Origin of the sequence: Brevundimonas sp. (genome assembly GCF_050729455.1) — a bacterium.
In the GTDB taxonomy this organism is placed as follows: domain Bacteria; phylum Pseudomonadota; class Alphaproteobacteria; order Caulobacterales; family Caulobacteraceae; genus Brevundimonas.
Genome location: NZ_JBOHLI010000024.1, coordinates 1 through 42,337 on the forward strand (window position 1 = coordinate 1; position 42,337 = coordinate 42,337).

At 68.7% G+C, this 42,337-nt stretch carries 43 protein-coding genes, 1 tRNA gene and 1 pseudogene; 29 read left to right on the plus strand and 16 right to left on the minus strand.

Going from position 1 to position 42,337, the window contains the following annotated elements; all coding sequences use genetic code 11:
- The 11 genes from ACREEF_RS07870 to ssb form a co-directional block, all read left to right on the plus strand.
- Positions 1 to 230: hypothetical protein (locus ACREEF_RS07870; protein ID WP_431565043.1), on the plus strand; the 230-nt coding region annotated here is incomplete at its 5' end.
- Complete coding sequence (locus tag ACREEF_RS07875; protein WP_431565044.1) at positions 227 to 499, plus strand: hypothetical protein; 273 nt, start codon at positions 227 to 229, stop codon at positions 497 to 499. The genes ACREEF_RS07870 and ACREEF_RS07875, both read left to right, overlap by 4 nt.
- Positions 496 to 879 carry a M15 family metallopeptidase gene (locus ACREEF_RS07880; protein WP_431565045.1) on the plus strand — a complete coding sequence of 128 codons (384 nt, stop codon included), beginning with the start codon at positions 496 to 498 and terminating at the stop codon, positions 877 to 879. Before ACREEF_RS07875 ends, ACREEF_RS07880 begins: the two co-directional genes overlap by 4 nt.
- Complete coding sequence (locus ACREEF_RS07885; protein ID WP_431565046.1) at positions 876 to 1,301, plus strand: hypothetical protein; 426 nt, start codon at positions 876 to 878, stop codon at positions 1,299 to 1,301. The genes ACREEF_RS07880 and ACREEF_RS07885 overlap by 4 nt, the downstream gene beginning before the upstream one ends.
- Positions 1,302 to 1,713: 412 nt before the next feature.
- A complete protein-coding gene (locus ACREEF_RS07890; RefSeq protein WP_431565047.1) occupies positions 1,714 to 2,529 on the plus strand; it encodes a flagellin in 816 nt (271 codons plus the stop codon).
- An 88-nt stretch (positions 2,530 to 2,617) separates the two neighbouring features.
- Positions 2,618 to 2,890 (plus strand): flagellar protein FlaG, encoded by a 273-nt coding sequence (locus ACREEF_RS07895; RefSeq protein WP_431565048.1) that lies wholly within the window; start codon positions 2,618 to 2,620, stop codon positions 2,888 to 2,890.
- A gap of 130 nt (positions 2,891 to 3,020) precedes the next feature.
- Positions 3,021 to 3,848, plus strand: a complete 828-nt coding sequence (locus ACREEF_RS07900) for a flagellin (RefSeq protein ID WP_431565049.1) — start codon at positions 3,021 to 3,023, stop codon at positions 3,846 to 3,848.
- A 255-nt stretch (positions 3,849 to 4,103) separates the two neighbouring features.
- Entirely contained in the window at positions 4,104 to 6,797 is a 2,694-nt protein-coding gene (locus ACREEF_RS07905) for a transcriptional regulator (RefSeq protein WP_431565050.1), read from the plus strand.
- 78 nt (positions 6,798 to 6,875) lie between these two features.
- Complete coding sequence (locus ACREEF_RS07910; RefSeq protein ID WP_431565051.1) at positions 6,876 to 7,556, plus strand: hypothetical protein; 681 nt, start codon at positions 6,876 to 6,878, stop codon at positions 7,554 to 7,556.
- Positions 7,553 to 7,984 carry a hypothetical protein gene (locus tag ACREEF_RS07915; RefSeq protein ID WP_431565052.1) on the plus strand — a complete coding sequence of 144 codons (432 nt, stop codon included), beginning with the start codon at positions 7,553 to 7,555 and terminating at the stop codon, positions 7,982 to 7,984. Before ACREEF_RS07910 ends, ACREEF_RS07915 begins: the two co-directional genes overlap by 4 nt.
- A 90-nt stretch (positions 7,985 to 8,074) precedes the next feature.
- A complete protein-coding gene (gene ssb, locus ACREEF_RS07920; protein ID WP_431565053.1) occupies positions 8,075 to 8,578 on the plus strand; it encodes a single-stranded DNA-binding protein in 504 nt (167 codons plus the stop codon).
- 61 nt (positions 8,579 to 8,639) lie between these two features.
- On the opposite strand, the gene ACREEF_RS07925 is transcribed toward ssb, so the two are convergent.
- Complete coding sequence (locus tag ACREEF_RS07925; protein ID WP_431565054.1) at positions 8,640 to 9,212, minus strand: nucleoside 2-deoxyribosyltransferase domain-containing protein; 573 nt, start codon at positions 9,210 to 9,212, stop codon at positions 8,640 to 8,642.
- Positions 9,213 to 9,344: 132 nt separating this feature from the next.
- Here ACREEF_RS07925 and ACREEF_RS07930 point away from each other — a divergent pair, with 132 nt between their 5' ends.
- A complete protein-coding gene (locus tag ACREEF_RS07930) occupies positions 9,345 to 10,247 on the plus strand; it encodes a DMT family transporter (RefSeq protein WP_431565055.1) in 903 nt (300 codons plus the stop codon).
- A gap of 9 nt (positions 10,248 to 10,256) precedes the next feature.
- Here ACREEF_RS07930 and ACREEF_RS07935 read toward each other — a convergent pair whose 3' ends face one another.
- Positions 10,257 to 10,799, minus strand: a complete 543-nt coding sequence (locus ACREEF_RS07935; protein ID WP_431565084.1) for a superoxide dismutase family protein — start codon at positions 10,797 to 10,799, stop codon at positions 10,257 to 10,259.
- Positions 10,800 to 11,024: 225 nt separating this feature from the next.
- On the opposite strand from ACREEF_RS07935, the gene gyrA reads away from it, so the two are divergent.
- From gyrA to ACREEF_RS07960, 5 genes are read left to right on the plus strand one after another with little or no spacing between them, the layout of a single operon-like run.
- Positions 11,025 to 13,793 carry a DNA gyrase subunit A gene (gyrA, locus tag ACREEF_RS07940; RefSeq protein WP_431565056.1) on the plus strand — a complete coding sequence of 923 codons (2,769 nt, stop codon included), beginning with the start codon at positions 11,025 to 11,027 and terminating at the stop codon, positions 13,791 to 13,793.
- Positions 13,794 to 13,822: 29 nt separating this feature from the next.
- Positions 13,823 to 14,626 (plus strand): aminotransferase class IV family protein, encoded by an 804-nt coding sequence (locus tag ACREEF_RS07945; protein ID WP_431565057.1) that lies wholly within the window; start codon positions 13,823 to 13,825, stop codon positions 14,624 to 14,626.
- A gap of 52 nt (positions 14,627 to 14,678) precedes the next feature.
- Positions 14,679 to 15,161, plus strand: coding sequence for a pantetheine-phosphate adenylyltransferase (gene coaD / locus ACREEF_RS07950; RefSeq protein ID WP_431565058.1), 483 nt, complete (start codon positions 14,679 to 14,681; stop codon positions 15,159 to 15,161).
- A gap of 14 nt (positions 15,162 to 15,175) precedes the next feature.
- Positions 15,176 to 16,018 carry a peptidylprolyl isomerase gene (locus ACREEF_RS07955; RefSeq protein WP_431565059.1) on the plus strand — a complete coding sequence of 281 codons (843 nt, stop codon included), beginning with the start codon at positions 15,176 to 15,178 and terminating at the stop codon, positions 16,016 to 16,018.
- A gap of 26 nt (positions 16,019 to 16,044) precedes the next feature.
- Positions 16,045 to 16,926 (plus strand): peptidylprolyl isomerase, encoded by an 882-nt coding sequence (locus ACREEF_RS07960; RefSeq protein WP_431565060.1) that lies wholly within the window; start codon positions 16,045 to 16,047, stop codon positions 16,924 to 16,926.
- Here the strand turns inward: ACREEF_RS07960 and ACREEF_RS07965 are convergent.
- A complete protein-coding gene (locus tag ACREEF_RS07965; RefSeq protein WP_431565061.1) occupies positions 16,899 to 18,020 on the minus strand; it encodes a Ppx/GppA phosphatase family protein in 1,122 nt (373 codons plus the stop codon). The genes ACREEF_RS07960 and ACREEF_RS07965 overlap by 28 nt on opposite strands.
- A 146-nt stretch (positions 18,021 to 18,166) precedes the next feature.
- Between ACREEF_RS07965 and hspQ the strand changes: the two genes are divergently transcribed.
- Together hspQ and phhA are read left to right on the plus strand one after the other, a co-directional pair.
- Complete coding sequence (gene hspQ / locus ACREEF_RS07970) at positions 18,167 to 18,481, plus strand: heat shock protein HspQ (RefSeq protein ID WP_431565062.1); 315 nt, start codon at positions 18,167 to 18,169, stop codon at positions 18,479 to 18,481.
- A gap of 72 nt (positions 18,482 to 18,553) precedes the next feature.
- Positions 18,554 to 19,429, plus strand: coding sequence for a phenylalanine 4-monooxygenase (gene phhA, locus ACREEF_RS07975; protein WP_431565063.1), 876 nt, complete (start codon positions 18,554 to 18,556; stop codon positions 19,427 to 19,429).
- A gap of 170 nt (positions 19,430 to 19,599) precedes the next feature.
- On the opposite strand, the gene ACREEF_RS07980 is transcribed toward phhA, so the two are convergent.
- The 6 genes from ACREEF_RS07980 to ACREEF_RS08005 all read right to left on the minus strand — a co-directional run bounded on the left by ACREEF_RS07980 (position 19,600) and on the right by ACREEF_RS08005 (position 25,781).
- Positions 19,600 to 20,070, minus strand: a complete 471-nt coding sequence (locus ACREEF_RS07980) for a hypothetical protein (RefSeq protein WP_431565064.1) — start codon at positions 20,068 to 20,070, stop codon at positions 19,600 to 19,602.
- Positions 20,070 to 21,404 carry an N-succinylarginine dihydrolase gene (astB, locus tag ACREEF_RS07985; RefSeq protein ID WP_431565085.1) on the minus strand — a complete coding sequence of 445 codons (1,335 nt, stop codon included), beginning with the start codon at positions 21,402 to 21,404 and terminating at the stop codon, positions 20,070 to 20,072. The genes ACREEF_RS07980 and astB overlap by 1 nt, the downstream gene beginning before the upstream one ends.
- Before the next feature lie 8 nt (positions 21,405 to 21,412).
- A complete protein-coding gene (locus ACREEF_RS07990) occupies positions 21,413 to 21,952 on the minus strand; it encodes an endonuclease domain-containing protein (protein ID WP_431565065.1) in 540 nt (179 codons plus the stop codon).
- A gap of 136 nt (positions 21,953 to 22,088) precedes the next feature.
- Positions 22,089 to 23,504, minus strand: a complete 1,416-nt coding sequence (gene astD, locus ACREEF_RS07995) for a succinylglutamate-semialdehyde dehydrogenase (protein WP_431565066.1) — start codon at positions 23,502 to 23,504, stop codon at positions 22,089 to 22,091.
- A gap of 14 nt (positions 23,505 to 23,518) precedes the next feature.
- Positions 23,519 to 24,526, minus strand: coding sequence for an arginine N-succinyltransferase (locus ACREEF_RS08000; RefSeq protein WP_431565067.1), 1,008 nt, complete (start codon positions 24,524 to 24,526; stop codon positions 23,519 to 23,521).
- Positions 24,527 to 24,530: 4 nt separating this feature from the next.
- Positions 24,531 to 25,781 carry a hydrolase gene (locus tag ACREEF_RS08005; protein ID WP_431565068.1) on the minus strand — a complete coding sequence of 417 codons (1,251 nt, stop codon included), beginning with the start codon at positions 25,779 to 25,781 and terminating at the stop codon, positions 24,531 to 24,533.
- Between the two features lie 117 nt (positions 25,782 to 25,898).
- Between ACREEF_RS08005 and ACREEF_RS08010 the strand changes: the two genes are divergently transcribed.
- From ACREEF_RS08010 to arsC, 3 genes are read left to right on the plus strand one after another with little or no spacing between them, the layout of a single operon-like run.
- Positions 25,899 to 26,372: a hypothetical protein gene (locus ACREEF_RS08010; protein ID WP_431565069.1), complete on the plus strand. Its 474-nt coding sequence runs from the start codon at positions 25,899 to 25,901 to the stop codon at positions 26,370 to 26,372.
- Positions 26,373 to 26,407: 35 nt separating this feature from the next.
- Positions 26,408 to 26,932, plus strand: coding sequence for a hypothetical protein (locus ACREEF_RS08015; protein WP_431565070.1), 525 nt, complete (start codon positions 26,408 to 26,410; stop codon positions 26,930 to 26,932).
- Positions 26,933 to 27,274: an arsenate reductase (glutaredoxin) gene (arsC, locus tag ACREEF_RS08020; RefSeq protein ID WP_431565071.1), complete on the plus strand. Its 342-nt coding sequence runs from the start codon at positions 26,933 to 26,935 to the stop codon at positions 27,272 to 27,274.
- A 36-nt stretch (positions 27,275 to 27,310) separates the two neighbouring features.
- Here the strand turns inward: arsC and ACREEF_RS08025 are convergent, their stop codons facing one another.
- The 4 genes from ACREEF_RS08025 to ACREEF_RS08040 all read right to left on the minus strand — a co-directional run bounded on the left by ACREEF_RS08025 (position 27,311) and on the right by ACREEF_RS08040 (position 34,898).
- Positions 27,311 to 31,555: a translocation/assembly module TamB domain-containing protein gene (locus ACREEF_RS08025; protein WP_431565072.1), complete on the minus strand. Its 4,245-nt coding sequence runs from the start codon at positions 31,553 to 31,555 to the stop codon at positions 27,311 to 27,313.
- Positions 31,552 to 33,312, minus strand: a complete 1,761-nt coding sequence (locus tag ACREEF_RS08030) for an autotransporter assembly complex protein TamA (RefSeq protein ID WP_431565073.1) — start codon at positions 33,310 to 33,312, stop codon at positions 31,552 to 31,554. The genes ACREEF_RS08025 and ACREEF_RS08030 overlap by 4 nt, the downstream gene beginning before the upstream one ends.
- A gap of 104 nt (positions 33,313 to 33,416) precedes the next feature.
- Positions 33,417 to 33,695 carry a hypothetical protein gene (locus tag ACREEF_RS08035; RefSeq protein WP_431565074.1) on the minus strand — a complete coding sequence of 93 codons (279 nt, stop codon included), beginning with the start codon at positions 33,693 to 33,695 and terminating at the stop codon, positions 33,417 to 33,419.
- Between the two features lie 96 nt (positions 33,696 to 33,791).
- On the minus strand, positions 33,792 to 34,898 hold the full coding sequence (locus tag ACREEF_RS08040) for a CaiB/BaiF CoA transferase family protein (protein ID WP_431565075.1): 1,107 nt from the start codon (positions 34,896 to 34,898) through the stop codon (positions 33,792 to 33,794).
- A 238-nt stretch (positions 34,899 to 35,136) separates the two neighbouring features.
- Here ACREEF_RS08040 and ACREEF_RS08045 point away from each other — a divergent pair.
- From ACREEF_RS08045 to ACREEF_RS08055, 3 genes are all read left to right on the plus strand, one after another.
- A tRNA-Lys gene (locus tag ACREEF_RS08045) sits at positions 35,137 to 35,213 on the plus strand.
- Between the two features lie 88 nt (positions 35,214 to 35,301).
- Entirely contained in the window at positions 35,302 to 35,637 is a 336-nt protein-coding gene (locus ACREEF_RS08050; protein WP_431565076.1) for a hypothetical protein, read from the plus strand.
- Between the two features lie 48 nt (positions 35,638 to 35,685).
- The gene (locus tag ACREEF_RS08055; RefSeq protein ID WP_431565077.1) at positions 35,686 to 36,246 is read left to right on the plus strand and encodes a hypothetical protein; all 561 of its coding nucleotides are present in this window, start codon (positions 35,686 to 35,688) and stop codon (positions 36,244 to 36,246) included.
- Here ACREEF_RS08055 and tgt read toward each other — a convergent pair.
- From tgt to queA, 3 genes are read right to left on the minus strand one after another with little or no spacing between them, the layout of a single operon-like run.
- The gene (gene tgt / locus ACREEF_RS08060; RefSeq protein WP_431565078.1) at positions 36,243 to 37,355 is read right to left on the minus strand and encodes a tRNA guanosine(34) transglycosylase Tgt; all 1,113 of its coding nucleotides are present in this window, start codon (positions 37,353 to 37,355) and stop codon (positions 36,243 to 36,245) included. The genes ACREEF_RS08055 and tgt overlap by 4 nt on opposite strands.
- A 23-nt stretch (positions 37,356 to 37,378) precedes the next feature.
- Positions 37,379 to 37,846 (minus strand): hypothetical protein, encoded by a 468-nt coding sequence (locus ACREEF_RS08065; RefSeq protein WP_431565079.1) that lies wholly within the window; start codon positions 37,844 to 37,846, stop codon positions 37,379 to 37,381.
- The gene (queA, locus tag ACREEF_RS08070) at positions 37,843 to 38,949 is read right to left on the minus strand and encodes a tRNA preQ1(34) S-adenosylmethionine ribosyltransferase-isomerase QueA (RefSeq protein WP_431565080.1); all 1,107 of its coding nucleotides are present in this window, start codon (positions 38,947 to 38,949) and stop codon (positions 37,843 to 37,845) included. Before queA ends, ACREEF_RS08065 begins: the two co-directional genes overlap by 4 nt.
- 100 nt (positions 38,950 to 39,049) lie before the next feature.
- Between queA and ACREEF_RS08075 the strand changes: the two genes are divergently transcribed.
- From ACREEF_RS08075 to ACREEF_RS08090, 4 genes and pseudogenes are all read left to right on the plus strand, one after another.
- Positions 39,050 to 39,805, plus strand: coding sequence for a hypothetical protein (locus ACREEF_RS08075; protein ID WP_431565081.1), 756 nt, complete (start codon positions 39,050 to 39,052; stop codon positions 39,803 to 39,805).
- A gap of 27 nt (positions 39,806 to 39,832) precedes the next feature.
- Complete coding sequence (locus tag ACREEF_RS08080; RefSeq protein ID WP_431565082.1) at positions 39,833 to 40,291, plus strand: MaoC family dehydratase; 459 nt, start codon at positions 39,833 to 39,835, stop codon at positions 40,289 to 40,291.
- 49 nt (positions 40,292 to 40,340) lie between these two features.
- Positions 40,341 to 42,014 (plus strand): lysine--tRNA ligase, encoded by a 1,674-nt coding sequence (locus tag ACREEF_RS08085; protein ID WP_431565083.1) that lies wholly within the window; start codon positions 40,341 to 40,343, stop codon positions 42,012 to 42,014.
- A 106-nt stretch (positions 42,015 to 42,120) separates the two neighbouring features.
- Positions 42,121 to 42,337, plus strand: a pseudogene (locus ACREEF_RS08090) (SH3 domain-containing protein); the annotation flags it as partial.

The window sequence follows — 42,337 nt, forward strand, 5'->3', positions numbered from 1 at the left end:
GCCGTGACGACGCCAGGCCCGGGCGGCGCAGGCGCGGCGGGCGTCGTCTGGCTGACGGCGATCGGGTGAACGCCATGACCCGATATTTCGACCGCATCCTCGAGCCCGAACTGCTGGACGAGGAAGCCTGGGCCGCGCCCGAGCGGCTGACGCCCGACGACTGTTTCGACCAGCTGGGGAGCGATTGGCGCAGGCCCGCCGCCCCTGGGGATCAGGAGGATGAAGGATGACCGAGATAGAGAGGAGCGAGATTGGGCTGGCCGAGGGGCGCTGGCTGTGGCGACGGCTCTATGTCTTCGCCGCCAGTCTTGGGTTGTGGTGGCTGCTGGCGCGGGCGGTGGGGCGGACGGCGCCCGCCGACCTGCCGCGCGTGGCCGAGGGGTTGATGGGCCTTTTGGCCCTGATGCTGGTCCTCTATCTGGTGGCGCCGAGCGCCCAGCAGATGATCGCCATGCTGGCCAATCTGCGCCTGCGCCTGGCGGCGGGAGGGCGGAAATGAGCTTTCGTCTTTCGCAACGCTCTCGCGCCCGGTTGCAGGGTGTCCACCCCGACCTGATCGCCGTGGTCGAGGCGGCGATCGGCCGAACCGAGGTGGATTTCATGGTGACGGAGGGGCTGCGCGACCCCGCCCGCCAGGCGGCCTTGGTCAAGGCGGGAGCCAGCCGGACGCTCAACTCGCGCCACCTGACCGGCCATGCGGTCGACGTGGCGGCCTTGATCGACGGCCGCGTCCGCTGGGACTGGCCGCTGTACGGGCGCATCGCCGAGGCCTTCAAGGCGGCGGCGCGCGACCTGCGAACGCCGCTGACCTGGGGCGGGGACTGGACCCGTCTGAGGGACGGTCCGCATTTCGAGCTGGACCGGAGGGCCTATCCATGAGGCGCCGAGACCTGGTCCGGACGCTGACGCCGCTGGGGTGGCTGGCCCTGGTCGGGGCGGCGGTCCTGCTTCTGGCGGTCGCCGGACGCGGGCTGGGGCTGAGGTGGGACCCGTTCGACCTTCAGCAGAGACGGCTGGAGACGGCCCAGGCGCGCGCGACCTTGGCTGAGAGTGACGCAGAAGCTCGCCGCGTCGAGGCGGCGGGTCAGGCCCAGCAGGCCGCGCGTTTAGAAATCCATCACCGACAGACCCTGGCCGTGCAGCGGGCGACCGTCGCGGCCGTCACCCAGGCGAGGAGCGCCGACGATGCGAACGACCCGTTGGACCCTGTGCGGGCTGGGCGCCTGCGCGCTCATGACCGCGAACTGTGCCGGCTCGCCTCCGATCTCGACGGTTGCGCCGCCACGGCTGGTCCTGGCTGAAGCGGCGACGCGTCCCTGTGCGCTCGCGACACTGCCTGAAGCGCCTGGCCTGGCGGACTTGGAGGCCGCCTATCTGTTGCGCGGCGCCCAGATCGTCGCCTGCGACGCCGCGCGGCGGCTGGCGGTCGAAACCCTGACCGCCGAGCGGGCGATGCAGGATCGCCGGCAGGAGCCTTGAGGTGGAATATCTTGCCGAGTCAGGCGGCAGATTCTGCCGGGCAGAGGCGTTAACCGGCAAAATCTGCCGGGTTATGAACGTGGTTTATCAAATCTAACGTAGCAAATTCAGCGTCTTGATGAAGCGTGCCCGGCGCCTGTTCGTGGCCTTGTCCTTGCTGCTTGCCGTCCCGAGCAGAAAGCTCCCGGCAGCCAAAATGGCGTCGGACATCGTCGAAGACAAAGGACAGCCAAAATGGCTAACAGCATCAACACGAACTACGGCGCCATGGTTGCGCTGCAGAGCCTCAACGCGACCAACAAGGCGCTGGAAACCACCCAGAACCGCGTCAACACTGGTCAGAAGGTCTCCTCGGCCAAGGACAACGGCGCGATCTTCGCGATCGCCACCGGTCAGCGCGCTGAAATGGGCGCCCTGGACGCCGTCAAGAACTCCATCCAACGCGGCCAGTCGGTCATCGACGTGGCGCTGGCGGCGGGTGAAGTGATCTCCAAGGCTCTCGAGGAACAGAAGTCCCTCGCGGTCGCGATTCAGTCTTCGGTCGCCGGTTCGGCTGCCGAGACGGCGTACCTGGCTGACTTCAACGCCCTGGGCAATGAAATCACCAAGGCGCTGGGCGGCGCCAACTTCGACGGCGTCAACCTGTTCTCGGCCGGTTCGGCGACCAACAACCTGGTCGTGCAGACGGGCACGGCGGCCGGCGACACCTTCTCGGTGCACGCTGTTGCTGGAGCGGCCACGACCGTCGCCACGGCGACGGGTTCGATCGCTCGCGCCGGCGCGACCGCCGCTGCGGTGGAGACGGCCATCACGGCTTTCTCGGCCAAGCTGGGCTCGCTGGGCAGCAACTCCAAGTCGCTGGAGCGTCAACTGACCTTCACCTCCAAGGTGCAGGACTCGGTTGAAGCCGGTATCGGCAACCTGGTGGACGCCGACCTGGCCAAGGAAAGCGCCAAGCTGACGGCTCTGCAAACCAAGCAGCAGCTGGGTGTGCAGGCGTTGGGCATCGCGAACCAGTCGAGCTCGATCCTGCTCGGCCTGTTCCGCTAATAAAGACGTGGCCGGGGGCGGACCTTGCGGTTCGCCCCCGTTCGCACGTCCGGAGACGGGAGGCGCGGCGTGACCGCGCGAGAGGGAAATGGCAGACAATGTCGCAAGAGTACCCGGCGTAGCCTTCATCAATCCCGAAGCCTTGGGGCAGGGTGTCGAAGCGCCTCAGCGGCCGGTCCAGCAAGATAACGACGCCGGCCGCTATCGCCTGACGATCGAGGAAGGTCCGAACGGCTTCGTTTACAAGACGGTTGACCGTGTCACGGGCGAGGTCATTCGCCAGCTGCCGCGCGAAGACGTCGTCAAAATGCGCCACAGCCCGGCCTATGGGGCGGGCGAGTTGATCAAGACAAAGGTCTGATCATCCGTTAGTTTCGATCGCAGCGCCGCCGGCTCGCCGGGCGGCGTCGCGTTCGTTTCCGCGTCGTTAACCATACGCTCAGGAATCAGCGACATTCTGGCCCCCAGAATTAGGACTGGGGCTAGAAGCCATGACCAACAGCGTTCTCACGAATTCCTCGGCGCTCATTGCGCTTCAGAACCTCAATTCCACGAATCAGAAACTGGCGGCGACCCAGAACCGGGTGAACACCGGCCTGAAGGTCCAGGGCGCCAAGGACAATGCCGCCACCTGGGCCATCGCCCAGAATCAACGGGCCGACACGGGCGCGCTGGAAGCGGTGAAAACCAGCATGAACCGGGCGACCTCTCTGGCGGACGTGTCGCTGGCGGCGGGTGAGCAGATCTCGGACCTGCTGATCGAAATGCGTCAGAAGGCGACCTCGGCCGCCGATCCGTCCGCCTCGGCCGCGTCGCGCAAGGCCTATGACGACGAGTTCCAGTCGCTGCTGAAGTCGCTCACGTCGTTCGCCATGAACGCCACGTTCGACGGCGAGAATATTCTGAACGGAACCAGCACGACGACGCTGGACTTCCTCGCCAACGTCGGCGCGACCGAAATCATCAGCATGGACCGCCAGGACATGACCCTGACGGGGCTGGGGCTGGGAGGCGCGATCGACCTGACCAATGCGGCCAACGCCAACGCGGCCCTGACCGCGGTCATCGCCGCGATCGACACGTCCAGCGCCAGCCTGGCCGAGCTGGGCGCCCAGGCCAAGCAGATCGAGAAGCACACCACCTTCGTCAGCAAGCTGATGGACTCGCTGGAGACCGGGATCGGCAATCTGGTGGACGCCGACATGGCCAAGGAAAGCGCCCGCCTGCAGGCGCTTCAGGTGCAGCAGCAGCTGGGCGCGCAGGCGTTGTCGATCGCCAACCAGGCGCCGCAGATCATCCTGTCGCTCTTCAAGGGCTGATCCTAGCTGAACGAGCGCGGCGCGCCGTGTCCGAGCGAGACCGGAGGCGGTTTGCGCCGGGACGGGCGCGGCGTCAGCCCATAGAGGCTGGCCAATTTCATGAGCAACCAACGCACGTAGGGCATAGGACGGATCCTTGGCCTGTGACGGGAGCTTGACCGTCCGGGAACGTGGATCAGCCGTTGCTGTTCCAGAGCGATCTTAAACAGTTCGTTACCGCGCGGGCGGCATGGTGGCTCGAAGGAGCGCAGGCCTGTGATCGACAACAGCTATCTTCTGGGAATGTACGGCCTGACGTCGACGAGCCCCGGCACGTCGAACGCGGCCGCGACCGCGAAGAAGAAGCAGCCGACCGCGCCCTGGAGCGTTTCGGTCAAGCCGCAGGCCCAGTCCGATCTGCTGCGCGCGGCGCTGAGCGGTCGTCGCTTCATCAACGAGGAAACGACCTCCCTGGACGTCAAGGGGACGTCGTCGGGCGACTATCGCAAGATCTTCGCCATGTATCAGGGCCTCTCCATGTTGGAGGCCATCACCGAGCGGGCGGGCCAAAAGGGGCTCACCGCACTCGAGAACGCCCAGCTCACGAAACGATTCGACACCGGGATGGCCGAGCTGGCCGCCTATCTGGGCGCGGGCGGGTTCGAGGGGCTGCGGATGGTCGAGGGCGTTTCGGCGACCAAGACGCAGACCGGCGCGGCCGTGGCGCGCGATTCGGCCAAATACGTCACGGGCCCGATCCACACCGGATCGTCGGCCGACGTCGTCGCCGCCTTCCAGGGCGATGTGAAGTTCAGCATCAGCGTCAAGTCGGTCGCGGGCGTCCAGACGGTCGGCATCGACCTGGCCGACATGGGCGCCCAGCTGCGCGCGCTTGAATCCGTGACGGCCCATATCAACGGCAAGCTGGAGGCGGCGGGCGTCCAGACCCGCATCACCAGTCAGCAGCTTCCCTCGGAACCGCGCGTCGTGAAGGCGGGGGACAAGACCATCACCCTGCCGGCGGGGTCGGACCAATGGGCGCTGAGCGTCCAGGGCGTGTCGTCCGAGACCGTCAGCTTCGCCCCCGTCGCATCTTCGGACGCGGTCTATGTGGTGCAAGGGGTCGGCAAGAGCGGCGACCACGAGGTGCTGAAATTCCAGGAAGGGGCGGCCAACACCTCCGGCGTCGCCTTCTGGGTGGACGGCCAGATCGGCAAGTCGGGCCTGCCGGACGGCGTCGAGGCCGTGCGCGCCAGCGCCGCGGGGCCGGACGGCTCGATGTGGATCGTCGCTGACGTCAGCGCCGGAACCTCGACCCAGCCGATCAAGGGCCAGGGCGACGTCGTGCTGATGAAGCTGGATTCCGCCGGCCAGGTGGTGGTCAGCCGGGCCCTGGGCGCCGCCTCGACCGCCAGCGGCTACGCCATTTCCGTCGATGCGAACGGCCGGGTGGCGGTGGCGGGCTCGGTCATCGGCGCGCTGGAGCCCGGCGCGTCGGGCGCTTCGGCCAATGTCGCGGACAGTTTCGTGACTGTCTTCGACGCCAAGGGCGTGGAGCAGTGGACCCAGCGCCGGGGCGCCAAGGCGGCGGACGAGGCGACCGCCGTGTCGTTCGGCGTCGACGGCCGCGTCTATGTCGCCGGGCGTTCGCAGTCGGCCATGTCGGGCGCGACCGCCAGCGGCGGCTGGGACGGCTATGTTCAGGCCTTCAGCGAGACCCAGATTCACAGCCTGGCGCCGATCACCGCGACCGCCTCGGGCGTCAACCAGTTCGGCACGGCGGGGGACGACAGCGTCCAGGCCATGACCGTGGACGGCGACAAGCTCTATACCGCCGGGATCGAGAACGGCCGCATGGTCGTGCGCCGCTTCCAGATCGACGCCACGGGCGCGCCGACGCTTTTGTCCACCCGCGACCTGGGCCAGTCGGGCAACGGCGAGATCGCCGGCCTTTCCGTCGTCAACGGCCAGGTGGTCGTCTCGGGCGCGACCCAGAACGGCGCGCTCGACATCGGCCAGGTCAATACAGCCCACGCGGGCGGGATGGACGCCTTCGTCGCCGTCCTGGCCGACGATCTCGGCGCCTCGGCCAACGACCGGCTGACCTACATCGGCGGAGCGGGCGACGATTCCGCCGCCGATGTAAAGGTCGCGGGCGGCAAGGTCTGGCTGACCGGGATTTCGGACCGCGCCATCGGCGCCAAGGCCACGGACCCGACCTCGGGCTATCTGGCCCGTCTCGACCCCCTGACCGGGGCGATGGAATGGAAGCAGACCTGGACCGGCGCGGACGCCCAGGCGGCGCCCATGACCATCGCCGTCGCCTCGGGCGGGGCCAGCGTGCTGGATCGGCTGGGCCTGCCCCAGGGCGAGATCCCCCAGTCCGATTCCAAGAGGTTGATCGACGTCACGGCTCTTCGGCCGGGCGACCGCTTCTATGTCGTCTCGGGCGACAGCGGCCGCTCAACGGCCGTGACCATCGACGCCAAGGAGACCTTGCAGAGCCTGGCGCGCAAGATCGAGACCGCGTCCGGCCGCAAGCTCAAGGTGACGATCAAGACCGACAAGGACCACGTCACCGGCATGGACGGCGACGCCAGGGTCACGGCCGGCGGCGTCCAGCGCCTGTCCATCGCCTTCACCGACGGGCGCCAGGGCGCGGTCTTGCGGGCGGGCGAGGCGGGGCGCGACGCTCTGGCGGGGCTGGGGCTGACGCCGGGCTTCATCGGACCGACGGACAGCGACCTGAAGACCTTCGGCCTCGATCTGCCCAAGGCGCTGAACCTGCGGGACGCCGAGGCGGCGAAACAGGCCCAGGCCAGTATCCAGTCCGCCATCAAGGTGCTGCGCGACGCCTACAAGGCCCTGGCGCCCGAAAGCACCAAGCCCAAGGTCACGGGGCAGGCCCCCGCCTATCTCAAGGCTCAACTGGCCAATTATCAGGCCGCGCTTGCACGACTCACAGCCTAGCGGCGGGGAACCCCGCTTTATGTTGACGCGTGCCGCGTCGCCGGGGTTATTGGGGCCATCATTGGCGTCGAGTCCCGCATGGCCCTTCCGAAAGACAATCGCACAGTCCTGATCGTCGGGGGCGGCCTGGCCGTCGTCGCGGCCGTGGCGGTGGCCCTGGTGTTCAGCGGAGGGCGCGACGAGCCGACCGAGGCGCCGCCCGCGTCCCAGGGCGGGCTGACCATCGATCTGGCCGAGGCGCCGACGCTGGAGCCCGCGCGCGAGCTGCGCTGCTTCGTCGACGGGCAGTTCGTCGGTCTGGCCACCCTAGCCGATTGCGCCCAGCGCAACGGCGTCGCCACCAGCGCCCTGGACGTCGGATTGGACGCCACCGGCGCCCTGGCCGCCGCCCCGACCGCCGCCTTCGCCCCGCCGCCCGAACTGCCCGCCGAGCCGGCGGTCGAGGTCGCCCCGGTCGATGAGGGCGCGTCGCCCGCCGAGCCTAGCCGTGCGGCGCCCGCTCAGGCTTCGGGCACGGCCTGCCTGCGCCACACGGGCTCGGAATGGCGTTCGATCGGCAACGGCATGAGCATCGGGGCCTGTGTTCAGGCGCTTTACGCAGGCACCTGCGTCCGCCCGGGCGAAGCTCAGTACGGCCGCTGGGGCGACACCACCCTACGTCTGGTGCCGCGTCGCGTCGAGCAGTCGAACGACAACAGCCGCTTCCGCACCCTGGCCCAGCAGGACCGCAACTGTCAGTTCCCGGAGCTGGGCCGATGAGCCGCAAGACCGCCGCTTCCGCCGTCGCCGTCGGCCTTTTGGGCCTGACGCTCGCCGCCTGCGCCCAGAAGGGCGTCGAGGCGCCGACCGAGACGGGCGTCTGCTATCACGTGGTCCTGGCCGAGGATGGCAAGTCCGCGCCCCAGATCAATGTGGTCGCCCGCGACCAGAAGCAGATCGAGTTCTGCGCCGCCCGGCTCGAGGAAATGCGCCTGCGCTTCCTGCGCCTGGGCGGCACCAACCGCGACATGATCGGCGCCTATCAGGGCCAGTTCATCTTCATCGACCGGGGCGGCGTGAAGTTCGGCAAGACGCTGACGGGGCAGCGCTTCTTCGCCCTGACGCGCACCGGCGACGGCCGTCTGGCCATTCCGGGCGCCATCCAGCGCGAGATCGACGGTCGCCCGATCGCCGTCGCCCCCAACTAGAATTCCCGCCCGCTCGGGTGTGAACAAAACTGGAACATTCCGTCGCAATCCGCTAGGGATCGACGGCAAGAACATAAAAGGACATCGGTCATGGCCGGCAGCGTCAACAAGGTCATCCTCATCGGCAACCTGGGCAAGGACCCGGAAATCCGCACGCTGAACAGCGGCGACCGCGTCGCCAACCTGCGCATCGCCACCTCGGAGCAATGGCGCGACAAGGCCACTGGCGAGCGCAAGGAAAAGACCGAGTGGCACGCGGTCGTCATCTTCAACGAGAACATCGTCAAGGTGGCCGAGAACTACCTGAAGAAGGGCTCGACCGTTTACATCGAGGGCTCGCTGCAGACCCGCAAATACACCGACGCCCAGGGCGTCGAGAAATACTCGACCGAGATCGTGCTGCAGCGCTTCAACGGCCAGCTGACCATGCTGGGCGGTCGTAACGACAGCCAGGGCGGCGGCATGGGCGATCGCGGCGGCTACGGCGGCGGCCGCAACGACGACGACTACTCCTCGGGCTTCTCCACCGGCGGCGCCAACAAGCCCTCGGGTCCCAAGGAAAGCTACGACCTGAACGACGACATCCCGTTCTAAGGTCGGCTCATCCGAACGATCGGGCCGCGTCTTCCGAGAGGAGGGCGCGGCCTTTTTCGTGTCAGCGGGCGAAGCGGCCCCTGGCGGCAGCGGTGCTCAGGGCCTCGCGGACGCCGGCGGTCAGTTCGGGCAGGGACTGGACCTGTTTGACGCCGTAGGCCTGTGCCGTGATGTCGACGTTGCCCTTCCTCCAGAAGCCCTCGGGGGCCAGGACGATCAGCTTTCCGCCGCGCGCGTGCAGGCCCATTTCCAGCAGGCTGATGGGGCTTTGCGTGCCGGGGGCGAAATACATGACGATGACGTCGGCGGATTCCAGCGCCGCCAGCTCCCACTCGACCTGACGACGGAACTCGGGCTCGTCGGCCTCGGGGCGCCACTCGGGGTTCCAGTCGGGGCGGCGGGGATTGAGGATCACCACGTCCATGTCGGCCAGGGCCGCTGTCATCGCCGCCTGCCAGTCGGGCGCGCCGCCCATGTCTATGCTGCCGCCCAGGAAGACGCGCGGGCGGCTGTCGTCGATGGGCAGGGGCTGAGGCGAGACCACGGCGGTCGGTCCCTTGGCGGTCTGCGCCAGCGCGGGCGCGGCGCCCAGGGTGGCGACGGTGATCATCAGGGCGGCCATCGTGCGGTTCATCGATCCTGCCTCGTTTCGCGGATGGGCGGCGGCATAGCATCCTGCCCGGCGAATAGTAGGGCAGGCGCGATGGAAAAGAGCGGTCATCGAACGTGACGGGCCTTTCACGCTCGCCTGTGGCATCAGGTCACGGTGTCCAGCCAACGCCATTCCCCGCTGAGTTTGCTCGAGATCGCCGCCATCATCGCCGTGATGCTGATCTGGGGCGTCAACAACGCCGCCGCCAAGGTCGCCACCGAGGTCATGCCGCCGCTGATGGTGGGGGCCTTGCGCTTCGCCATCGCCGCCGCCTGTCTGGTCTGGTTCGTGCGGCCGCCCTTCCCGAACTGGAAGAGCCTGCTGATCATCGCCGTGGTGGGCGGACCGATCCACTACGGCCTGATCTATCTCGCCTATTGGCTGGCCCATGACGTCAGCCCGGTGACCGTGGCGACCCAGCTGTGGATCCCGCTGACCTCGTTGTTCGCCTTCCTGCTGCTGGGCGAACGGATTTCGCGGATGGCGACGGTCGGGCTGGTCATCGCCTTCGCCGGGGTGGCCTGGATGACGCTGGACCCCCACGCCTTGCAGGACTGGAAGGCGATTGCGGTCGGGGCGGCCGGGGCCTCGGCCTGGGCGCTGACGACGGTGATCGCGCGGCGCACCACCTCCATTCCGCCGCTGAAGATGCAGGGGCTGCTGGCCCTGATGGCCTTCCCGGCGCTGACCGTCGGATCGCTGGTGTTCGAGACGGGGCAGTGGGAGGCGGCGCAGGTCGCCCCGCCCATCGTCTGGGGCACCCTGGTCTGGGCGGGTCTGATTTCGTCGGTGTTCGCGACCAGTCTGGTCTTCTGGCTGGTGCAACGGCGCGAGGCGGGGCGGGTGACGCCCTATCTGCTGGGCTCGCCGCTGGTCTCCATCCTGATCGGCTGGCTGTGGATGGGCGACGTGCTGACGCCGCAGATCGTGACCGGCGTGGCCATCGCCCTGATCGGCGTGATCACGGTCGCCCTGGGGGAGCGCGGCTTGCGCGCCGGCGCTCCCGCCAAGGTCTGATCGTCTCGCTTAGTTCGCGCCGAGGACGGCACAGGCCACGCGGTCGCCCGCGCCGCCGATGGGCTGGCTGTTGTGGTCGTCGGGGTTGGCGTGGATGACCAGGGCGGAGCCGTCGGCGTCCCACAGCCACTGGCCGGGGCCGTCCTGGCTGATGCGGGCCCTGGTGGTGAAGAACTCGGCCTTGGCCGAGCCGTCCGCGGCGGCGTAGAGGTTGGGCAGGTCGCCGTCGTCCGGACCCTGGGCGTTCAGCAGGCCGTGGGGCGTCTTGGGATCGGTGTGGTTGATGTGAGCGCCCGCCGAGGTGAAGGGGGCGGCGCACTGGCCCGTGGCGTGGATATGGATGCCGTGCCAACCGGGCGTCAGGCCCGTCGCCTCGACCTTGATCAGCAGGCCGGTCGGCCCTTGCGTCAGCGTCGCCTTGCCGATTTCCGCGCCCTGACCGTTGATGATCGACGCCTGTCCCGTCTGGCCCGGCGTGGCGCGCGGGATCATGGCGGAATGGTCGACGGCGGCCGCCTGAGTCGAGGCTTGGGCGTGCGCCCCGTGGCCCATGGCGGCGTGGTCATGAGACTGGCTTGGGCTCTGGGCCGAAGCCGCTCCGGCGATCAGCGAAGCCGCCGCGACGGCGGTGAGGGTGGCAGCAGTCAGACGCATGGTTTTCCTGTCCTTTTGGGCATGGGGATATCAGCGGCGTTTCTTTGCCACAACGCCCCCCGGATGCTAGAAACCGGAATAGCGGATCACGTTCCGATTCCGGCCATTTGAAGCCTGATTTCCTTGACCGACGACAGCTACGACAACGCCGCACCTTCGGCGCCCGGCGACATCTCCATCATCACGATCGAGGACGAGCTGAAACGCTCCTACCTCGACTACGCCATGAGCGTGATCGTCAGCCGCGCCTTGCCGGACGCGCGCGACGGTCTGAAGCCGGTTCACCGTCGCATCCTCTATTCGATGCACGACCTGAACATGACGCCCGAGCGGTCGTATTCGAAGTGCGCGCGTGTCGTCGGTGACGTGCTGGGTCGCTTCCACCCCCACGGCGACGCCTCGGTCTACATGGCCCTGGTGCGGATGGCGCAGCCCTTCTCGATGGGGCTGATGCTGGTCGACGGTCAGGGCAATTTCGGCTCGGTCGACGGCGATATGCCGGCCTCCATGCGTTACACCGAGGCCAAGATGGCCCCGGCGGCGGTGGCCCTGCTGACCGACATCGAAAAAGACACCGTCGATTTCCAACCGAACTACGACGAGAAGGAGCTGGAGCCCGTCGTCCTGCCGGCGCGGATTCCGAACCTGCTGGTCAACGGCGCGGGCGGCATCGCCGTCGGCATGGCGACCAACATCCCGCCGCACAACCTGGGCGAAGTCGTCGACGCGGCCGTGGCGCTGCTGGACAACCCCGACATGGGCGACGAGGCCCTGCTGGACATCGTGCCCGGCCCCGACTTCCCGACGGGCGGCGAGATCATGGGCCGCACCGCGCCGCGCAATGCGCTGCGCGACGGACGCGGCTCGGTCATTGTGCGCGGCAAGGCTTCGGTCGAGGAAATCCGCAAGGATCGCGACGCCATCGTCATCACCGAACTGCCGTTCCAGGTGAACAAGCAGACCCTGATCGAACGCATCGCCGAAATGGTGCGCGAGAAGCGTCTGGAAGGCATTTCCGACGTTCGCGACGAGTCCGACCGTCAGGGCATGCGCATCGTCATCGAGCTGAAGCGCGACGCTTCGGGCGACGTCATCCTGAACCAGCTGTTCCGCTATACGGCGCTGCAATCCTCGTTCGGCGTCAACATGCTGGCGCTGAACCACGGCCGTCCCGAACAGATGGGCCTTCGCAAGCTGCTGGAGCTCTTCCTCGAGTTCCGTGAGGAAGTGGTCGTCCGCCGCGTCAAGTTCGAGCTGGCCAAGGCCCGCGACCGCGGCCACGTCCTGGTCGGTCTGGCCGTCGCCGTCGCCAACATCGACGAAGTCATCCACATCATCCGCAGCTCGGCCGATCCGGCCGAGGCGCGCGAACGCCTCCAGGCCAAGGCCTGGCCGGTCGGGGACATGATGGCCCTGGTCGAGCTGATCGCCGACCCGCGCACGGTTCTGGTGGATGGCGACAAGATCCGCCTGACCGACGAACAGGCCCGCGCCATCCTGGCCCTGACCCTGTCGCGTCTGACCGGCCTGGGCCGCGACGACATCTTTGGCGAGGCGCGCGGCCTGGCTGACACCATCCAGGGCCACCTGACCATCCTGTCGGACCGCGCCAACGTCCTGGCCATCATCCGCGAAGATCTGCTGCTGGTGAAGGAGCAGTTCGCCGTGCCGCGCCGCACCCTGATCGGGGAAGGCGACGCCGAGATGGAAGACGAAGACCTGATCCCGCGTGAGGACATGGTCGTCACCGTCACCCTGGGCGGCTACGTCAAGCGCGTGGCGCTGAACGCTTATCGGACCCAGCATCGCGGCGGCAAGGGCAAGTCGGGCATGACCATGAAGGACGAGGACGCCATCACCGGCGTCTTCTCGGCCTCGACCCATACCCCGGTCCTGTTCTTCGCCACCAACGGCAAGGCCTACAAGCTGAAGACCTGGCGTCTGCCGCTGGGCAACCCGCAGTCGCGGGGCAAGGCCTTCGTCAACCTGCTGCCCATCGAGCCGGGCGACAGCATCATGAACGTGCTGCCGCTGCCGGAGAACGAGTCCGAGTGGGACAACTACGACATCATGTTCGCCACCAAGTCCGGCGACGTGCGGCGTAACAAGCTCAGCGATTTCGCCACGGTGAACCGCGCGGGCAAGATCGCGATGAAGCTGGAAGACGGCGACCACATGGTCGGCGTGGCCATCTGCAACGCTGACGACGACATCCTGCTGACGACCAAGCTGGGCCGGGCCATCCGGTTCAAGGCCGACGACGTGCGCGTGTTCAAGGGCCGGGATTCGACCGGCGTGCGCGGCATTCGTCTGCAAGGCGAGGACGAGGTTATCTCGATGGCCGTCCTGGGCCGCGTGGATGCTTCGCCGGAAGAACGCGCCGCCTACGTCAAACACGCCAACGCCATGCGCAAGGCCCTGGCCGGCGCGGACGCGGACGAAGAGGTCGCGACGGTCGAGGCGGACGACGAGGTTGTCGGCGACGCGGCCCTCAGCGTCGAGCGCATCGCCGAACTGGGCGCGGCCGAGCAGTTTATCCTGACGGTCACGGAAACCGGCTTCGGCAAGCGCTCCTCGGCCTATGAGTATCGCCGCACCGGTCGCGGCGGACAGGGGCTGACGGCGCATGGTCTGGGCGGTCGCGCCGGAACGCGACTGGCTGCGGCCTTCCCGGTCGAGGACAGCGACGATCTGATGCTGGTCACCGACGGCGGCCAGATGATCCGCACCCCGGTCAGCCAGGTCCGCATCGTCGGCCGTTCCAGCCAGGGCGTGACCATCTTCCGCACCGGCAAGGACGAGAAGGTCGTCTCGGTCGAGCGTCTGCCCGACTCGGGCGGCGACGACGACGGCGCGGATGAAACCGTGGCCGACGAGGGCGGCGAGGGCTGATCGGCTCTCAGGCGGATATGACGGCGGGCATGGCTGACGTTCTGATGCAGATCGACGGCCGGCCCGCCAGCGCCGCCGACCTGGGCCATTTCGTCCTGTCCAACTATGGCGCCTTCACCTCGATGCAGGTGGAGGACGGCGCGGTGCGGGGCCTGGATCTGCACCTAGCCCGACTGGAAGCCGAGGCCATCGAATTGTTCGGCGTCGCCGTGCCCGAGGCGACCCTGCGGGAACGGATGCGGCAGGCGCTGCATGGGCGATCGGGCCGGTTCAGCCTTCGGGTCAATCTCTTCTCTGACGCGATCAGCCTGCGGGCGCCGGACGCGGTGGTGCAGCCGCGCGTCCTGGCCACGCTGTCGCCGCCAGCGTCGCCGCTGACCACGCCGCTGCGGCTGCAGACCCAGATCTACGCCCGCGAAGTCCCGCATCTGAAACACGCCGCCACCTTCGGCCTGACCCGCGCGCGGCGTCAGGCGGTGCTGGCCGGGTTCGACGACGTCCTGTTCGTCGATGGCGAAGGGCGGATTTCCGAAGGCTCCATCTGGAATATCGGCTTCGTCCAGGGCGAGACGGTGGTTTGGCCCGAGGCGCCCATGCTGGCCGGGACGGGTCAGGCCTTGCTGCAACGCGGGCTGGCGAGCGCGGGCCTGGGCGAAGAGACGCGGCGCGTGACCTTGGCCGACCTCGGCGCGTTCGACGCCGCCTTCATCTGCAATAGCGCCACGCCGACCTGCGAGGTGGCGGCCATCGACGGTCATCGCTTCGACCCGTCCGACGCCCTGATCGCGCGTCTGATCGACGCCTGGCGCATAAACCCGCGTCAGGCGATCTAGGCCGTTGATTTCGCACCTGCTAAACCAATCGAAACGCGGGGAGGCGAACGCCATGCGTATCGGACTGTATCCGGGCACTTTCGACCCGGTCACGAATGGCCATATGGATATCATCGGGCGGGCCATCAAACTGGTCGACCGCCTGGTCATCGGCGTGGCCCAGAACGACGAGAAGGGGCCGCTGTTCTCGACCGCCGAGCGCGTCGAGATGCTGAAGGCCGAGGTCGCGCGCTTCAACGCCGACATCGAGGTGCGGCCTTTCAGCAGCCTGCTGATGCATTTCGCGGAAGAGGTGAACGCCAACGTCATCGTGCGCGGCCTGCGCGCGGTCGCGGACTTCGAATACGAGTTCCAGATGACGGCGATGAACCAGCGCCTCAACAGCGACATAGAGACCGTGTTCCTGATGGCCGATCCGCGCCATCAGGCCATCGCCTCGCGGCTGGTGAAGGAGATCGCCCGTCTGGACGGCGCGATCGAGAGCTTCGTCAGCCCGGCGGTCGCCGCCCAGGTGCGCGCCAAGGTGCAGCGCTAGATTTCAGGATAGACATGAACCTCAAGACGCTTCTGGCCGCCGCCGCGGTCTCGATGATTGCGGGCGGCGCGGTCGCTCAGACCGCTGAATGGCGCACGGTTTCGCCCGACAACCTGCTGGTGATCGACACCGCCAAGGGCCGGGTTCTGGTCGAGCTGGAGCCGCGCGCCGCGCCGAACCATATCGAGCGCATCCGCACCCTGACCAATCGCGGCTTCTACGACGGGCTGAAATTCCACCGCGTCATCCCCGATTTCATGGCCCAGACCGGCGACCCCCAGGGCACCGGCGCGGGCGGCAGCGACCTGCCGGACGTCAAGGGCGAGTTCAGCTTCCGGCGCGGGCGCGACAGCGGCTTCGTTGCGGTCGAGAACAGCGGCCCCGGCGTGCGCGGGATCATGGGCAGCCTGCCGGTCGCGACCCAGCCCGACGCCCAGATGTTCGTGACGGCTGATTTCAAGACCACGGCCAGCGGCCTCTTCTGCCCCGGCGTAGCGGGCATGGCGCGCGCCGGTTCGCCCGACAGCGCCAACAGCCAGTTCTTCCTGATGACCGGCCAGAACGATATGCTGAACGGCGGCTACACGACCTTCGGTCGGGTGGTTCAGGGGCTGGACGTGGTCAAGGCGCTCAAACCTGGCAGCGACGCCGAGGACGGCAAGGTCGGCCCCAACGCCGACGTCATGACCAAGGTGCAGTTGGCCTCGGCCCTGCCGGAGAGGCAGCGCCCGACTGTGCGCGTTGCCGTGCCCGGCTCGGCTGCCTTCAACGCCGCCGTCGAGGCCGCCCGCGCCGCGCGGGGGGCCCGCTTCGGCATCTGCGACGTGCAGCCGGTGGTCGAGGTCACGGGCGGCTGATTTTTCTGATTGGGGGAGGGACGACGATGCGCTTTTCAACGGGTTTGGCGGCGGCGTCCGTCCTGATGCTGGCCAGCGCGGCCTGGGCCCAGGAGGCGGCGCCGGTGGTCGCGTCCGTGTCCGCTCCGGCGTCTGAGTGGCGCGCGGTTGCGGCCGAGAACCTGCTGGTGATCGATACCGACAAGGGTCGCGTCCTGGTCGAACTGGCCCCCGAGGTTGCGCCGGGCCATGTCGAGCGCATCCGCCTGCTGGCCGGGCGCGGCTTCTTCGACAACCTTCTGTGGCACCGGGTGATCGATCACTTCATGGCCCAAACCGGCGATCCGCTCGGCAGCGGCGAGGGCCAGAGCCCCTATCCCGACCTGAAGGCCGAGTTCACTTTCCGTCGCGACAGTCAGACGCCCTTTACGGCCGTGGCCGCGCCCGCCGGGTCCGTGGTGGGCTTCCTGCGCTCCTTGCCGGTCCAGTCCCAGCCGGACGCCCTGATGGCGAAGATGGAGGGGGGCAGGGTTTCGGCCTGGGGCCTCTATTGCCCCGGCGTCGCCGGCATGGCGCGCGACGATGCGCCGGACAGCGCCAACAGCCAGTTCTTCCTGATGCGTCAGCCCTATCCGTCGCTGGAGAAGCGCTACACCATCTGGGGCCGGGTCGTGTCCGGTCTGGACGTGGTGCGGGCGCTGAAGTTCAGCCCCAACCCCGACGGCATCGTCACCGGCCCAGACCGGATGACCCGGGTGCGCGTCGCCTCCGACCTGCCTGAGGCCGAGCGCCCGGCCGTGCAGGTTCTGGATACGAACTCGGCCCGGTTCCGCGCGCTTGCCGACGCGGCGCGTCAGGCCAAGGGCGCGGACTTCTCGGTCTGCGACATCGACCTGCCGGTTCAGGTCGCCGGAGCGCCCGCCGCCTGATCCGAGGAGCCTGAGCGGCCCCGGCGACGGCGTCGACGGGGCTTCTGGCGGTCTTCGCGCATCCTTTGCAGCAGCAGGCCTTCGCGCAGGCCCCGGTCGGCGACGCGCACACGCTCGCACGGCCAGGCGCGCTGCACCGCCTCCAGGATCGCGGCGCCCGCCAGTACCAGGTCGGCGCGGTCGGGGCCGATGCAGCTTTCCGCCGCCCGGCCCGCAGGTCCCAAAGTCTTGAGCCGCAGGGCCGCCGCCTCGCAGTCGCCGCGCGTCATCCACAGACCGTCCACCAGATCGCGCTGATAGCGGCGCAGGCCCAGGTGGATGCCGGCCAGGCTGGTGATGGCCCCCGAGGTACCGACCATATGCACCCGCCCGCTCTCGAACAGGCCGCGCACCCGGTCGTCATTCGGAGCGCCGGTGGCCAGGACGGCGCCGACATCGGCGACCATGGCTTCGTACCAGGCCTCGGTGTCGCCGACGGGTTCCGGATGGCGCTCGGCCAGGGTGACCACGCCGAGGGGCGCCGACATCCAGCCCTTGCTCTCAAACCCTTGCGCGCCGCGCATCAGCCAGGACAGCTCGGTCGAACCGCCGCCGACGTCGATGACCAGAACCGCCTCGGCGCGCGGGTCGAAGAGGTTCAGGCAGCCGGCGACCGACAGGCTGGCCTCTTCGGCCGGATCGATGATCCTGAGCTTCAGCCCGGTGCCGCGCCGCACCCGCTCGATAAAGGCCTCGCCGTTTTCGGCCGCCCGGCAAGCCTGGGTGGCGACGGCGGTCAGGCGCTCGGCGTCCAGGCCCTTGCGGGCCACGCGCTCGGCGCACAGGGCCAGGGCGTCGTAGGCCCGGTCCATGGCGCGGTCGTCAAGGCGGCCGGTCCGCGACAAGCCTTCGCCCAGCCGCACGATGCGGCTGAAGCTGTCGACCACCCGAAACCCGTCGCGCGACGGGCGCGCGATCAGCAGGCGGCAATTATTGGTCCCCAGGTCGAGCGCGCCATAGAGGGGCGCATCGCGACCGGAAGCCCCGGAACTGCGGGACTTCGTGGGCTGGGACCGCGCGTCGCGCCGTGCGGGCGCGCCAGGGGTCTCCGGCATGGGCCGAGCTTTCATGTGGGCGGTCCAAAACGGCGCCCGTCCTGATCAGGTTAAACCGGTCAAAGCGGTCAAGCCAAGACATTCTGTCGCATTGATGAACGGCCCGGATGCATCCGCTTCAACTCGCCAAGCGTATTGTCTGCAGCATGACCCAGGTTCACACAGCCCGGTTCGGCCTCGGACAGATCGTCCGGCATCGCGACCACGCCTTCCATGGTCTGGTCATGGATGTGGACGCCCAATACGCAGGCCCGGCCGCAGAGACGGGCGTGGTCGCCAGCGATCAGCCCTTCTATCGCATCCTCATCGCCGACATCGAGGGCGGGGTGATCGCCTACGCCGCCGAGGACGCCCTGGTGGCGACGCCGGAGATCGAGCCTCTGTCGCCCGAGGACGAGCGGGAGTGGTTCACCATCGACGCTCAAGGCCGCCACGCGCCGCGTTCGCAAACGCTGCAATAGCCATGCGTGACGGCGGCTGTATCGCGCGCTAATCTGCCCCCAACGGCCGTCAGAGCCGAGAGGAGCGTTCCCATGTCCGATTTCGAACACGTCTTTGAAGCCCCGCCGGAAGGCGCCGCCGCCGACTGGACCATCCCCCAGAACTGGGCGGCCTATACCGACGTCGAGCACGAGACCTGGAACACCCTCTACGCGCGGCAGATGAAGATTCTGCCGTGCCGCGCCTGCGAGGCCTATATGCGCGGGCTGGATGCGCTGGACCTGAACCTGGGCGGCATCCCCGACTTTGAGGTGATGAACCCCAAGCTTCAGGCCCTGACCGGCTGGACCGTGGTCTGCGTACCCGGGCTGGTGCCAGACGAGGTCTTCTTCGATCACCTGGCCAACCGCCGCTTCGTGTCGGGCCAGTTCATCCGCAAGCCGGATCAGCTGGACTACCTGCAGGAGCCGGACATCTTCCACGACGTCTTCGGCCACGTGCCGATGCTGACCGACCCCGACTTCGCCGCCTATATGGAGGCCTATGGCAAGGGCGGGCAGCGGGCGGCGTCGCTGGGGATGCTGGACAAGCTGGCGCGCCTCTACTGGTACACGGTCGAGTTCGGCCTGATGAAGGAGGCCGACGGCCTTCGGATCTACGGCGCGGGCATCGTCTCCTCGGCGATCGAGAGCGTGTTCAGCCTGGAGGACGCCTCGCCGAACCGTCTGGGCTTCGATCTGGAGCGGGTGATGAAGACCCTCTACCGGATCGACGACTTCCAGCAGGTCTACTTCGTCATCGACAGCATCGAGGAACTGAAGGCCGTGACGCTGCAGGACTTCGGCCCGCTCTACGAGCGGCTGAAGGGGGCTGAGGACCTGCCGATCGAGACCATCCTGCCGAGCGATGTCGTCTTCACGCGCGGGACCCAGGCCTATGCCAACAAGGGCGGGCGCTTCGCGGCCTGACGACGGCTCGCGGAAAAACAGAGTCCAATTCGTCTGAATCGTCTGAAATCTCCTCTGCGGTCTTGAGCAGAGGGGATGATGGCGCACGGCGGAGGGATGGCGAGGACAAGCGTGCCGGAGACACGCAAAGCCCATGTTTTCCTAGGATCGCGAGGCCGGGTTATGACGCCTCAGCGATCACGCACCTGACGCCGGCTCAGGCGCGGCCAGGCGGTCCAGGTTCCGACGGCGTAAGCCAGGCCGTAGGCCAGCACGATCAGCGAACTCCACCAGATGAAGGGGGTGATTCCGGCAAGGCCCTGGGGGTGCAGGAGCATGGCCGGGACCAGCACCAGCCCGCGCGCCAGATAGATCAGGCTGATGAGGATCAGGCCGGTCCTGAGCAGCGGAAGCCGGGGCAGGACGCCTGCGCCGGAAAAGGCGTAGGCGGCCCAGATCGTCAGGATGGTCGCTATGCCCGTGGTCACGACGGCCGGATACCAGTGGCCCGCTGCGGCCATCTGCGCCATTGGTTCGCCGGCGCCGAAGAAGCGGTAGCCGTCGGGCCCTATCCCGATCACAACGAGGTGCAGGGCGGCGGCCAGAAGGCTCAACAGGCCCCCGGCAATCAGCCAGGGATTGCGGGGGGCGGGCGGCGCCATCAGTCGCGCTGGAACGGATAGAAGTCCGTCCCCAACGCCAGGATTCCCGTCAGTTCGTCCAAGGCACCGCGCGTTTCGTCCAGCAGGGCGGGGTCGGCCAGGTTGCTGGCGGTCAGGGTGTCGCGATACCAGCGCTCGGCCCAGGTCGACAGGCGGGCGTGCAGGGCGTCGGTCAGGCGCATGGCGGGGTTGGTGGCGGCCAGTTCGTCTTCGGTCAGGACGACGCGGAGGCGCAGGCAGGCGGGGCCGCCGCCGTTGCGCATCGACTGGCGCACGTCGACGTATTCGACCCGACCGATGGGGCCGTTGGAGGCGGCGAGCGTTTGCGCGACCGCATGGCTGCGGGCGTTGTCGCGCGTCTCGGTCGGGCAGATCAGGGTCAGGCGGTCCTCGCCCGGAATCTGGATCAGCATGGAGTTGAACAGATAGGAGCTGATGGCGTCGGCCAGCGGCAGGTCGGCGGCCGAGACCTCGACGAACTGCGGCTCGAACAGGCCGTCGGCGGCGCGGCGGATGGCGGCCTTGGTCGCGTCCGTGTCCTCGAAGGCCAGCTCGTGGAAGAAGAGGGTGTCCAGGGCGCCGACGCAGACCACGTCGTTGTGGAAGGTGCCGCCGTCGATGGCCGCGCGCGACTGCTGGGCCAGGACCGGGCGACCGGCCGCATGACAGCGCACGATCGCCTCGGAGGCCTCACGCGTCTGACGGGCGGGGAAACGGCCGTCCCAGGGCTCGAAGGCCTCACGGCCCCAGACCAGCAGATTGACCCCGCGCGCGCCGTGTTCGGCGCAGAGGCGGACGTGGTTGGCGGCGCCTTCGTCGGCCAGATGGGCGACGGCGGGCAGGGCGTCATGGACGGCGAACCGGGTCGCGTCCGGGAAGAGGGCGTCCAGCGCCCGCTTGGTCTGCTGGTGTTCCAGCGAGCGATGCAGGTTGGTGTGCAGGTTGGCGGGGGTGAAGTGGACCCGGCCGTCGGCGGCGTCAGCGCTGGGGGTCACGGTCGCGGCGTTGGCGGCCCACATGGGCGAGGCCGAACAGGCGGCGGCGGCGAAGGCCGGCGCGTCGCGCCAGGCCTTCGCCAGCACGGTCCTGTCGTTCCCCGAGAAGCCGAGTGAGCGCAGGAAGGGGATGTTCGGCCGTTCGTGCGGCGGCAGGACGAACTGGGGCAGGCCCAGGTCGGCCAGCCGCTTCATCTTGTCGAGGCCCTGCAACACCGCCGCGCGCGGGTTCGACGCCTCGCCCTTGTTCAGGCTGGAGGCGAGGTTGCCCGGCGACAGGCCCGCGTAGGAGTGGGTGGGGCCGATCAGGCCGTCGGCGTTGGCTTCGATGGCCTTCATGTTCACGCTCATGAGCCCTCCCCCTCGAGGGGGGAGGGTTGGGTGGGGGTGTTGGCAGGATGGTTATGGGGCGGGCGCGGGAGGCGGGACGGCGTCTCTTGCGTCATTTCCAGATGCGTCGCGGCTTCACCCCATCCCCCAACCCCTTCCCCCTCGAGGGGAAGGGGGGCTTTAGAGCGGATGGCCTGGGTAATTTCTGCGACGACGGCGTCGAGGTCGTGGGGGATGCGGCGGGTGTCGATCCGGAGGACGCGGTAGCCCTCGCTCGCCAGCCATTCATCGCGTTTCAGATCGCGCAGGGCGACGTCCATGCGATTGTGCACGCCGCCATCGACTTCGATCACCAGTCGGGCGCGCAGGCAGGCGAAGTCCACGACATAGGGGCCGATCGGGGCCTGACGCCGGATACGGATCGGCAGGCGGCGCAGGTGGTCCCAGAGCTTGGCTTCGGTCCAGGTGGGCGCTGACCTAAGACGGCGGGCGCGGGCGCGGGCGCATTCACGCGGCGTGACGCGAGGCGGGGTGATGAAGGGTTCGGAGCCGGTCATTGTGGCCGCTGCGGTTCAGGGGCGCGGTTGAGCCTCTTGTGTATGCCCGGGAAACGGCGTGGGCGCACCCCCTCCCAACCCTCCCCCCTTGAGGGGGAGGGCTCTTGTGCGCGGAGTGTGGCGCGGTGAGAGGAAATCAGCGGAGCCCCTTGATCTCGCTTTCGATGTTCTTGACCGAACCGGCCTCGAAGCTGGCGACCGGGTAGGCGCAGTAGTCGGCGGCGTAGTAGGCGCTGGGGCGGTGGTTGCCGCTGGCGCCGAGGCCGCCGAAGGGCATGTCGCCCGCCGCGCCCGTGGTCGGGCGGTTGAAGTTCACCACGCCGGCGCGGATGCGGTTGATGAAGCGGTCCCAGTTTTTCGCGTCGTCACTAACCAGACCGGCGGACAGGCCGTATTTGGTGGCGTTGGCGGCGGCGATGGCGGCGTCGAAGGTCGGGACGCGGATGACCTGGAGGAAGGGGGCGAACATTTCCTCGTCCTCGACCGCGACGCCGGTGACGTCGATGATGGCGGGCTTGACGAAGGCGCCGGGCAGGTTATCGACCGGGCCGGAGGCGCGGATGACCTTGGCGCCCATGTCGATGCGCTGTTGCAGGGCGGCAAGGGCGTTGCTGGCGGCCTTTTCCGAGATCAGCGGTCCGGCGTAGGGTTCAGGATCGCTGTCCCAGGGGGCGAAGTTGAGGCGGTCGGACATGGCGGCCACGGCCTCGACGATCGCGTCGCCCGCCGCGCCTTCCGGCACGATCAGGCGCCGCGCGCACGAGCAGCGCTGGCCGGTGGTGACGAAGGCGGACTGGACGACGATGCCCGCGACGGCCTCGGCGTCGGCGGCGTCCCAGACGACCAGCGGGTTATTGCCGCCCAGCTCCAGCGCCAGGATGACGTGGGGATCGTCGGCGAACTTGCGCCGGAAGTGGGCGCCCGCCGCGCCCGAGCCGGTGAACATCAGGGCGTCGATGGGCTGGTCCAGCAGGGCTGCGCCGGTGTCGCGCCCGCCCTGCACCATGTTGAACACGCCCGCCGGCAGGTCGGCGGCGTCCAGGCATTCGGCCATCAGTTGGCCGGTCAGGGGCGTTTCCTCGGACGGCTTGAACACGACCGTGTCGCCCGCCAGCAGGGCCGGGACGATGTGGCCGTTGGGCAGGTGGCCGGGGAAGTTGAATGGGCCGAGCACCGCCGAGACGCCGTGCGGGCGGTGGCGCAGGGTCGCGCGGCCGAAGGCGGTCTCGCTGCTGCGCTCGCCGGTGCGCTCGTCATAGGCGCGGATCGAGATGTCGACCTTGCCCGCCATCGAGGCCAGCTCGGTTTTCGTCTCCCACAGGGCCTTGCCGGTTTCGCGGCTGATGGCCTCGGCCATTTCGGGGGCGCGCTCCTTGAGCACCGCCTGATAGCGCTTCACCGCGTCGATGCGGTCCTGACGCGGGCGGTCGGCCCAGTCGGGGAAGGCATTGCGGGCGGCCTCGACGGCGGCGCCGACCTGTTCGACGGAGGCGGCTTCGCCTTCCCAGACGGTTTCGCCGGTGGCGGGGTTGGTGGAGGTGAAACGGGTCATGGCGGCTACTCGGTTCAGGATTTCACGCGGACGGTGGCGCCGTCCTTGATCTTCAGGGCGGCGGCGACGTCGGGGGTTATGCGGACCATGTCGCCGTCGACCAGGACGCGGGCGCGGACAGCGCGGAAGGCGGAGACGCTGTCGGTCGAGACGAGGCTGGGCAGTTCGACCTCGACCTCGTTCTCGATGCGGGCGGTCAGGACGCGGGCGTCGCGGACGGTGCGGATGTTGTCGCGGCCGCAGGCGACGGTCGGACCGGCGTCGAAGATGTCCACCAGGCCGTTGGGACGGAAGCCCTCGCTTTCCAGCAGGGCCATGGCGGGCACGCCCTGGGGGTGGACCTTGCCGATCACGGCGCGGGCCGGTTCGGGCAGCAGGTCGATGTAGATGGGGTGGCGCGGGGCCAGGTCGAGGATGAACTGCTTGTCGGTCGAGCCGCTCATGCGGTCGGCGTCGTCGAAGTCCATGGGGAAGAACTTGTGCGCCACGTGGTCCCAGAAGGGGCAGTAGCCGTCAGGCGTGAAGACGCCGCGCAGTTCGGCCAGGACATTGTCGGCGAACAGGTCCGGCTGGGCGCCGATCAGCATGTAGCGCGACTGGCTGAGCAGGCGTCCGGCGCCGCCCTTGCGACGATCGGCCTTGAGGAAGAGGGAGCCGACCTCGGTCCAGCCGGTGCACTCGTTCACCAGGACCAGGGTCTGATGGTTCAGCTTCATGCCCAGCGAGGGCGACTGGACCATGTTGTTGACCACGCGGAACGAGAAGAAGGGCCGCTTCAGCCCCACCGTCGCCTTGACCGAGCCGATGCCGTCGATGTCGCCCGTGTCGCCGTCTTCCAGCATCAGGGTGTACCAGGCTTCCTGCGGCGGGACGCGGCCTTCGAAGCTGGCCTGGCTCAGTTCCAGGCGCTCACTCAGCACGTCGGCGTCTTCCGGCAGGCTGGTGAAGCCGGGGCCGGACAGGATGGCCAGTTCAAGCAGGTGATGGAGGTCGGCCGGGCCGGCGGGGCGAACAACGAGCATGCGGTTACATGGTCTCCAGTCGGAGCTGTTTCAGTTTCAACGCGTCAATCTCGCCCGAGGCGATCTTGCACAGGATCAGGGCCGACAGCTGGGCGCGTTCGACGAAGCTGGCGCGCCAGGCGAACTCCTGGTCCGAATGGATCTCGCCGCCGACGACGCCGAGGGTGTCGACATTGGGCAGGCCCGCGGCGTGCAGGTTGTTGCCCTCGCAGACGCCGCCGGAGGGCTTCCAGGCTATCGTTTGCCCCAGCAGGTCGCCTGCGTCGCGGACGGCGTGGAACAGGGCGGTCTGGCTGGCGTCCATCGGTTTCGGCGCGCGGGTCATGCCGCCGTGCAGGTCCAGGCTTAGGCCGGGGAAGGGGGGCTCGGCGGCGATGGCGCGCACCGTCTGGTCGATCCAGGCGGCGCTGTCGGCGTCCGGCACGCGGACGTTGAAGCGGACCACGGCGTTGTCGGCGACGACGTTCAGCGGGCCGCCGCCGGCGATCTTGGCGACATTGACGGTGACGCCTTCGCGCTGGCCGTTCAGGCCGTGCAGGCGGGCGGCGATGATGGCGGCGCCGGCGACGGCGTTGGCACCCTCGTGGAAGGCGCGGCCCGCGTGGGCGGCCTTGCCGGTGACGATCAGGTGGAAGTTGCCGCTGCCCTTGCGCTCGCCCGCCAGCGTGCCGTCCGACAGGGCCGGCTCATAGGTCAGGCCGACGTGGCCGCGCGCGCCCAGTTCCGCCAGCAGGGGGGCCGAGGCGGGCGAACCGATCTCTTCGTCGGGAGACAGCAGCACGGTCCAGCCGACGCGGGCCTTGTCGGGGTGGGTCTCGAAGGCTTCCAGCGCGGCCAGCATGACGCTGATCCCGCCCTTCATGTCGGCCACGCCGGGACCGTTCAGGGCGCCGTCGGCGCGCGTGACGACGGTCTGGAAGGCGCTGTCGGCGGGGAAGACGGTGTCGTAGTGGCCGGTCAGGACGACCTGGATCGGGGCCTCGGGCCGGGCGGTGATCGTCAGGCAGTCGGCGTAGGATTCGGGGATCACAGCGCCGTTGTCGGCCACGGTGGTCGAGGCTTTGGTGGGCACGCGCACGACTGCGGCAGGCAGGCGGCGCGCCTCGGCCTCCAGCACATCCAGCATACGCGCCAGACCGGCGGCGTGGCGGCTGCCGGAGTTGATGTTGGCCCAGTCGATGGCCCGCGCGACGATCACGTCGCCTCGGGCCGCGACGTGGTCGAGAACGGCCTGGTCGTGGGGTTCGATCCGCATGGCGGCGACCCTAGACGCGGGCGAGGCAAAGGTGAAGGCGAGGCGGTTTCTCGCTCACGGCCTTGGGAAAAGCGCCCCGCGCGGGATAGGTTTGCCGCCGCATTCTAGGAGTCGCGCATGAACCGTCGTTTCGTTCTCCCTAATCCGTTCGGTCCCGTCGATTCGGGTTCGACGGCCGCGGCGATGGCGCGTCTCAGCGCCGTGGCCTTCTGGCTGTGGGCGGCGGCGGGACTGATGCAGGCGGGCCTGGTCTGGTACGCCTCGGACGCCGCCTACGCCGAGTTCCGGGGCGCGACGACGGGGTTCGCCATCTTCTTCGCCCTGATCGCCGGGGGGCTGGGCTGGGCGCAGTGGCGGCGACCCAACCGCATCCTGCCGGTCTTCGGTCTGGCCTGGGCGCTGTATGAACTCAGCTCGTTCGGCGTCAGCCTGCTGGTCGGGGCGCCGCTGGGCGTGGCGGGGGCGCCGCTCTGGGGCAGCGCGATCGCGGCCGTCGCCATGCTGATCTGCGCCGTTCTGCACGTCGGCGGCCTGCGCGGCGCGGCGGCGCTGGCGCGGCTTGCCACGGCGCCGCTGCCCGCTAAGAGGTAGAGCTTTCCAGCCGGGGGGCGATGATGAACCAGAACATGAAACTGTGGCTGCGCGCGGCCAATCCCTTCACGCCGCCGCGCGGCATGGCCGAGGCGCAGAGGGCGGCGCGGGTCGGGGCAGTGGCCCTAGCGATCGTAGCCCTGTCATCCGCGGTGACGAGCCTTCGGATGATCGTTGACCCGGACTATTTGCGGAACATGATGTCGCGACAGTTCGAACAGATGCAGCTGCCGCCTGAACACCTCGAATTCCAGATGATGATGTTTGAGGCGATGCGGCCGATGATGGCGCTTTTCAGCCTTGGCTTCGTTGTTCTGATGGCTTTCGTCGCTGCGGTGCAGTGGAAAAAGATGACCCGCATCATTCCCATCATCATGCTGGTTTATGTCGGCTATTCCATCGTGATGACGATGGGCGTCCTGGCGATCGGCCTTTTCCCCAGCGCCGCGCTGGACGGTTGGGCGATGTTCAACTGGGCGCTCTTCGCTATCCTGTTGCTGCCTGTGATCGCGGCCTATCGAGGCGCGACCACCCTCGAAAGACTGAAGAGAGCCTACTGAATGACCGTCACGATCTTCCACAATCCGAAATGCTCGACTTCGCGCAAGGCGCTGGAGTTGCTGCAGGAGAAGGGCGTTCAGCCGACGGTGGTCGAGTATCTGAAGACCGGCTGGGATGCGGCGACGCTGGACAGGCTGGCCAAGGAGACCGGCGTCGGCCTGTCGGGGATGCTACGCAAACGCGAGCCCCGGACGGCGGAACTGCTGGAAAGCGGCGCATCCGAGGAGGCGATCCGCGCCGCCATGATGGCCGACCCGGTGCTGGTCGAGCGCCCCATCGTCCAGACGGCGAAAGGCGCCCGGATCGGGCGTCCGGTCGAGAACATCCTGCACATTCTGTAGGGCTTTCCTCCCCATAAAATGGGGAGGAAAGAAGGGTTAGCGGCTGCCGTTCCGACGCCGATCGGTTGCTTCGCCGCCGGGACGGTCGCTTTCGCGGCGCCAGCGGATCGACAGGCTGGCGTCGCCTTCGCCGCCGAACTTGGAGCTGACGGCCAGGTTGCGGCGGACCTGCCATTCGACGTTGACCGCCGCCCCGCCTTCGCCGCCGCCGATGATCTCCAGATAGACGTTGTCGGTGATGTAGCGGCCCCCGGCCACCGTCAGACTGGACGCCTCGCCGCCGAACGACAGCCGGTCCAGGCCCGCCAGCTGGCGCAGGTTGCCGATCACGTCGAAGCCGCCGCCGCCGGCCAGCGAGGCCACGGCCGAGGCCAGCTGCGCCGCCTCGAACCCTGACAGTTGCGAGGCCGAACGCCCGAACAGGACCTGCGACAGGATTTCGTCCTGGGGCAGGGAGGGGGTCGAGGTCAGCTCGATCTTGGGCGCGGCCGCCGTGCCGGTGACCTTGATGGTCGCCGTCAGGGTCGGGTCCTCGCGCACCGCCGCCAGGTTCAGGCGAATACGCGCCGGATCGGTGGACAGGGAGACCGAGCCGCTGTCGTCGAACACGAAGCGCTTGCCCGCGAACTCATAGTCGCCGCGCACGACGTTGGCGGTGCCCGTCAGTTGCGGCTGGGCGATGGTGCCGCGCACGCGGGCGTCGGCGGTCAGCTCGACGTTCAGGCCGCGGCCGCGCACGTGGATTTCCCGGCCCGTCAGGTTGAGGTTCAGCCCTATTTGCGGCCCGCGCGCCTTGGCCTCGGTCTCGACCGGGTCGCCGCCGGGGCGGTTGATCTCGACCACGTCCATCTTCACCACCCCGTTGGAGCCGGGCAGGTTGGCCGCGATTTCGGCGTTGTCGATGTTCAGGTCGCCGCTGATCTGGATATTGCCGTCGGCGGCGCGCACCACGGTCAGCAAGCCGTTTGCGCGGGCTTCGGCGATGTCGTTGTCGATGACGCGGAACCGGGTTAGCTCCAGCCGCAGGGTCGAGCCCGAGCCCTGACGCAGGCCCAGATTGCCGCTGCCCGTGACCGTGCCCTTGACCCCGTCGGCGGCCTCGAACCGTTCGATCACGGCCTGGCTGTCGTCGAAACGGCCCGCCAGGGAGACGTTTTCGAGGCGCAGGCCCGTGGCGCTGTCGCGGAAGGCGCCCTGGGTCAGGTCCACGCGGCCGTTCAGGCGCGGCTCGTTCAGGGTGCCGGCCAGGGTGGCGCGGCCCGCGACCTGGCCTGACAGGGACTGGGCTCCGCCCAGGAACAGGTCCCAGATGGGCTGGATCTGGCCGTTGACGGCGATGTCGCCGGACATGGGGCGGGTGCGTTCGACGGCCAGCCGCAGCGGCGCGGCCGAGGCCAGGACCGGCAGGCTGATGTCGGCCGACGCCTGAACCGCGTTGCCGTCGTGCGCCTGGGCCTGAATGCGCAGGACGTTGTCGGTCAGGTCGGCGTTCAGCGTGCCGTCCACGGCCAGGCCGCGCGGCGCGTCGATGCTGCGCAGCTGCTTCAGGTCCACATTGGCCGAGCCGTTCAGCGTCTCGCCCGAGCCCTGCAGCGAGACGCGGCCGGTGATCTGGCCCCGCAGGTCGGGGGCCAGGGAGCCCATCTCGACATTGGTCAGCTCGGCCTGGATGGCGCTGCCGGCCTTGTCCTGACGCAGTTCGCCGGTCAGGACGCCGCCGCCGACGCCCAGGTCGACGCGGACGACGCGGCCGTCGCCGTTCAGGGCGATGACGGCGGGGGCGCGGGTGGTGAAGGCGACCTCGCGCACACTACCGCCGCCGCGCAGGGTGACGCTCTGGCCCATGCCTTGACCTTGGCCTTGGCGGGAATACTCGCCGGCGCCGTTGAACTGGACCGGGGTGGCGCCGCCGATGTCGGCCGACAGGGTGAAGGGCAGGCGTTCCAGCGTGCCCTGGCCCTTGAGGGCCAGGCTGCGGACCACCCAGGTCGAACCGGCCAGGCGGACGTTGCGGCCGGTGACGTCGAGGATGGCGCTCTGGTCGCCGCCGCCGTCGGTCAGGCGCACCCGGCCCTCAGCCTCGCCCGAGGCCAGGAAGGCCCCCTGACGCGCGGTGAAGGTCAGGTCGGCGCTGGAGGGGTAGTTGTTGGACAGGGCGATCGCCCCCTGCGCCGTCACGCCGCCCGCGTTGACGTCCACCTCGGTCAGGCGGATGCGGTTTCCGCCGAGGAAGAAGTTGCCCGACGCCCGCGCGGGTCCGTAGTTCGAGCCCGAGTTGACGACGATGCGCCCGTCCGAGGCGTCGGCGCCCTTGCGGAAGCTGAGGATCAGGTCGGCGTTGGTGAGGGTCAGGCCGCTGGCGGTGACCTTGTCGAAGGCGGCGCGCAGGTCGGCGCGGGGCTGGGCCAGGGCGCCGGTCAGGGCGCCGTCGCCGCTCATGGCGCCGTCGATGGCGACGGGGCCGACGCCGAACGGGCCGCGCGCGTTCCAGTCCAGGGCCAGACGCATCTTGCCGCCCTCGATCAGACCCTTGGCGCCCATGCGGCCGGCCGCGCCGGTCAGTTCGCTGCTGTCGATGGAGAGCACGCCGCCCCGCCATGATCCGGCGGCCTTCAGGCGCGGCGTCTGGCCCAGCAGACGGTCCAGTTCGTCCATGCCGACGGTCATGCGCGAGCCGCGCCCGTCGAAGCTGAGGGTCCAGGGCGCGTCGCCACGACCTTTGCCGGCCTGGATCGGTCCCTTGAACGAACCCCTGGCGCCCTTGCGGATACGCGAGATGTCGGTGATGTCGGCGTCGCCGCGGAAACTCAGCCCTCCGGTGAGGCTGCGTCCGCCCGATCCGGTCAGGGTCAGGGCCTGGCCGCGTCCGTCGATCTTCTTGAGCAGATAGGCGCCGTCGGTGGTGTGTGAGCCTTCCAGCTTCACATGGGGCGTGGCCCCCAGCAGGGCGCCGATGATGCCGGCGGTCGAGCCGCCCGTGGCGCGGGCGTCGGTAATGACGTCGAATTGGCCCTTGTTCAGCGTCAGATCGAGCGGCCCGGAAAGGCGGGCGGCGCGATAGCTGGCGATGTCGGCGTTCTGAAGGTCGGCCGCGCCCCGTAGGGTCCAGGTCTTGGCGTCGCCCCTGAAAACGCCCGTATAGGTCGTCGGCCCGGCCAGGGTGAACCCGACCAAGCGAGTGAGCGAGGGCGTCGCGACGTTCAGCTTCACGCCCTCGGGCGCGGCCCGGTCCTTGAGGTTGATCAGGCCCTGCGCGCGGGTCGTGATGTTCTCGGCGGTCAGGGTCCAGGCCATGGCCTGAACGTCGTCGCGGTCGCGCACCGGATGGCTGGCGAAGCCGAAGCGGGCGGTCTGGCCGATGCGTCTGGCGAAGGGCGCCAGCAGGTCCGAGCCTGAGAAGTCCGCATTGCCGCCGATGCGCGACCCGTCCTTGCCGTAGCGGCCCTTGACCGAGAGGGGGGTGAGGCCGCCGGTCTTGACCACGACATCGACGATCCGGCCATTGACCACCGCCACGGCCGAGAAGGGCTGATCCGGCGAATAGCCCAGCGATCCGGCGATCGGCCCGCCCTGGGCCTCGATGGCGCGCAGGTTGACGCGCAGGTCCTCGGGCTTCTTGCCGATGACGGCCTTCAGCAGCAGGTGGTCGCCCTTGCGGTTCAGGCTGTAGGCGTCGACGTTGACCGTCTTGTCGCCCTTGCGCGGGACCAGGGCGTCGCCGCTCAGGGTCCAGCGGCCGTATTCCTTAGAGAAGTCCTCCATCAGCTCGACGTTGGCGCTGAACCTGTCGATGGCGACCGTCAGGGCTTGCGGACCGCCCGGCTCGTCGCGGGGCTCGAACTGCGGGCGGCGGAGCAGGCGGATCTGGTCGGCGCTGATCTCGGTGGCGTGGAAGCGCCGTATCAGCAGCGGCCAGAAGGACCAGTCCAGGCGGAGGTCGGTCGCCTCCAGCCAGACGCCGTCAGCGTCCCTGACCGTGACCCGGCCCAGGGTGAAGTCGTCGAACAGGTCGCCCCTCAGCCCCTCGACGTGAATGCGGCCGTAACGGCTGATTTTCTTTCCGTCGACGATGCTGACGACCAGAGCGCGCCCGGAATCCGTGACCAGATACATCCGGGCGCCGACCGCCGCGACGACGATCAGGGCCAGCAGGCCGGCGACCGCGAGGCCACAGACCCGGACGATCCGTTGCAGGCGCGTGCGTTTGCGCTTCGCCTCTTTCGCGGGCGTCTCGGCGGGGCTTTCCGCTTCGGCTTCGTGAGGCGGAGGAGTGTCGGTCAAAAGGCCTGGCCGATGCTGATGTAGAGCTGGAAGTTGGAATCGCCCTCACGCTTGTCCAGAGGGAAGGCGATGTCGGCCCGCACCGGACCGAACGGCAGTTTGTAACGCACGCCGACGCCCGCGCCATAGCGCAGGTTGTTGAAGTTCGGCGTCTCCTGGAAGCCGACCGCGCCCGCGTCGAGGAAGGCGACGGCCTGGAATTTCTGGCCGATGTCGTGGCGCACCTCGACCGAGGTCTCGAACAGCGACAGGCCGCCGCGCGGCGTGTTGTCGGGCAGGCGCGGGTTGATGCTCTGATAGGAATAACCGCGCACCGAGCCGCCGCCGCCGGAATAGAAGAGGCGGTCCGACGGCACGGTCAGCTCCTGGCCGCCGATGATCGAACCCAGTCGGGCGCGCCCGGCCAGCACCGTCCGGGCGCCGTCCTGCAGGGGCAGGTAGCCGCTCGCCTGGCCCTCGGTGCGCAGGAACAGCACCGTGTCTTCGCCGGCCACGGCGGTCGGCTGGGCGGACACCGACAGGCGGAAGCCCTGGGTCGGGTCCAGCGGATCGTTGGAGCGGTCCATGTAGGCGCTGGCGCGTCCGGTCACGATGGCCAGGTCGCGGTCGAAAGTGATCGGCGCCTGGGTCAGGGGATCGAAGCGGTTTTCGGTGTACTGGCCCGCGTCCAGACCCAGGCCGTAGCTGAACCAGGAGGTCTTGCCGATGCGCTGCGACAGGTCGGCGGCCAGGGCGACGGCGCTGCGGTCGTAGGCGTCGGTCTGTTCGTTGACGGCGTAGGCGGACAGCTTCAGCGTCCGGCCGGCCCGGCGCCAGTGGGGGAAGCTGGCCTCGCCGCCCAGGCGGCTGTCGATGCTGGCGAAACGCCCGCCGTATTTCAGAGTCGCGGCGCGGCCGAAGCGGTTGTAGCGCGTCTGGAAGACGTCCACGCCCGCACCCTCGGCGGTCGAATAGGTGGTGCCGGCCTCCAGCACGCTGCGCGGACGGTCCGACAGGGTGACGACGACGGGGCGCAGGCCTTCGGGCGTGATCTGATCCAGCGGCGCCAGAGTGACGCCGACGCCGTCATAGACGCCGGTGTCCAGCAGACGGCGCTCCAGCTCCGCCACGTCCTCGGGATCGTAGCGATCGCCGGCGTTCCATGGAGCCAATCTGGCGATCCAGTCGGGTCTGGTCGGGCCGCGCGTCCGCATCTGGATTCCGTCCAGCCGAACCAGGGCACCCGAGGCGATGTTGAAATTGGGCTGAACGGTGAAGGTCGCGTGATCGACCACGACGCGGCGCGGCTCGGCTTTGGCGTCGGCGTAGCCTTCGCGCGTCAGGCCCGCCACGATCCGGCCTTCGGCGGCTAGGACGTCCGCGGCGCGGCCGGGGGCGCCCGGCGTCAGGTCGATCTCCTTGAGCACGGTCTCTTCGGTCACGGCGTCGGGGACAGGCGCGACCCAGTTGACCTTGGTCTCGCTCAGGACAAAGCGGCGGCCTGGCGTGACGGTGACGACGGCGACGGGCTTTTCCTCCCCCTCGACGTCGTCCTGAAGCGTGGGCTGGTAATAGCCTTCGGAGCGCAGCAGGGCCTCGGCCGATTCCATGGCGTTGCGCGCCCGTCGCCGGGCTTCGAACCGGTTGGCGGGGGCGCCGTCCACCTGGCCGACGGCCTGTTCCAGCTGGTGGCGCAGATCAGCGTCGAGCTCGCCGCGAATCTGGGCGCGAGGCTCGTCCGCGAGGGCGGCGTGGCCGCAAACAGCCCAAAGCGCCATACCGCCGAGAAGGGGGGCGGCGCGAAGAAGATGGGGCCTCGACGTCAATCTGGAGCCTTGGTTCAGGGCAGGACAACCGGGAGCGAACGCCCCTCAGGGCGGAATCAGTAGAACAGCGTATCGCTTTCCGGCTGAACCGTCTGTTCCGAGGTCCGCTCATCGTGCGGAATGGTGTCGACCGGGGGCGGGGCGTCGGTCGCGGCGGGGGCTTCGGCCACGGCAGGGGCGGCCGAGTCCTCGGCGGCGGGGGCGGCGGGCTCTTCGACCTGGATCTCGACGGTTTCGTGGTCGCGATCCGAACGCGGTTCGTCGCAGGAGGCCAGAAGGGCGGCGGCGCCGAGGCCGGCGGCCAGCAGCAAACGTTTTACAATCAAGTGGTTCATCGGATTTTCTTCCCCCTGTGGGGTGGCAAACGTCGTCTGCGCGGCTGGGTTCCGTCCCTATGTTGACTGAACGCGAATGAACCGCAACTGAACCTTTTACGTCACGCTGGAACCGGGTGCGTGCGCCCAGTCGGCCAGGGCCTGATCCAGCGGTAAGGCCCGGCGCTCGGCGCTGATCTCGGCGGCCTGGGCGGCGAAGCGCGGCGCGGGCGCGGGCTGGACGATTCCGGCCGCCGCAAAGGTCCCTCGCGCCTGGTTGTGCGGATGGTCGGCGGCCTCGGCCAGGGTCAGGACCGGGGTGACGCAGGCCTCGGTTCCGGCGAAATGGGCGGCCCAGTCGTCGCGGTCGCGCGTGGCGAACAGGGCTTTGAGCCGGGCTTGCAGGACGGGCCAGCCGTCGCGGTCGAACTGCGGCGCCTCGTCCGGCGTCAGGCCCAGACCGTTGATGAGGGCGGCGTAGAAGCGCGGCTCCAGCGCGCCGACGGCGACGAAGCCGCCGTCGCGACAGGCGTAGCAGCGATAGAAGGGCGTGCCGCCGTCCAGCAGATTGGCCTCGCGTTGTTCGCTCCACAGACCCCGAGCGCGCAGGGCGTGGAACAGGCTGGTCAGCAGGGCTGAGCCGTCGGTCATGGCGGCGTCGACGACGCGCCCGCGCCCGGTCGTTTTCGCCTCGAGCATCGCCGCCAGCACGCCGCTGACCAGCATCATGGCCCCGCCGCCGTAGTCGCCGACCAGGTTCAGCGGGGGGCAGGGGGGCTGATCCCCCGCGCCCATCGGATAGAGGGCGCCGGACAGGGCGATGTAGTTGATGTCGTGGCCGACCTGATCCGCCATCGGCCCGGTCTGGCCCCAGCCGGTGACGCGGCCATAGACGAGGCGCGGGTTGCGCGCGGCGCAGGCGGCGGGGCCCAGGCCCAGCCGCTCCATCACGCCCGGACGGAAGCCTTCGATCAGGGCGTCGGCGCCTTCGATCAGGGCCAGGACCTTGTCGCGGTCCTCGGCCGATTTCAGATCGACCGGCACGGCCGTGCGTCCGCGATGCAGAACCTCGCCGCCGACCTCGTCGAACACGGCGGCGGTGGCGGCGCCGCCCCGCGTCAACCGCAGCACCTCAGCCCCCATGTCGGCCAACACCATGCCGGCGAAGGTGACAGGCCCCAGGCCGTCGATTTCAATGATGCGCAGTCCGGAAAGCGGTCCCATGGGGGCAAGCTAAACCGGAACCCGCCCGAACCGACACGACATTTTCGACCGCGGCTGCGCCTTAGGGACCGGCTGCGGCTGAACTCTGGCGCGAGGCGGACGTTTTCCTTACAAAATAGGTATCTTCCGACATTGCAGCCCTTGACCTCCATTCGGGAATGAACCAGAAACCGCCTCCGCGAACCGGCGACAAACCGGCTCGTGGTGAGGCGACCTAAGTGGTTGTTTTCAAAAGTGTGCGCCCCTAGCTCAGTTGGTTAGAGCATCTGACTTTTAATCAGAGGGTCCTCGGTTCGAGCCCGAGGGGGCGTACCATCTCCCCTTTTTTCTGATCTCCAGGCCCGGCGGCGGAACGTCCGTCTGCGCCTCTGGTTCTGTTCAGGAAGTCCACGGGAGATCGGCCATGCCGCATCAGAACACCACGTCTTCCAACGCCACGTCGCAGAACGCGGTGAACGACCCCATCGCCCCGAACGATCAGGGGCGGGAGCAGAACCGGGCGGCTCATCCCGAGCCCAGTTCCTACGCCGCCCGCGACGTTGCCGATTCGACTCTGGCGGGGCCGGCGGCGGGCGAAGTCGCCGACTACGCCGACGAGGGCGAGGCCACGGGCGCGTTCGGCCAGCAGCAGGGCCGCAACCACAACACCCGCCCGATCCGCACCGAGGCCCACAACGGCCAGGGCAAGAAGACGCGTCAGGCCAACCACGAACGGTTCAACAACCGCACGCCGCACTAGGTCAGGCTGGCGGCTTCACCATGGGGGCGCGGCGTGATCTAAAGGGGAATGCGTCATTTTCCCCTCGCCGTCGCCGCCGTGTCCGTCTCGCTGGTCCTGACCGGCTGCAACGCCGGGGCTTCGGCGCGCGGCGGGGTCGAGCAGGTCGGAGCGGGGCTTGGGGACGCCGTCACGGCGCCGCTGGACGATCTGAACCTGCGGCGACAGGAGATTCCGACGATCCTGCTGCAAGCCGAATCCAATCCCTATGATCTGCGCAACCTGAACCACTGCCGCACCATCGGCGCCGAGATCGCGCGGCTGGACGAGGCGCTGGGGCCTGATACGGATGCGCCGCCGTCGCAGGACGGGTCCTATCTGAGCGAGCGCGCCGCCGACGCCGCCGCCTCGGCCACGCTGGGCGCGGTGCGGGACACGGTGACCGACTTCATCCCGGCGCGCAGCTGGGTGCGCCGTCTGACCGGCGCCGACGCGCACAGCAAGCACGTCCAGTCGGCCATTCAGGCGGGCCTGCGCCGCCGCTCGTTCCTGAAAGGCGTGGGGATGCAGCGCAACTGCGCCCCGCCGGCCGCTCCGGCGGGGTTCGTGCCGCGCCGGGCTCGGTCCTAGGCCTTCAGGTGGCGAGCGCGGAAGTCGCGGCGGAACTGCTCGAAGCGGCCTTCGCTGATCGCCTCGCGCATGGCCGCCGTCAGGGCCTGGAAGAAGGCGATGTTGTGCCAGCTCAGCAGCACCTTGCCGAGGATCTCGTCGGCGCGGATCAGGTGATGCAGGTAAGCCTTTGAATAGTCATTGGACGCGGGGCAGGGCACGCCCATGTCCAGCGGGTCCTGATCCTCGGCGAAGCGGGCGTTCTTCAGGTTGATCGGCCCGTCCCAGGTCCAGGCTTGGCCGTGACGACCGGCGCGGGTCGGCAGGACGCAGTCGAACATGTCGACGCCGCGCCAAACCGCCTCGACCAGATCGATCGGCTTGCCGACGCCCATCAGATAGCGGGGGCGGTCCCTGGGCAGGAACTCGGGGGCGAAGTCCAGAACCTCGCACATGGCCTCATGGCCCTCGCCGACGGCCAGGCCGCCCAGGGCGTAGCCGTCGAAGCCGATCTCCTGCAGGCGCTCCGAGGATTCGCGGCGCAGGTTCTCATAGGTCGAGCCCTGCTGGATGCCGAACAGGGCCTGCGCATCCCGCGTGCCGAAGGCGTTCTTGGAGCGTTGCGCCCAGCGGGCCGACAGCTCCATGCCCTGACGGGCGCGTTTTTCCTCGGCGGGCCAGGCGACGCATTCGTCCAGCTGCATGACGATGTCGGAGCCCAGGCGGTCGGCCTGGATCTGGATCGAGCGTTCCGGCGTCAGGACGTGTTTGGACCCGTCGATGTGGCTGGAGAAGGTCACGGCCTCCTCGGTCAGCTTGGCGATGCCCGACAGGCTCATGACCTGGAAGCCGCCCGAGTCCGTCAGGATCGGCTTGTCCCAGCGCATGAAGTTGTGAAGGCCGCCCAGACGCTCCATCCGCTCCGGGCCGGGGCGCAGCATCAGGTGATAGGTGTTGCCCAGGATGATGTCCGCGCCGGTCTGCTTGACCTGATCCACCGTCATCGCCTTGACCGTGGCGGCGGTGCCGACGGGCATAAAGGCGGGGGTGCGGATGTCGCCGCGCGGGGTCTTCAGCACGCCGGTGCGGGCGCGGCCTTCGGTGGCGGAAATTTCAAACGGGAAGGGCAATAAAAACTCCGGGGGAGGGTAGGCTAACGCAGGCTTTCCAGCATTTCGGCGCGTTGCAGGTCCTTGGGGCGGCCGAACAGGCGGCAGGTCTCGATCTGCTCCTCGATGGACGGCGTGAAGACGGTGAAGTCCTCCAGCACGATCGGCACGCGGGTGGAGAAGGTCACCGGAACCCAGTCGCCGCCGGCCCGAACGTCCATCCCCGCCATGACGTCCAGCGGCACGGGGGTGGTCAGGATCTGGCCGAACACCTGCGAGCGGAACAGGCCCTCGCCCGGATCGGGCGTGACCTGGCCGTGCAGGGCCTCGATCAGGCGACGCGCGTCACGCGGGCTGCACAGGATGTCGATGTCGGGCGCACGCCAGTCTTGCAGACCCCACAGCACCATGGCGGCGCCGCCGAAGATCCACCACGGGTCCTGCATCTCGCTCGCCGCCGAGGCGAGGATGTCCAGAGAAGCGGCGAAATCGTCGGGCAGGTCGTCGGTCAAGCGTCCTTCCTGAACAGCAGGCTCCCGTCGCCATAGGAATAGAAACGATAGCCGCTGTCGATGGCGTGGGCGTAGGCCGCGCGCATCGTCTCCAGCCCGGCGAAGGCGCTGACCAGCATGAACAAGGTCGACTTCGGCAGGTGGAAGTTGGTCATCAGCACGTCGCAGGCGCGGAAGCGGTAGCCCGGCGTGATGAAGATGGCCGTGTCGCCGTGGAAGGGTTGAACCACCCCGTCTTCGGTGGTGGCGCTTTCCAGCAGGCGAAGCGAGGTGGTGCCGACGCAGACGATGCGGCCGCCGGCGGCGCGAACGGCGTTCAGGGCGGCGGCGGTCTCGGGCGAGACCTCGCCCCACTCGGAATGCATCTTGTGGTCGGCGGTGTCGTCGGCCTTGACCGGCAGGAAGGTGCCGGCGCCGACGTGCAGGGTCACGGCGTGGGTCGAGACGCCGCGCGCGCGGATGGCGTCCAGCAGGGCGGGGGTGAAGTGCAGGCCCGCCGTCGGCGCGGCGACCGAGCCGTCATAGGCCGCGAAGACGGTCTGATAGTCCTTCAGGTCGCGGTCGTCCTCGGGCCGCTTGGCCGCGATATAGGGGGGCAGGGGCATGACCCCGACGTCGCGGATGGCGTCGTCCAGCGCCGGTCCGGCCAGATCGAAGCGCAGGGTGATCAGGCCGTCTTCGTTCTTGGCCTCGATGACGGCGTCGAGGCGGCCCAGTTCGCAGGCGCCGTCAGCCTGTCGTCCGAAGCGCACACGGTCGCCGACCTTCAGCCGCTTGCCCGGCTTCATGAAGGCGGACCAGACGTCGGGGGCGTCGCGGTGGTGCAAGGTGGCCTCGACCTCGACGGTCAGGGTCTCGCCCTCCGGCCCCCCGACCACGGGGTTCGGGCGCTGGCGCACGCCCGACAGGCGGGCCGGGATGACCCGCGTGTCGTTGAACACCAGGGCGTCGCCGGGTTGCAGGAAGTCCGGCAGGTCGCGGACGATGCGGTCGTCCAGCGCGCCGTCCTTGACCACCAGCAGGCGCGCGGAATCGCGCGGCTCGGCGGGGCGCAGCGCGATGCAGTCATCGGGCAGGTCGAAGTCGAAATCGGAGGTCAGCATGAGGTGGGGCAAAGGCCATGCCCGCGCCGATGGGTCAAGGGCGGGCTGCCAAGGGCCGGATTTCTGCTATCGTCGTTCGGCGTGGACTCAAGGGGGGCGTATGTCGCTCGCGAAGACCGGCGCCGCCCCGCGCGGCGGCTTCTATCTGGGCATGGCCCTGACCGGGCTGGCGGTGGTCCTGCTGGGCTTCTCCCGGACCTATATGGCTCCGATGGCGCGCGGCGACTTCCAGGCGGCGGCGGTGGTTCACCTGCACGGCGCCCTGGCCTTCGGCTGGGTCTTGCTGTTCGTGTTGCAGCCCGGCCTGATCCGGGCCGAACGTTACGGCGTTCACATGCGGACCGGCCTTCTGGGGCTGGGGCTGGCGGCGGCAACAGCCGCCACGGCGGTTCCGGTGGCGCTTCTGGCGGTCGCGCGCGACCTGGCGTCGGGGTTCGGACCGGGGGCGGTTTCCAGCCTGCCGGGCGTGCTGACGTCGATGGCGATCTTTCTCGGTTTGGTGCTGGCGGGGGGCTGGGCGGCGGCCCGAGGGCACGGGGGGACCCACAAGCGGCTGATGCTGCTGGCGACCATCGTCGTCCTGTGGCCGGCCTGGTTTCGGCTGCGTCACTGGCTGCCGGGCGTGCCGGATCCGCAGTTCTGGCTGGGCGTCGTGGCGGCGGATTTCCTGATGTTCGCGGCCATGATCCGCGACCGGCTGGTCGAGGGGCGGGTGCATCCGGTCTGGCTGTGGGTGGGCCTGCCGATCCTCGTCGAGCAGACGCTGGAGGCGGTGTTTTACGACGCGCCGCTCTGGCGGTCGGCCGCGACCTTCCTGTACGAGGCCCTGTCAGGTCAGGCGGTTCCGGTCGCCTGACGGCATAGTCGAGTGAGGAGCCGCCCCATGACCGATCGCTATCTGGACGACCTGAGCGTCGGTGAAAGCTGGGAGGGCGAACCCTTCGTCATCACCGAGGCCGAGGTGATCGCCTTCGCCGAGCAGTTCGACCCCCAGCCCATGCACATCGACGCCGCCGCCGCCGCCGAGGGCCGTTTCGGCGGCCTGATCGCCAGCGGTTGGCACGTCGCCTCGCGGGTGATGCGCGAATATGTCGAGGCCGCCCATTTCGGCGCCACGCCCATGCTGGGCATCAGCATCGACGACCTGCGCTGGCTGCGCCCGGTGCGGCCCGGCGACACCCTGATCGTCCGCCGCGAAATCCTGGCCGTCACCCCGTCGCAGAGCCGTCCCGACCGGGGCACGGTCAAGACCAGGACCTGGGTCCGCAATCAGGACGGCGACGTGGTCATGACCTTCGAGAACCTGATGCAGTTTCCCAAGGACGCCTCGGCGCGGCTCTGATCGCCCCGCTGCGGTTGACCGCGCGCGTTCAAGGCTGCAAAGCCCGTTAATGCTTCAGAACCTTGAAACCCTGTCCCGTGAGGCCCGTTCGTGGCCGTTTGAGCAAGCGCGCAACCTGCTGGCCCACGTGCTCAAGAAACGGCTGTCGGACGCGGAGCGCGATGCGGCCAAGCTGCTGATCGACGCGGGCAAGACGGACGAGGCTCTGGCGACCTTCGAGGCGCTGAACCGGCCGGTGATCCTGGAGACGGGTTACGGCCCGTCGGGCCTGCCGCACATGGGGACCTTCGGCGAAGTCGCGCGCACGACCATGGTGCGTAATGCGTTCCGCGCCCTGACCGGCGATCACTGGCGCACGCGCCTGATCGCCTTCTCGGACGACATGGACGGCCTGCGCAAGGTGCCCGAGGGGGTGCCGAACCCGGAGATGCTGCGCGAGGACCTGCACCTGCCGTTGACCAGGGTGCGCGATCCGTTCGGCACGCACGACAGCTTTGGCGCGCACAACAACGCCCGCCTGCGCGCCTTCCTCGACAGCTTCGGCTTCGACTACGAGTTCATGTCCTCGACCGAGACCTATCGGTCGGGCCGGTTCGACGCGACCCTGCTGACCCTGCTGGAACGCTTCGACAAGGTCATGGGCATCATGCTGCCGACCCTGGGCGAGGAGCGCCGCGCCACCTATTCGCCCTTCCTGCCGATCAGCCCGATCACCGGCCATGTGCTGCAGGTGCCGACGCTGGAGCGCAACGTCGAGCGCGGCACCATCGTCTTTGACGATCCTGCCGGCGGGCGCACCGAGGTCCCCGTCACCGGCGGCCACGTGAAGCTGCAGTGGAAGCCGGACTGGGCCATGCGCTGGACCGCGCTGGACGTCGACTACGAGATGTCGGGCAAGGACCTGATCGAGAGCGTGCGCGAGAGCGGCAAGATCTGTCGCGCCCTGGGCGGCACGTCGCCGGAAGGCTTCAACTACGAGCTCTTCCTCGACGTCGAAGGCAAGAAGATCTCCAAGTCCAAGGGCAACGGCCTGACGATGGAGGAGTGGCTGCGCTACGGCACGCCCGAGAGCCTGAGCTGGTACATGTTCCAGTCGCCGAAGTCGGCCAAGAGCCTGCACTTCAACGTCATTCCGCGCGCGACGGACGACTATCTGTCCTTCATCGAGCAGTACAAGACGCAGGAACCGGCCAAGCAGATCGACAACGCCGTCTGGCACATTCACTCAGGGACCCCGCCCGAGAGCGCCTCGCCGGTGTCCTTCGCCCTGCTGCTGAACCTGGTCGGCGTGGCCAACGCCTCCAGCAAGGACCAGTTGTGGGCCTATTTCGCCAAATACCTGCCGGACGCCACGCCGACGAGCGAGCCCGTGCTGGATCGGCTGATGGGCTATGCGCTGAACTACTACGAGGACTTCGTGAAGCCCTCGAAGACCTATCGTCTGCCCGACGACAAGGAGAAGGCGGCGCTGCTGGATCTGGCCGAACGCCTGAAGGCCCTGCCGGCCGACACGACCGACGGCGAGATCATCCAGGCCGAGGTCTATGCCGTCGGCAAGGCGCATGAGTTCGAGCCGCTGCGGGCCTGGTTCCAGGCGCTCTACGAGGTGCTGCTGGGGGCCTCGCAGGGGCCGCGCTTCGGCTCGTTCGCGGCCATCTATGGTCTGCCGCAGACCATCGCCCTGATCGAGGCCGGGGCGAACGGGGCGCTGGCCGAGGGCTGATCTTAACCAAGATGAACCGAATATAACGGCGCGGCCGGGGGAGCCTTCAGATTCGCCCGTGCATGGTCCGCGTCATCGACTTTTCGATGACAGGACTGAGTAAGTGATGACCAAGACCTTCAACGCGGGCCTCGCCGCCGCCGCCATGTTCGCCGCCCTGGCCTCGGCCGCCGTGCCGATGACCGCCAGCGCCATGCCGCAAGCCAATGGCGTCACCAACTGCGACGCGCCGGGCGGCCGTCAGCGCGTGGGCGCCGCGATCGGCGCCGTTCTGGGCGGCGTCGTCGGCTCGAACGTGGCGCGCAACGAGCGGACCCTGGGCA

Excerpts from the sequence above, each read along its gene's own strand:
- ssb (WP_431565053.1), top strand. The coding sequence starts at position 8,075 with ATGGCCGGCAGCGTCAACAAGGTCATCCTCATCGGCAACCTGGGCAAG.
- ACREEF_RS07945 (WP_431565057.1), top strand. The coding sequence starts at position 13,823 with ATGGCTGACGTTCTGATGCAGATCGACGGCCGGCCCGCCAGCGCCGCC.
- ACREEF_RS08035 (WP_431565074.1), bottom strand. The coding sequence starts at position 33,695 with ATGAACCACTTGATTGTAAAACGTTTGCTGCTGGCCGCCGGCCTCGGC.
- ACREEF_RS07900 (WP_431565049.1), top strand. The coding sequence starts at position 3,021 with ATGACCAACAGCGTTCTCACGAATTCCTCGGCGCTCATTGCGCTTCAG.
- ACREEF_RS08010 (WP_431565069.1), top strand. The coding sequence starts at position 25,899 with ATGAACCGTCGTTTCGTTCTCCCTAATCCGTTCGGTCCCGTCGATTCG.
- ACREEF_RS08075 (WP_431565081.1), top strand. The coding sequence starts at position 39,050 with ATGTCGCTCGCGAAGACCGGCGCCGCCCCGCGCGGCGGCTTCTATCTG.
- ACREEF_RS07925 (WP_431565054.1), bottom strand. The coding sequence starts at position 9,212 with ATGAACCGCACGATGGCCGCCCTGATGATCACCGTCGCCACCCTGGGC.
- ACREEF_RS08055 (WP_431565077.1), top strand. The coding sequence starts at position 35,686 with ATGCGTCATTTTCCCCTCGCCGTCGCCGCCGTGTCCGTCTCGCTGGTC.
- ACREEF_RS08030 (WP_431565073.1), bottom strand. The coding sequence starts at position 33,312 with ATGGCGCTTTGGGCTGTTTGCGGCCACGCCGCCCTCGCGGACGAGCCT.
- ACREEF_RS08000 (WP_431565067.1), bottom strand. The coding sequence starts at position 24,526 with ATGCTCGTTGTTCGCCCCGCCGGCCCGGCCGACCTCCATCACCTGCTT.
- hspQ (WP_431565062.1), top strand. The coding sequence starts at position 18,167 with ATGACCCAGGTTCACACAGCCCGGTTCGGCCTCGGACAGATCGTCCGG.
- ACREEF_RS07955 (WP_431565059.1), top strand. The coding sequence starts at position 15,176 with ATGAACCTCAAGACGCTTCTGGCCGCCGCCGCGGTCTCGATGATTGCG.
- ACREEF_RS07890 (WP_431565047.1), top strand. The coding sequence starts at position 1,714 with ATGGCTAACAGCATCAACACGAACTACGGCGCCATGGTTGCGCTGCAG.
- ACREEF_RS07875 (WP_431565044.1), top strand. The coding sequence starts at position 227 with ATGACCGAGATAGAGAGGAGCGAGATTGGGCTGGCCGAGGGGCGCTGG.
- ACREEF_RS07965 (WP_431565061.1), bottom strand. The coding sequence starts at position 18,020 with ATGCCGGAGACCCCTGGCGCGCCCGCACGGCGCGACGCGCGGTCCCAG.
- ACREEF_RS07960 (WP_431565060.1), top strand. The coding sequence starts at position 16,045 with ATGCGCTTTTCAACGGGTTTGGCGGCGGCGTCCGTCCTGATGCTGGCC.
- ACREEF_RS08050 (WP_431565076.1), top strand. The coding sequence starts at position 35,302 with ATGCCGCATCAGAACACCACGTCTTCCAACGCCACGTCGCAGAACGCG.
- ACREEF_RS07935 (WP_431565084.1), bottom strand. The coding sequence starts at position 10,799 with ATGGGCCACGGGGCGCACGCCCAAGCCTCGACTCAGGCGGCCGCCGTC.
- ACREEF_RS08080 (WP_431565082.1), top strand. The coding sequence starts at position 39,833 with ATGACCGATCGCTATCTGGACGACCTGAGCGTCGGTGAAAGCTGGGAG.
- ACREEF_RS07885 (WP_431565046.1), top strand. The coding sequence starts at position 876 with ATGAGGCGCCGAGACCTGGTCCGGACGCTGACGCCGCTGGGGTGGCTG.
- ACREEF_RS07980 (WP_431565064.1), bottom strand. The coding sequence starts at position 20,070 with ATGGCGCCGCCCGCCCCCCGCAATCCCTGGCTGATTGCCGGGGGCCTG.
- ACREEF_RS08040 (WP_431565075.1), bottom strand. The coding sequence starts at position 34,898 with ATGGGACCGCTTTCCGGACTGCGCATCATTGAAATCGACGGCCTGGGG.
- astD (WP_431565066.1), bottom strand. The coding sequence starts at position 23,504 with ATGACCCGTTTCACCTCCACCAACCCCGCCACCGGCGAAACCGTCTGG.
- ACREEF_RS08085 (WP_431565083.1), top strand. The coding sequence starts at position 40,341 with ATGCTTCAGAACCTTGAAACCCTGTCCCGTGAGGCCCGTTCGTGGCCG.
- phhA (WP_431565063.1), top strand. The coding sequence starts at position 18,554 with ATGTCCGATTTCGAACACGTCTTTGAAGCCCCGCCGGAAGGCGCCGCC.
- ACREEF_RS08015 (WP_431565070.1), top strand. The coding sequence starts at position 26,408 with ATGAAACTGTGGCTGCGCGCGGCCAATCCCTTCACGCCGCCGCGCGGC.
- arsC (WP_431565071.1), top strand. The coding sequence starts at position 26,933 with ATGACCGTCACGATCTTCCACAATCCGAAATGCTCGACTTCGCGCAAG.
- ACREEF_RS08005 (WP_431565068.1), bottom strand. The coding sequence starts at position 25,781 with ATGCGGATCGAACCCCACGACCAGGCCGTTCTCGACCACGTCGCGGCC.
- ACREEF_RS07910 (WP_431565051.1), top strand. The coding sequence starts at position 6,876 with ATGGCCCTTCCGAAAGACAATCGCACAGTCCTGATCGTCGGGGGCGGC.
- ACREEF_RS07895 (WP_431565048.1), top strand. The coding sequence starts at position 2,618 with ATGGCAGACAATGTCGCAAGAGTACCCGGCGTAGCCTTCATCAATCCC.
- ACREEF_RS07990 (WP_431565065.1), bottom strand. The coding sequence starts at position 21,952 with ATGACCGGCTCCGAACCCTTCATCACCCCGCCTCGCGTCACGCCGCGT.
- ACREEF_RS07915 (WP_431565052.1), top strand. The coding sequence starts at position 7,553 with ATGAGCCGCAAGACCGCCGCTTCCGCCGTCGCCGTCGGCCTTTTGGGC.
- queA (WP_431565080.1), bottom strand. The coding sequence starts at position 38,949 with ATGCTGACCTCCGATTTCGACTTCGACCTGCCCGATGACTGCATCGCG.
- coaD (WP_431565058.1), top strand. The coding sequence starts at position 14,679 with ATGCGTATCGGACTGTATCCGGGCACTTTCGACCCGGTCACGAATGGC.
- ACREEF_RS07880 (WP_431565045.1), top strand. The coding sequence starts at position 496 with ATGAGCTTTCGTCTTTCGCAACGCTCTCGCGCCCGGTTGCAGGGTGTC.
- astB (WP_431565085.1), bottom strand. The coding sequence starts at position 21,404 with ATGAAGGCCATCGAAGCCAACGCCGACGGCCTGATCGGCCCCACCCAC.